General features: G+C 70.3%; 57 protein-coding genes and 3 pseudogenes (1 of these 60 only partly in view). 32 read left to right on the top strand and 28 right to left on the bottom strand.

What is annotated here, in order from left to right; translation table 11 throughout:
• A protein-coding gene (locus MCHLDSM_RS21030) for a type VII secretion-associated protein (protein ID WP_131722667.1) crosses the window boundary here: on the bottom strand, positions 1-454 show its 5' portion. The gene continues 635 nt to the left of window position 1, outside the view; only the first 454 of its 1089 coding nucleotides appear in the window; the start codon lies at positions 452-454; its stop codon lies off the left edge, out of view.
• The gene (eccCa, locus tag MCHLDSM_RS21025) at positions 436-3969 is read right to left on the bottom strand and encodes a type VII secretion protein EccCa (RefSeq protein WP_048471852.1); all 3534 of its coding nucleotides are present in this window, start codon (positions 3967-3969) and stop codon (positions 436-438) included. Before eccCa ends, MCHLDSM_RS21030 begins: the two co-directional genes overlap by 19 nt.
• 116 nt (positions 3970-4085) lie before the next feature.
• Here eccCa and eccD point away from each other — a divergent pair, with 116 nt between their 5' ends.
• Positions 4086-5369, top strand: coding sequence for a type VII secretion integral membrane protein EccD (gene eccD, locus MCHLDSM_RS21020; protein WP_053083046.1), 1284 nt, complete (start codon positions 4086-4088; stop codon positions 5367-5369).
• On the top strand, positions 5366-6682 hold the full coding sequence (mycP, locus tag MCHLDSM_RS21015; RefSeq protein WP_048471850.1) for a type VII secretion-associated serine protease mycosin: 1317 nt from the start codon (positions 5366-5368) through the stop codon (positions 6680-6682). The genes eccD and mycP overlap by 4 nt, the downstream gene beginning before the upstream one ends.
• Here mycP and eccB read toward each other — a convergent pair.
• Together eccB and MCHLDSM_RS21005 are read right to left on the bottom strand one after the other, a co-directional pair.
• Positions 6647-8032 carry a type VII secretion protein EccB gene (gene eccB, locus MCHLDSM_RS21010; protein WP_048471849.1) on the bottom strand — a complete coding sequence of 462 codons (1386 nt, stop codon included), beginning with the start codon at positions 8030-8032 and terminating at the stop codon, positions 6647-6649. The genes mycP and eccB overlap by 36 nt on opposite strands.
• Before the next feature lie 45 nt (positions 8033-8077).
• Positions 8078-8629, bottom strand: coding sequence for a CGNR zinc finger domain-containing protein (locus tag MCHLDSM_RS21005; protein ID WP_048471848.1), 552 nt, complete (start codon positions 8627-8629; stop codon positions 8078-8080).
• 94 nt (positions 8630-8723) lie between these two features.
• Between MCHLDSM_RS21005 and MCHLDSM_RS21000 the strand changes: the two genes are divergently transcribed.
• From MCHLDSM_RS21000 to MCHLDSM_RS20985, 4 genes are all read left to right on the top strand, one after another.
• On the top strand, positions 8724-9755 hold the full coding sequence (locus MCHLDSM_RS21000) for an EamA family transporter (RefSeq protein WP_048471847.1): 1032 nt from the start codon (positions 8724-8726) through the stop codon (positions 9753-9755).
• Positions 9752-10411 carry a cutinase family protein gene (locus MCHLDSM_RS20995; protein ID WP_048471846.1) on the top strand — a complete coding sequence of 220 codons (660 nt, stop codon included), beginning with the start codon at positions 9752-9754 and terminating at the stop codon, positions 10409-10411. The genes MCHLDSM_RS21000 and MCHLDSM_RS20995 overlap by 4 nt, the downstream gene beginning before the upstream one ends.
• 24 nt (positions 10412-10435) lie before the next feature.
• Positions 10436-11101 carry a cutinase family protein gene (locus MCHLDSM_RS20990; RefSeq protein ID WP_407661942.1) on the top strand — a complete coding sequence of 222 codons (666 nt, stop codon included), beginning with the start codon at positions 10436-10438 and terminating at the stop codon, positions 11099-11101.
• Positions 11102-11202: 101 nt separating this feature from the next.
• Positions 11203-11820, top strand: a complete 618-nt coding sequence (locus MCHLDSM_RS20985; RefSeq protein ID WP_048471902.1) for a cutinase family protein — start codon at positions 11203-11205, stop codon at positions 11818-11820.
• Here the strand turns inward: MCHLDSM_RS20985 and truA are convergent.
• The 9 genes from truA to dosR all read right to left on the bottom strand — a co-directional run bounded on the left by truA (position 11817) and on the right by dosR (position 17302).
• Positions 11817-12695 carry a tRNA pseudouridine(38-40) synthase TruA gene (gene truA, locus MCHLDSM_RS20980; protein ID WP_048471845.1) on the bottom strand — a complete coding sequence of 293 codons (879 nt, stop codon included), beginning with the start codon at positions 12693-12695 and terminating at the stop codon, positions 11817-11819. The two genes, MCHLDSM_RS20985 and truA, sit on opposite strands and share 4 nt — an antisense overlap.
• Before the next feature lie 7 nt (positions 12696-12702).
• Positions 12703-13311, bottom strand: coding sequence for a 50S ribosomal protein L17 (rplQ, locus tag MCHLDSM_RS20975; protein WP_048471844.1), 609 nt, complete (start codon positions 13309-13311; stop codon positions 12703-12705).
• 61 nt (positions 13312-13372) lie between these two features.
• Positions 13373-14425, bottom strand: a complete 1053-nt coding sequence (locus tag MCHLDSM_RS20970) for a DNA-directed RNA polymerase subunit alpha (RefSeq protein ID WP_048419564.1) — start codon at positions 14423-14425, stop codon at positions 13373-13375.
• Between the two features lie 81 nt (positions 14426-14506).
• On the bottom strand, positions 14507-15112 hold the full coding sequence (gene rpsD, locus MCHLDSM_RS20965; RefSeq protein ID WP_043405921.1) for a 30S ribosomal protein S4: 606 nt from the start codon (positions 15110-15112) through the stop codon (positions 14507-14509).
• A 17-nt stretch (positions 15113-15129) separates the two neighbouring features.
• Positions 15130-15543 carry a 30S ribosomal protein S11 gene (rpsK, locus tag MCHLDSM_RS20960; protein ID WP_043405918.1) on the bottom strand — a complete coding sequence of 138 codons (414 nt, stop codon included), beginning with the start codon at positions 15541-15543 and terminating at the stop codon, positions 15130-15132.
• Positions 15544-15549: 6 nt separating this feature from the next.
• The gene (gene rpsM, locus MCHLDSM_RS20955) at positions 15550-15924 is read right to left on the bottom strand and encodes a 30S ribosomal protein S13 (RefSeq protein ID WP_014814332.1); all 375 of its coding nucleotides are present in this window, start codon (positions 15922-15924) and stop codon (positions 15550-15552) included.
• Positions 15925-16076: 152 nt separating this feature from the next.
• Positions 16077-16190 carry a 50S ribosomal protein L36 gene (gene rpmJ, locus MCHLDSM_RS20950; RefSeq protein ID WP_003879483.1) on the bottom strand — a complete coding sequence of 38 codons (114 nt, stop codon included), beginning with the start codon at positions 16188-16190 and terminating at the stop codon, positions 16077-16079.
• Between the two features lie 33 nt (positions 16191-16223).
• Positions 16224-16445 (bottom strand): translation initiation factor IF-1, encoded by a 222-nt coding sequence (gene infA, locus MCHLDSM_RS20945; RefSeq protein ID WP_003418601.1) that lies wholly within the window; start codon positions 16443-16445, stop codon positions 16224-16226.
• A 206-nt stretch (positions 16446-16651) separates the two neighbouring features.
• Complete coding sequence (gene dosR / locus MCHLDSM_RS20940; RefSeq protein ID WP_048471843.1) at positions 16652-17302, bottom strand: hypoxia response regulator transcription factor DosR/DevR; 651 nt, start codon at positions 17300-17302, stop codon at positions 16652-16654.
• Positions 17303-17416: 114 nt separating this feature from the next.
• On the opposite strand from dosR, the gene MCHLDSM_RS20935 reads away from it, so the two are divergent.
• Together MCHLDSM_RS20935 and MCHLDSM_RS20930 are read left to right on the top strand one after the other, a co-directional pair.
• Complete coding sequence (locus MCHLDSM_RS20935) at positions 17417-18574, top strand: wax ester/triacylglycerol synthase domain-containing protein (RefSeq protein ID WP_053083045.1); 1158 nt, start codon at positions 17417-17419, stop codon at positions 18572-18574.
• 7 nt (positions 18575-18581) lie between these two features.
• Positions 18582-19454 (top strand): universal stress protein, encoded by an 873-nt coding sequence (locus tag MCHLDSM_RS20930; protein WP_048471842.1) that lies wholly within the window; start codon positions 18582-18584, stop codon positions 19452-19454.
• 20 nt (positions 19455-19474) lie between these two features.
• Here the strand turns inward: MCHLDSM_RS20930 and MCHLDSM_RS20925 are convergent, their stop codons facing one another.
• Complete coding sequence (locus tag MCHLDSM_RS20925; protein ID WP_048471841.1) at positions 19475-20677, bottom strand: alpha/beta hydrolase family protein; 1203 nt, start codon at positions 20675-20677, stop codon at positions 19475-19477.
• 89 nt (positions 20678-20766) lie between these two features.
• The gene (locus tag MCHLDSM_RS20920) at positions 20767-21597 is read right to left on the bottom strand and encodes a universal stress protein (protein WP_048471840.1); all 831 of its coding nucleotides are present in this window, start codon (positions 21595-21597) and stop codon (positions 20767-20769) included.
• 74 nt (positions 21598-21671) lie between these two features.
• Here MCHLDSM_RS20920 and MCHLDSM_RS20915 point away from each other — a divergent pair.
• Together MCHLDSM_RS20915 and MCHLDSM_RS20910 are read left to right on the top strand one after the other, a co-directional pair.
• A pseudogene (locus MCHLDSM_RS20915) lies at positions 21672-22127 on the top strand (rhodanese-like domain-containing protein); the annotation flags it as partial.
• 23 nt (positions 22128-22150) lie between these two features.
• Positions 22151-22543: a DUF302 domain-containing protein gene (locus MCHLDSM_RS20910; RefSeq protein ID WP_048471839.1), complete on the top strand. Its 393-nt coding sequence runs from the start codon at positions 22151-22153 to the stop codon at positions 22541-22543.
• Here the strand turns inward: MCHLDSM_RS20910 and MCHLDSM_RS20905 are convergent, their stop codons facing one another.
• From MCHLDSM_RS20905 to MCHLDSM_RS20870, 8 genes are all read right to left on the bottom strand, one after another.
• Positions 22544-23545, bottom strand: coding sequence for a zinc-binding alcohol dehydrogenase family protein (locus tag MCHLDSM_RS20905; RefSeq protein WP_407661946.1), 1002 nt, complete (start codon positions 23543-23545; stop codon positions 22544-22546).
• A gap of 24 nt (positions 23546-23569) precedes the next feature.
• Positions 23570-25198, bottom strand: coding sequence for a GAF domain-containing sensor histidine kinase (locus MCHLDSM_RS20900; RefSeq protein ID WP_048471837.1), 1629 nt, complete (start codon positions 25196-25198; stop codon positions 23570-23572).
• A gap of 145 nt (positions 25199-25343) precedes the next feature.
• A complete protein-coding gene (locus MCHLDSM_RS20895) occupies positions 25344-25595 on the bottom strand; it encodes an acyl carrier protein (RefSeq protein WP_048471836.1) in 252 nt (83 codons plus the stop codon).
• 8 nt (positions 25596-25603) lie between these two features.
• Positions 25604-26839, bottom strand: a complete 1236-nt coding sequence (locus tag MCHLDSM_RS20890) for a dihydrolipoamide acetyltransferase family protein (protein WP_048471835.1) — start codon at positions 26837-26839, stop codon at positions 25604-25606.
• Complete coding sequence (locus MCHLDSM_RS20885; protein WP_048471834.1) at positions 26836-27816, bottom strand: alpha-ketoacid dehydrogenase subunit beta; 981 nt, start codon at positions 27814-27816, stop codon at positions 26836-26838. The genes MCHLDSM_RS20890 and MCHLDSM_RS20885 overlap by 4 nt, the downstream gene beginning before the upstream one ends.
• Complete coding sequence (gene pdhA / locus MCHLDSM_RS20880; protein WP_048471833.1) at positions 27813-28787, bottom strand: pyruvate dehydrogenase (acetyl-transferring) E1 component subunit alpha; 975 nt, start codon at positions 28785-28787, stop codon at positions 27813-27815. The genes MCHLDSM_RS20885 and pdhA overlap by 4 nt, the downstream gene beginning before the upstream one ends.
• Positions 28784-30568, bottom strand: coding sequence for an acetate--CoA ligase (gene acsA / locus MCHLDSM_RS20875; protein ID WP_048471832.1), 1785 nt, complete (start codon positions 30566-30568; stop codon positions 28784-28786). The genes pdhA and acsA overlap by 4 nt, the downstream gene beginning before the upstream one ends.
• Positions 30565-30825 carry a hypothetical protein gene (locus tag MCHLDSM_RS20870; protein ID WP_048471831.1) on the bottom strand — a complete coding sequence of 87 codons (261 nt, stop codon included), beginning with the start codon at positions 30823-30825 and terminating at the stop codon, positions 30565-30567. Before MCHLDSM_RS20870 ends, acsA begins: the two co-directional genes overlap by 4 nt.
• A 159-nt stretch (positions 30826-30984) precedes the next feature.
• On the opposite strand from MCHLDSM_RS20870, the gene MCHLDSM_RS20865 reads away from it, so the two are divergent.
• The 4 genes and pseudogenes from MCHLDSM_RS20865 (at position 30985) to MCHLDSM_RS20850 (ending at position 33708) form a co-directional block, all read left to right on the top strand.
• A complete protein-coding gene (locus MCHLDSM_RS20865) occupies positions 30985-31407 on the top strand; it encodes a nitroreductase family deazaflavin-dependent oxidoreductase (RefSeq protein WP_048471830.1) in 423 nt (140 codons plus the stop codon).
• Entirely contained in the window at positions 31404-32531 is a 1128-nt protein-coding gene (locus MCHLDSM_RS20860) for an Rv2629 family ribosome hibernation factor (RefSeq protein ID WP_048471829.1), read from the top strand. Before MCHLDSM_RS20865 ends, MCHLDSM_RS20860 begins: the two co-directional genes overlap by 4 nt.
• Before the next feature lie 16 nt (positions 32532-32547).
• A pseudogene (locus tag MCHLDSM_RS20855) lies at positions 32548-33194 on the top strand (dienelactone hydrolase family protein); the annotation flags it as partial.
• 79 nt (positions 33195-33273) lie between these two features.
• Complete coding sequence (locus tag MCHLDSM_RS20850) at positions 33274-33708, top strand: CBS domain-containing protein (protein WP_048471899.1); 435 nt, start codon at positions 33274-33276, stop codon at positions 33706-33708.
• A gap of 15 nt (positions 33709-33723) precedes the next feature.
• Here MCHLDSM_RS20850 and MCHLDSM_RS20845 read toward each other — a convergent pair whose 3' ends face one another.
• A complete protein-coding gene (locus MCHLDSM_RS20845) occupies positions 33724-34563 on the bottom strand; it encodes a universal stress protein (RefSeq protein ID WP_048471827.1) in 840 nt (279 codons plus the stop codon).
• A 130-nt stretch (positions 34564-34693) separates the two neighbouring features.
• Here MCHLDSM_RS20845 and MCHLDSM_RS20840 point away from each other — a divergent pair, with 130 nt between their 5' ends.
• From MCHLDSM_RS20840 to MCHLDSM_RS40125, 3 genes are read left to right on the top strand one after another with little or no spacing between them, the layout of a single operon-like run.
• Complete coding sequence (locus tag MCHLDSM_RS20840) at positions 34694-35164, top strand: DUF5709 domain-containing protein (RefSeq protein ID WP_048471826.1); 471 nt, start codon at positions 34694-34696, stop codon at positions 35162-35164.
• Positions 35155-35433 (top strand): ANTAR domain-containing protein, encoded by a 279-nt coding sequence (locus MCHLDSM_RS20835; RefSeq protein WP_048471825.1) that lies wholly within the window; start codon positions 35155-35157, stop codon positions 35431-35433. The genes MCHLDSM_RS20840 and MCHLDSM_RS20835 overlap by 10 nt, the downstream gene beginning before the upstream one ends.
• Before the next feature lie 33 nt (positions 35434-35466).
• Entirely contained in the window at positions 35467-35592 is a 126-nt protein-coding gene (locus MCHLDSM_RS40125) for an Rv2628 protein family (RefSeq protein WP_268781850.1), read from the top strand.
• 136 nt (positions 35593-35728) lie between these two features.
• On the opposite strand, the gene MCHLDSM_RS20825 is transcribed toward MCHLDSM_RS40125, so the two are convergent.
• Positions 35729-36406 (bottom strand): SRPBCC family protein, encoded by a 678-nt coding sequence (locus MCHLDSM_RS20825; RefSeq protein ID WP_048471824.1) that lies wholly within the window; start codon positions 36404-36406, stop codon positions 35729-35731.
• A gap of 136 nt (positions 36407-36542) precedes the next feature.
• On the opposite strand from MCHLDSM_RS20825, the gene MCHLDSM_RS20820 reads away from it, so the two are divergent.
• The 7 genes from MCHLDSM_RS20820 to MCHLDSM_RS20790 all read left to right on the top strand — a co-directional run bounded on the left by MCHLDSM_RS20820 (position 36543) and on the right by MCHLDSM_RS20790 (position 43961).
• Entirely contained in the window at positions 36543-36887 is a 345-nt protein-coding gene (locus MCHLDSM_RS20820) for an Hsp20/alpha crystallin family protein (RefSeq protein WP_082168998.1), read from the top strand.
• 78 nt (positions 36888-36965) lie between these two features.
• Entirely contained in the window at positions 36966-37649 is a 684-nt protein-coding gene (locus tag MCHLDSM_RS20815) for a hypothetical protein (RefSeq protein ID WP_053083044.1), read from the top strand.
• 39 nt (positions 37650-37688) lie between these two features.
• On the top strand, positions 37689-39353 hold the full coding sequence (locus MCHLDSM_RS20810; protein ID WP_048471822.1) for an NAD(P)/FAD-dependent oxidoreductase: 1665 nt from the start codon (positions 37689-37691) through the stop codon (positions 39351-39353).
• A 10-nt stretch (positions 39354-39363) separates the two neighbouring features.
• Entirely contained in the window at positions 39364-40782 is a 1419-nt protein-coding gene (locus MCHLDSM_RS40230) for an ATP-binding protein (RefSeq protein WP_048471821.1), read from the top strand.
• 20 nt (positions 40783-40802) lie between these two features.
• A complete protein-coding gene (locus MCHLDSM_RS20800) occupies positions 40803-42263 on the top strand; it encodes an ATP-binding protein (protein ID WP_048471820.1) in 1461 nt (486 codons plus the stop codon).
• Positions 42260-43087 (top strand): LLM class F420-dependent oxidoreductase, encoded by an 828-nt coding sequence (locus MCHLDSM_RS20795; protein ID WP_082168997.1) that lies wholly within the window; start codon positions 42260-42262, stop codon positions 43085-43087. Before MCHLDSM_RS20800 ends, MCHLDSM_RS20795 begins: the two co-directional genes overlap by 4 nt.
• A 19-nt stretch (positions 43088-43106) precedes the next feature.
• Positions 43107-43961: an LLM class F420-dependent oxidoreductase gene (locus MCHLDSM_RS20790; protein WP_048471818.1), complete on the top strand. Its 855-nt coding sequence runs from the start codon at positions 43107-43109 to the stop codon at positions 43959-43961.
• On the opposite strand, the gene MCHLDSM_RS20785 is transcribed toward MCHLDSM_RS20790, so the two are convergent.
• Positions 43952-44614 (bottom strand): LpqN/LpqT family lipoprotein, encoded by a 663-nt coding sequence (locus MCHLDSM_RS20785; RefSeq protein WP_048471817.1) that lies wholly within the window; start codon positions 44612-44614, stop codon positions 43952-43954. The genes MCHLDSM_RS20790 and MCHLDSM_RS20785 overlap by 10 nt on opposite strands.
• A 92-nt stretch (positions 44615-44706) precedes the next feature.
• Between MCHLDSM_RS20785 and rfbB the strand changes: the two genes are divergently transcribed.
• Both rfbB and rfbC read left to right on the top strand, forming a co-directional pair.
• Positions 44707-45702, top strand: coding sequence for a dTDP-glucose 4,6-dehydratase (rfbB, locus tag MCHLDSM_RS20780; protein WP_048471816.1), 996 nt, complete (start codon positions 44707-44709; stop codon positions 45700-45702).
• Positions 45699-46319 carry a dTDP-4-dehydrorhamnose 3,5-epimerase gene (gene rfbC, locus MCHLDSM_RS20775; protein ID WP_048471815.1) on the top strand — a complete coding sequence of 207 codons (621 nt, stop codon included), beginning with the start codon at positions 45699-45701 and terminating at the stop codon, positions 46317-46319. Before rfbB ends, rfbC begins: the two co-directional genes overlap by 4 nt.
• A gap of 103 nt (positions 46320-46422) precedes the next feature.
• On the opposite strand, the pseudogene MCHLDSM_RS40115 reads toward rfbC, so the two are convergent.
• Positions 46423-46893, bottom strand: a pseudogene (locus tag MCHLDSM_RS40115) (CopD family protein); the annotation flags it as partial.
• A 504-nt stretch (positions 46894-47397) separates the two neighbouring features.
• On the opposite strand from MCHLDSM_RS40115, the gene MCHLDSM_RS20765 reads away from it, so the two are divergent.
• The 4 genes from MCHLDSM_RS20765 (at position 47398) to mmsB (ending at position 51390) form a co-directional block, all read left to right on the top strand.
• On the top strand, positions 47398-47646 hold the full coding sequence (locus MCHLDSM_RS20765) for a hypothetical protein (protein ID WP_048471814.1): 249 nt from the start codon (positions 47398-47400) through the stop codon (positions 47644-47646).
• 168 nt (positions 47647-47814) lie between these two features.
• Complete coding sequence (locus tag MCHLDSM_RS20760) at positions 47815-49335, top strand: CoA-acylating methylmalonate-semialdehyde dehydrogenase (protein WP_048471813.1); 1521 nt, start codon at positions 47815-47817, stop codon at positions 49333-49335.
• Positions 49336-49340: 5 nt separating this feature from the next.
• The gene (locus MCHLDSM_RS20755; RefSeq protein WP_048471812.1) at positions 49341-50504 is read left to right on the top strand and encodes an acyl-CoA dehydrogenase family protein; all 1164 of its coding nucleotides are present in this window, start codon (positions 49341-49343) and stop codon (positions 50502-50504) included.
• Positions 50505-50517: 13 nt separating this feature from the next.
• Positions 50518-51390, top strand: a complete 873-nt coding sequence (mmsB, locus tag MCHLDSM_RS20750) for a 3-hydroxyisobutyrate dehydrogenase (protein ID WP_048471811.1) — start codon at positions 50518-50520, stop codon at positions 51388-51390.
• A gap of 5 nt (positions 51391-51395) precedes the next feature.
• Here mmsB and MCHLDSM_RS20745 read toward each other — a convergent pair whose 3' ends face one another.
• A complete protein-coding gene (locus MCHLDSM_RS20745; protein WP_048471810.1) occupies positions 51396-52145 on the bottom strand; it encodes an HAD family hydrolase in 750 nt (249 codons plus the stop codon).
• Between the two features lie 106 nt (positions 52146-52251).
• Here MCHLDSM_RS20745 and MCHLDSM_RS20740 point away from each other — a divergent pair, with 106 nt between their 5' ends.
• Together MCHLDSM_RS20740 and MCHLDSM_RS20735 are read left to right on the top strand one after the other, a co-directional pair.
• A complete protein-coding gene (locus tag MCHLDSM_RS20740) occupies positions 52252-52923 on the top strand; it encodes a response regulator (RefSeq protein WP_048419601.1) in 672 nt (223 codons plus the stop codon).
• Positions 52920-54134 carry a GAF domain-containing sensor histidine kinase gene (locus MCHLDSM_RS20735; protein WP_048471809.1) on the top strand — a complete coding sequence of 405 codons (1215 nt, stop codon included), beginning with the start codon at positions 52920-52922 and terminating at the stop codon, positions 54132-54134. The genes MCHLDSM_RS20740 and MCHLDSM_RS20735 overlap by 4 nt, the downstream gene beginning before the upstream one ends.
• Positions 54135-54285 lie beyond the last annotated feature (151 nt).

The following is a 54285-nucleotide window of genomic DNA, read 5'->3' as shown; positions in this document are numbered from 1 at the left end:
GCAGCGCGGGACCGAGCCCGCCCAGAATGTCTGGCAGCGAGACCTTTTCGCGGTCCAGGATGCGCAGCGGGGCCCCGGGCCGGTGGACCACGACGAGGTCGCCGGCGAGTTCGACGACGGCGCCGTCGTGTGCGGCGGCCAGCAGCTCCGCCCGTCGCAACACCACCACATCGGACGTCAGCTCCCGCGCGGCGGCGGTGACGGTCGACGCCGCAGATGTCGGCCACCAGGTCGGCAGCACCAGCGCCACCCTCTGCGGCCGCGCACCACACGCGGCGGCCAGCACATCACGCCACAGGTCCGCGACCTCGACGATTCGGCCGTCCACGACCGCCAGCCGATCTCCCCGGCAGGCGATCGCCTGCTCGGCCCATTCGGCCGGCACGGCCTCGGGTCCCCGCACCGCCGCCGGACCCACCTCGACGACGACGGGCGTCACGGCGGGTCGAGCCACCCGACCTGGATCAGTTCGTCAGGGCGACCGCGCACCGAGAGTGTGCCGCGGCCGGCGGGAAGTGGTCCCGGACGCGTCGTGCCGGTCGGGATTCCGTCATCCGGCGCCGCGCTCATCATCATCCCGGAGCACCCAATGTCGCGCAGGCGGGCGAGCACCGGGTCGAACAGGGCGCGGGCCGCCCCGCCGGAGCGGCGCGCCACGATGACGTGCAGGCCGAGATCCTTGGCATGCGGCAGGAAGTCGGCCAGCGGGGTCAGCGGATTGCCGGTGGCCCCGGCGACGAGGTCGTAGTCGTCGACGATGACGAAGACCTCGGGCCCGCTCCACCAGGAGCGCTCGCGCAGCTGGCGCTGCGTCACGTGTTCGTCTGGCATGCGTTCGGTCAGCCGGGCGGTCAGCGTCGCCAGGCGGCCGGTGAGCGCTACCGGCGACGCCGAATAGCCGGCCAGATGGCCGGTTTCGACGACACCGAGCAGGGTCCGCCGGTAGTCGACGATCTCCAGCGACACCTCGTCCTCGCCGTGACCGCGCACCAGCTCCGCGCACAACGTCCGCAGCAGGGCCGTTTTGCCGCACTCCCCGTCACCGAGGATCAGCAGGTGCGGGTGGTCGGCGAAGTCGAGGGTGACGGCCCGCAGATCGCGTTCGCCGATGCCGATGACCACCTGCCCGCGGCGCAGCGGGCCGCCGGTGATCGTGTCGTGGCGGACCAGCGCCGGCAGGAGTTCGACCCGCGGGACGGCGAACCCGTCGGGGTGCCGTCGGACCGCACCGGCGGGTGGGCGGGCGATCACCATCTCGCGGCCGTCACGGGTGAGGCCGCGGCCGGGCGGCGCAGTGGCCAGGTCGCGGGCGCGCCTTCGGTCCATCTCGGATTCGGCGGCCTCTCCGAGGCGTAACTCGATGCGGGTGCCGATCTGGTCTTTGAGCGCGGGCCGCAGGTCGGCCCATCGGGATGCGGCGAGCACGACGTGCACGCCGTAGGAGAGGCCCCGGGCGGCGAGCGCGGTGATCGCCGCCTCGAGGGCGTCGAACTCCTGCCGGACGGTCGCCCATCCGTCGACGACGAGGAAGACGTCCGCGGGCGGATCGGTGGGCTCACGGACGTCGCGGGTCTCGGCCTCGCGAGCACTCAGCACCGTTTCGACGTGAGCCACCGCGCGGCGGCACAGATCTGCGTCCCGCCGACCGGCGACACACCCGACCTGCGGCAGATCGGCCAGCGTGCGCAGCGTGCCGCCGCCGAAGTCCAAGCAGTAGAACTGGACTGCCCGCGCGTCGTGGGAGGCTGCGAGCGCGGAGACCAACGTGCGCACCGTGGTGGACTTGCCCGACTGCGGGGCGCCGACGACCGCGACGTTGCCCGCCGCACCCGAGAGGTCGACGGTCAGCGGCTCGTAGCGCTGCTCGAACGGGCAGTCGACGACGCCGATCGGCACCCGGAGGTCGCCGGCCGGGGCGCCGCGCAGCAGGTCATCGAGCGCCGGGGAGTGCGACAGCGGCGGCAGCCACACCCGATGCGCGGCGCGGCCCCGCCCGGCCAGGCGGGTCAGCACGGTGCCGAGCACCGGCTTCGGGGCAGCGGTCCGCGCGGGCGCTTCAGACCCTGCGACGTAGGTGAAGCGTTGCACCACAGGAACACTGGCGCCTACAGGCTCTGCAGGGGTGTACCGCCCCGAGACGAACGCGGTCTGGAACCGGGTGATCTGCTCCGACGCCGTCTTCAGGTACGCGGCGCCGGGCTGTGCGGGAAGGTGGTAGGCGTCGGGCACCCCGAGCACGGCGCGGGAGTCGGCGGCAGAGAACGTCTTCAAGCAGATGCGGTAGGACAGGTGAGCCTCCAGTCCACGCAGCCGGCCCTCGTCGAGGCGCTGGCTCGCGAGAAGCAGGTGCACCCCCAACGACCGACCGAGGCGGCCGACCGCGACGAACAGGTCGGCGAAGTCGGGATGGCGGCTGAGCAGTTCGGAGAACTCGTCGACGACGATGAACAGCGAGGGCAGGGGTGCCAGCCGGCCGTCGCGGGCCCGGATCCGTTGGTAATCACCGATGTTCGCGAGGTTGCCGGCCGCCCGCAGCACCTCCTGCCGGCGCGTCATCTCACCGGACAGCGCGTCACGCATCCGTGCCACCAGCGGCGCCTCGTCGGCGAGGTTGGTGATCACCGCCGACACGTGCCGGGCCTGATCGAGGCCGAGAAACGTGGCGCCTCCCTTGAAGTCGACCAGGACCAGGTTCAGCACGTCGGGAGAGTGCGTCGTGATCATGCCCAGCACGAGCGTGCGCAGGAACTCCGACTTGCCGGATCCGGTGGCGCCGACGCACAGCCCGTGCGGACCCATCCCGCCGGCCGCCGCCTCCTTGATGTCCAGCGCGACCACGGCACCGTCGTCTCCGACGCCGATCGGCACCCGCAGCATCGCCGCCCCGGTGCTTGCGGCCCAGATCGCCTCGGGCTCCACACCCTCCGGATCGTCGATCGCCATCAGCGACAGCCAGTCCGCGGTGGTGCGCCGCGGAGCGCCCGACGCTGGGAGCCTGCCGGCGATGCGGCGGGCACACGCCACCGACTCGGGCAGGGACAGCGTGTCGAGATCGGCGTCGACCGGCGCGCCGTCGGCATCCGCCGACACCGCCACCCCCGGACCGGCGGGCCGGATCGAGAGCACCGTGACCCCGTCGCCCTCCGCTGCCGAATCTGCTCCGTCGGCGATGACGAGTCGGTGCCGCGGGTTACCAGCCCGGCTGTGCGGCAACCACTTCACCCAGTCCCACTCGCTGCGGGTGCGGTCGTTCGACGACACCGCGATGCCGAGCAGGTCCGGCGAATGGGCGATCACCGCCTGGCACAGCATCGCACGCGCGACCGCCCGGCCCCTGGCGGGATCCCCGGTCACCGTCACCCTGTGCACCGCAGGCAAGGACACCAGCGCGGGCACACCCCCGACCGATACCCGGTCCTCCAGGAGGCGGCGCACGGCGCCTGCGGTGACCGGATCTTCGTCGGCCCCCGATGCGGGCGCGGTGAGCGTGGTCGCCGCCGGCGCGGTGCCGATACCCAGCCGGACCGCAAGGTATTCAGGATGCCGGACATCACGCTGCCACATCCGACCCGAGCCGGCGATGGTCCACAGTGCCGCGGGGTCGGGGTGGTGACGGTGGAGCCACGCATGCTGGTCGACCGCCGATGTCGCCAGCACGGCGTCGACGGAGTCCAGATAGCGCAGATACTCGGCTCGGGCGGCGTTGATCTCGGCCGTGCGAGCGCCACCCCGGCCACTGTGGACGAGCATGCCGACCACCGACACCAGCATCATCACCGGCAGGAACAGCATCATCGGGCTGCGAGCCACCCCGTTGCCCGATCTGAGATACATCGCGCTCATACCGACCATCGCGGCGATCATCGCGACCGGCATGAGCCGGGCGAACGGACTGACAGGGGTGGCATCCGGAAGCGGCGGCCGCGCCTCGAGAGCGATCCGGCCGCCCGGCGGATGCTCGGGTTCCATGCTTGTGTAGACGCACCAGGTGCCCGGCGCGTTCCGTGCGTTGGTCGGCAATTTTCGTGCGTCACACCCGTTGCGCAACGAGTTACGTTGCCTGCGTGATCGATACGGTGTGCCGGGTGACTGTCCACGAGCCGGTGCGGCAGGCGACCGTCGACGTCGCGATACCGACGGGATGCGCGATCGGTGTGCTGCTGCCGTCCATCGTCGACGCCGTGCTCGGTGCGACGGTCGCGCCATCGGAAGCGATCCGCTGGTTCCTGACCCGTCCGGGCGGCGTGCCGCTGGATCCGTCGGCGACCCTGCGGGACAACGCTGTTCGCGACGGCGACCTGATCCTGCTGACCGCGGCGCCGCCGCCTACGCCGCGAGTGAGCCCCGGTGATCCGGCGGGTGTCGTGGGCGCACTGGTCCGGGACCCCGTTCCGCGCCGGACGGGCCCGGCGGCCGTGGTGGGTCTCGCGGTGACCGTCGTTCTGGCGGCGGCCCTGGTCTGGTCGGGCTGGGTGAGTGAACAGCAGTCGGCGCTGTGGGTGGCGGCGGCACTGTGCGCGGGGAGTGCCGTCGCCGCCGCCACCGCGTGGGCACCGCAGCCGCTGTGCACCGTGCTGTCCGTCGGTGCGGTCGTCCAGGCGGCGGCGACGGGCGCGTTGTCGGGTGTGGGCGCGACGTGGGCGCCGGCGGTGCTCCTGGCCGCGGGTGCGGCGCTGTTGATGGCAGTGACGCTGGCGCGCTTGCGAACCGGTGCGGCGACGGCGTTGTCCGGATGTGCGGCGACGGCGGGTGCCGTCGCCGGGGCCGCGGGGGTGCACGTGGTCGTCGCGTCGGCTGTCGGGGCGACCGGCGCGCTGCTGACCGTGCTGTCGCTGGGTCTGCTGTCGGCCGCGCCGACGTTGACCGTCGTGGCCGCGGGACTCGGACCGGCGCGGCCCACCCTCGGCGCCGAACGCGCGCAGACGGCCCACCGCATCCTGACCGGTTCGGTGGTCGGCTGGGCGGGCACCGCCGTCGCGGGTGCCGTCCTGGTCGCCGCGGACGCGGGGGTGCCGCGGGTGCTCGCCGCCGCGTTCGCGGCCGTCGTCGCCACGCTGCTGCTGCTGCGTCAGCGCGTGCACGCCGATCCGATTCGGCGGATCACGTTGTCAGCAGCGGGATTCGCGGCCCTGGCGGTGACCGTGTGGGTGAGTGTGACCGCGGCCCCGCACTGGGCGCCGTGGTGGTGCGCTGCCGTCGCCGCGGCAGGGGTGGCCGCCCTGCTGCGGTGGCTGCGCGAAGCCTCGCCGAATCCGATGTCCCGCTGGGCTGTTCACCTGACGGAGTACGTCGCCCTGGCGGCGGTGGTCCCGCTGGCCGCGTGGGTGGCGGGCGTCTACGACGCGGTCCGCGCGATGACCCTGCCATGAGCCGCCTCGGCAGGGTTTTCGCGGTGACCGCGCTGACGACCGGACTGACCCCGGCACCGACGGCCCAGGCCGCCGTCACCCCGCCGCCGATCGACGAGAGCATGCTTCCCGCAGCAGGTCCCGCGCGACCGCCCCGCCCCACGGAGCAACGCGAAGACTGCGTGGCCACCCGCGCCCCCACCGGCCGGGGCCGCATCCTCGACGATCTGCCGACCGTGTGGGCACTCACCCGCGGCGCCGGACAGACCGTCGCGGTCATCGACACCGGCGTGGCCCGCCATCGCCGCCTCCCCCACCTGGTCGCCGGTGGCGACTTCGTCGCCGAAGCGGACGGGACCGCCGACTGCGACGGACACGGCACGCTGGTCGCCGGCATCATCGCCGCCGCTCCGGATCCGGCAGATCCCCGGGGGTTCGGCGGGATCGCTCCCGAGGTGTCGCTGCTCTCGATCCGGCAGTCCAGCAACAAGTTCCGGTACACCGACGAGGTGGGCCCGGGGGTCGGTGACGTCGAGACGCTCGCCTCGGCCGTCCGGCTCGCGGCCGACCTCGGCGCCACGGTGATCAACATCTCGTCGGTGGCGTGCCTGTCCGCGGACGGGGGGCTCGACGACCGTGCGCTCGGCGCGGCACTGGCCTACGCCGTCGACGTCACCAACACCGTCGTGGTCAGCGCCGCGGGTAACGTCGGCGCGGCCGGGCAGTGCCCCGGCCAGAACCACTGGGACACCGCGGGTGGCGACGCCGTATCGGTGGTGGCCAGCCCCGCGTGGTACGACGACTACGTGCTGACCGTCGGTTCCGCCGCGGCCGACGGGTCGGCGTCCGACTTCAGCCTGGCCGGGCCGTGGGTCGACGTCGCGGCGCCCGGCGAGAACATCGTGTCACTCGCGGCGGCGGGTGACGGCCTGGTGGACTCCTCTCCGTCGGGAAACGCGCTGTCGGGCACCAGCTATGCCGCTCCGCTGGTCACCGGGATCGCCGCACTGGTCCGGACGCGGCACCCGGAGCTGACGGCGCGGCAGGTGATGGCGCGCATCGAGGACACCGCGCGTCATCCCGCCGCCGGATGGGATCCCGCGGTGGGTCGCGGTGTCGTCGACGTGCTCGCGGCGGTCGGCGACGCGGCCCCGAGCTCGCCGCCCCGCCCCGCGACCGCGCTGTCGGACAGTCCCCGCGCGACCCGGCCGACCGCAGCGGCCGCACCGGCCCGGGGCGTCCTGCTCTGCGCGGGACTGGTCGGCGGGGTGGCGGTGCTCTGCGCGGCACTGCGCCGGTCACGGCCGCGCGGCGACGACGTCTCTGCGGGTTGACGCGGCCCGGACGCTCAGGTCGGGCCCGCGCGGCAGCACCGCGAGGACGGGCCACGGAGCCGCCCCAGCGGGCAGTGGCAGGCCCAGCCGGGCGGCGGTGTCGGCGTTCTCGAGGCCGAACAGCACGCCCGCATCGCTGAGCAGGAACAGCGGCCCCACGCTGTCCGGTCCGCTTCCGAGCGCCACGGCCTGGACGAACGCGCTGCGGCCCCGCGGCATCGCGACCGCGTCGACGGCGGGGCCGGCGCCGTCGGCCTGGGCCAGGGTGACCGCCTCGTCGCGCACCGGAACCGTATCGGTGACGAGAACGTCTGTGTGCGAACCGGTCTCGTCGAGCGCCGGTTGCCACCGGGCGCACACCACCGATGGTCGGCTGACGCCGGCGAGGTCGGGGTATGTGCTGACCGGCAGGGTGTCGACGACGGGAAGCTCGCCCACGAGATCCGGGCGCACCGAGGGAATCTCCTCACCGACGCGCGCATCGGTGTAGCGGATCAGGTCCGCGGCCACCTCGCCGATTCGCTGTAGGCCACCGGCGAGCACGACGAACAGATCGGGCCCGCGCCCGGCAGCCTGCACCGCGACGACCGAGCCGACGGGACGGTCACGCAGCCGCCCCGGCCCCGCGGTGCCCCGCTCCGGGATGTGCGGCGGCACGATCGCCGGCGCCTCGGGGATCGCGGTCAGCACAGCCGGCGAGACCACCTGTGGCTCAACGTGGTCGAGATGCAACGCCCGCACGACCGCGGGATGCCGAAGGTCGACCCGGGCCCGGCGGCCGTCGTAGAGCAGATAGGTCAGTGCCGCACCGGCGCCCAGTGGCCTGACGAGCACCCCGCGCTCCGGCGGCACGGCACCGTCGGCGAGCGGGCCCGCGATCACGGTCGTCGCGTTGCCGTCGTCGCAGACCGTCCACGACGACTCGGCAGGTAGCGGGACGGAGATGTGCTGCGGTGCACCGGGAATGCCCATCTGAGCGCCCCGCCGCACCCGATTCACCGCCTCCTGGGACACCATCCGCGGCGGCGCGGCGTTGCCCGCCACCAGCCACGCGGAGGTCAGGTTGGCCACGGGATGCAGCGTGCCGTCGACCCGGACATACAGCGCGCCGCTCTCGCGGACCATGATCACGGCCGCATCCCCGACGTCGGCGGCAGGCCGCACCAGCGCGAGCACCGCACAGACCGCGACGGCGACGCCCGTCAACACAGCGCCCGCGATGAGCGAAAGAGACTGTGCGCGAAGCGGATCGTCGAGCATCCCGGCGTCGCCGCGCACGAGCGCGTGCTCAATCCTGCGCACCAGGAACCGGTGACCGCTGACCTGCAGCCGCGTGGTCGGTTGCCGCATCACACCCCCTCGAGCGAGCGTAGCGACGCCGCGCGGGGGGTCGGATCACTTGTTGTTGCGGCGTTCGCGGTAGGCGGCAACGTGCTGCCGGTTGCCGCAGTTGCCGGTGTCGCAGAACTTGCCCGATCGGTTACGGGACAGGTCGACCAGCACCGCGTCACAGTCCGGCGCCGCGCACACCTTGAGTCGGCGCAGTTCGCCGGACCGGATCAGGTCGGCCAGAGCCATTGCCATCTCGGCGCCCATCCGCTGCCACAGCGGATCGTGGATGGAGGCCAGATGCAGATGCCACTCGGGCATCTCCGGGTGCCGGGTCAGCCAGGGCGCGGCGCGGGTGTCGGCCAGCAACGCGTTCACCTGACCGACCGCCCGGACCTCGTCGCCGGCGGTCTCCCAGATCGCGCCCAGCCGGGCGCGCAACCGGTGCACCGAGTCGAGTTCGGCGGCGTCGTGATCGCGCCGTCCCGTCCACCCGAAGCTGTCCAGGTAATCATCGAGTGCGCGCAGGTCACCGAGGTGTTCGCCGTCCACCCGGTCGGAGTTGATCAGCACTCCCGCCGCCCGGAGGGTGAGCTCGGTGTCATGACTGAAAAGCATTTGACTCATGACTCCTTTCAGCGGTAGCGTCATGACCAAAGTTGATTTTACTCATGTCTTTGCTGTTGAGGCTGTCGAACCCGGAGGTGCACCCATGACCGCGCCCACGACCACCACGTCGCGGTTTCGTAGCGGCCTCCTCTTCGCGATCGGCTCGGCGTTCGCATTCGGCTGTTCCGGACCGTTCGCCAAGGCGCTGATGACGGCAGGCTGGAGCCCGACGGCGGCGGTCACCGCCCGGTTGGCCGGCGGGGCGGTGGCGATGGCCGTGTTCGCCACCGTCGCACATCCCGGCTGGCTGCGCGAGGCACGCCACCACCTGCGCACCGTCGTCGCCTACGGGCTGATCCCGATCGCCGGGGCCCAGTTGTTCTACTTCAACGCCGTCGCCCACCTGTCCGTCGGCGTGGCGCTGCTGCTCGAGTACACCGCGCCGATCCTGGTGGTCGGCTGGTTGTGGGCGACCACCCGACGCCGGCCCACGACCCTCACCCTCGGTGGCGTGGCACTCGCGGTGGCCGGCATCACCGCGGTGCTCGGGCTGGTCGGCCCGCACGGCTTCTCTGCAGTCGACATCAACCTGGTCGGCGTCGGTTGGGCATCGGCCGCGGCCGTGTGCGCGGCCTGCTACTTCCTGATGTCGGAGAAGGTCACGGGCCCCGGCACCGAGTCCGGCGGATCCGCGCTGCACCCGATCACGCTGGCCACGGCGGGCCTGATCGTCGGCGCGGCAACCGTTGCACTGCTCGGGGTGTCCGGTCTGATGCCGCTGACGTTCACCGCCAACGACACCGTGGTCGCGGGCTCGACCACCTCCTGGGTGCTGCCCGTCGTGGCGCTGGCCCTGCTTCCCACCGCGATCGCCTACACCCTCGGCATCGTGGGCATCGCCCGGCTCAGGCCGCGGTTCGCCTCCCTGGTCGGTCTCTCCGAGGTGCTGTTCGCGGTCCTGACGGGGTGGGTGCTGCTGGGTGAGGCGGTCACCGCGGCCCAGGCCGTCGGCGGGCTGATCGTGCTGGCGGGCCTGGCGCTGGCCCGGCTGGGCGACCGCGACGATCACCTGGACGAGACCAACACCGCGACATGGCCGGATGCCCCGCTAGGTGAACTAACATCGTCGGGGTGACGATCGATCTTGATATCCGCCGCGGGCCGGCGCTCGCCGCGACCCTGTTCGCCAGCACGGCGCTCGTGTTCGCGCCCGCCGTCGCGGCACCCGTCGCCCATGCGCAGGGCTGCCCCGACATCGAGGTCGTCTTCGCCCGCGGCACCGACGAGCCGCCCGGCCTCGGCCGCGTCGGCTCGTCCTTCGTCGACGCGCTGAGCGGCCGCGTCGGCGGCCGCTCGGTCGGCTCCTATGCCGTCAACTACCCGGCGACCTACGACTTCCTGCAGGTCGCCGCGGGGGCCAACGACGCCAGCGGCCACATCCAGTACATGATCGCGAACTGCCCGAACACCCGGCTGGTGCTCGGCGGCTACTCGCAGGGCGCCGCGGTGATCGACGTCGTCGCGGCGGTGCCGGTGCCCGGTGCCGGGTTCACCGCGCCGCTGCCGCCGAACGCTCCCGACCACGTCGCCGCGATCGCCGTGTTCGGCAACCCGTCGGCCAAGATCGGTCTTCCGCTCACGTCGAGTCCGGTCTGGGGGTCGCGCTCGATCGACCTATGCACCCCCGGGGATCCGGTCTGCTCGGGCGGCAACGACGTCCCGGCGCACAGCAACTACGCCCCGTCCGGCCTCACCGACCAGGCGGCCGGATTCGTCGCGGGACTTCTGTAGCCCAGCTATGCGTTACGGTGTCTTGTGCGCATCGACCGACTGAGCCGCCTGCTGCATGCGGCCGTTGCCCTCGCGGTGATCCCGCCGGCCGCCTCCGTGGTCCTCCCCTCGACCGCGTCGGCCCAGCCGTGCCCGGACGTCGAGGTGGTGTTCGCGCGCGGGACGAGCGAGCCGCCCGGTGTGGGCCGCGTCGGTCAGGCGCTGACCGACGCGCTGGCCAACCAACTCGGCGCGCGCACCGTGACGACCTACGGCGTCAACTATCCCGCCAGCTACGACTTCCTCAACACCGCTGTCGGCGCCACCGACGCCGCGGGCCGGATCGCGTCGATGGCCGCGCAGTGCCCCGACACCCGGATCGTGCTCGGCGGCTACTCCCAGGGGGCCGCCGTCGTCGACATGCTGGCCGGAGTCCCCCCGCTGGGCAACAAGATCGGCGATATCGGGTCGGCTCCCCCGTTGGCGTCGGGATTGAACGGAAACGTCGCGGCAGTAGCGGTTTTCGGAAATCCGGCGACCAAGTTCGGCAATCCGGTTTCGGCGGCGGGCTCGTTTGCCGGCAAAGCCATCGACCTGTGTGCCGACGGTGATCCCATCTGCTCGGACGGACGAAACCCGTTCGCGCACACCCACTACGAATCGTCCGAATTCATCCCGCAGGCCGCCGGATTCGCGGCGGGCCGGGTCTGACCGACGCCGACGATCCCCGACGCCGGTTCCGCCGAGTGTCTATCATCGGCCGTGTGACTGTCTCGCTGAAGGGCCGTGTTCTGGGGCCGGTGCTCGCCGCCATGGCGGTGGTCGCGGGGCTCGTCGGACCGACCGCCCCGGTTGCCTCGGCCGAATCGTGCCCGCAGGCCGAACTGATCTTCGCCCGCGGACGTCTCGAAGCGCCGGGCGCCGGCCAGATCGGCAACGCCCTGGTGTCCGCGGTGCGGGACAAGACCGGCAAGAACGTCCGGCTGTACGCGGTGAAGTACCCCGCCGACACCCAGGTCGACATCGGCGCCAACGACATGAGCCAGCGCATCTCCTACATGACGGGCACCTGCCCCGACACCCGGCTGGTGCTGGGCGGATACTCGCTGGGCGCGGCGGTGACCGATGTCGTGGTGGCCGTTCCGATCGCCGCGTTCGGGTTCAAGAACCCGATGCCCGACGGCGCCGACGGAAAGATCGCCGCGATCACGCTGTTCGGCAACGGCAGCCAGTGGGTCGGGCCGATCGCGAACTTCACCAACCCGGCGCTGCGCGACAAGATCATCGAGCTGTGCCACGGTGACGATCCGATCTGCAATCCGACCGACCCCAACAACTGGCAGGACTACTGGCCCGACCATCTCGCCCCCGCCTACATCAAGGCAGGCATGGTCAACCAGGCCGCCGACTTCGTGGCCGGCCGGATCTAGCGGATCTCGTCGGCGCTGCGCAGATCCCGGGTGATGACGGTGCGCGCGGCGAGTTCGTCGTCGGGTGGGTAGTCGACGCCGACGAGCGTCAGCCCCCGCGCCGGTGCCGCAGCGAAATCGCTGGAGCGCCGTGTCTCGGTGAGCAGCGACGCACACCATGCGGCGTCCCTGCGGTGTTCGCCCACCGCGAGCAGTGCCCCCACCAGGGAGCGCACCATGTTCCAGCAGAACGCATCGGCGCTGACGTGGATCGAGATGCGCTCGGCGGCGCGCACGCACTCGAGGCGTTGCAGGTCGCGAATCGTCGTCGCGCCGTCGCGGTGCCGGCAGAAAGCCGCGAAATCGCGCAACCCCAGCAGTCCGCGGGCCGCCGCCGACATCGCGTCGACGTCGAGCGGCCGCGGCCAGGCCGTCACGAACCGTGCATCCTGGGGTGTCACACCGAATGGTGCGGTCGACAACCGGTAGACGTAGTGGCGCCGCAACGCCGAGAACCGAGCATCGAAACCCACTGGAGCGCGCGAGATCTGCGTGACCCGGACGTCTTCGGGCAGCAGCCGGCCCAGCCGCCGCACCAGGGGCGCGAACTCCGCGTCCCCGACCCTGGGGGTGCGTGGATAGGCGTGCGGCAGCGCTGCGGCGGGAACGTCGACCTGCGCCACCTGCCCGGTGGCGTGCACCCCGGAGTCGGTGCGGCCGGCCGCGCGGGTCACCACTGCGGTACGGAACACCGTGCCCAGCGCGTCGTCCAACACCCCGGCCACCGTCCGCTGACCGGCCTGGGTGGCCCACCCCGCGAAATCGGTTCCGTCGTAGGCGATGTCGAGCCGCAGACGAACGAGCCCGCCACCGGAATCGATGACGGGCTCGTTCATGGAACTGCTACTTGGCGTCGTCGGCCTTGTCGTCGCCGGACTCCTCGGCCTCGACCTCGACCTCAGCCTCGGCCTCGGCGGTCTGGGCCTCTTCGATCGCGGCGTCCTCGGCGATCGGGGTCTCCTCGATGGCCTCGACCTCTTCGGCACTCGGCCCCTCGGTGACCTCCGGCTCGACCGCAGCCTGCGGCGCCGCAGCGGCCGCGACCTTCTGGGCACCCGCGCTGCGGCGGGCCCGGTTGGCCTCCGACGTCACGGTCTTCTCCCGCACCAGTTCGATGACCGCCATGGGGGCGTTGTCGCCCTTGCGGTTCTCGACCTTGATGATGCGGGTGTAGCCGCCGGCGCGATCGGCGTAGAACGGGCCGATCTCGGCGAACAGGGTGTGCACGACGTCCTTGTCGCGGATCTTCTTCATCACCTCACGCCGGTTGTGCAGCGTGCCCTTCTTGGCATGGGTGATGAGCTTTTCCGCATAGGGCCGCAATGCCCGCGCCTTGGGCTCGGTGGTCTTGATACGGCCGTGCTCGAAGAGCGACGTGGCCAGGTTGGCCAGCAGCGCCTTCTGGTGCGAGGACGACCCGCCGAGGCGAGGGCCCTTGGTGGGCTTGGGCATTGCGACTATCTCCTCTGTGGGGCCGGCCCCCGTATCAGGTAGGACCGGGACGGACGAAATGTTAGAGCTGTTCGGTTTCGGCGAAGTCCTGGCTGTCGTCCAGGTCGTAGCCGGCGTCGCTGTTCCAGGTGCCGGTGGCGACGTCATAACCGGCGACCTCGGACGGATCGAAGCTGGCCGGGCTGTCCTTGAGCGAGAGACCCAGCTGGTGCAGCTTGATCTTCACCTCGTCGATGGACTTCTGGCCGAAGTTGCGGATGTCCAGCAGATCGGACTCCGTGCGGGCCACGAGCTCGCCCACGGTGTGCACACCCTCGCGCTTGAGGCAGTTGTACGAGCGCACCGTCAGGTCCAGGTCGTCGATCGGCAGCGCGAAGCTGGCGATGTGGTCGGCCTCGGCCGGCGACGGCCCGATCTCGATGCCCTCGGCCTCGACGTTGAGTTCCCGTGCCAGACCGAACAACTCGACCAGCGTCTTACCCGCCGAGGCGAGCGCATCACGCGCGCTGATGGAGCTCTTGGTCTCGACGTCGAGGATCAGCTTGTCGAAGTCGGTGCGCTGCTCGACGCGGGTGGCCTCGACCTTGTAGGTCACCTTGAGCACCGGCGAGTAGATGGAATCGACCGGGATACGGCCGATCTCCGCGCCGGACGCCTTGTTCTGCACGGCGGGCACGTAGCCGCGGCCACGCTCGACGACGAGTTCGACCTCGAGCTTGCCCTTCTCGTTCAGCGTCGCGATGTGCATGTCGGGGTTGTGCACGGTGACCCCGGCCGGCGGCACGATGTCGCCCGCGGTGACCTCACCCGGGCCCTGCTTGCGCAGGTACATGGTGACGGGCTCGTCCTCCTCGGAGGACACGACGAGACCCTTGAGGTTCAGGATGATGTCGGTGACGTCTTCCTTGACCCCCGGCACGGTGGTGAACTCGTGCAGCACACCGTCGATGCGGATGCTGGTGACGGCCGCGCCCGGGATGGAAGACAGCAGCGTGCGGCGCAGCGAGTTTCCGAGGGTGTAACCGAATCCCGGCTCCAGCGGTTCGATGACGAACTGGGAGCGGTTCTCGGCGATGACCTCTTCGCTCAGGGTGGGGCGCTGAGAAATCAGCATGGTGTTCTTCTCCTTCTCGGCAACCGCTATTTGATGCCGTTAGGTGATCTGCAGGACCGGGTTGGCCTGCAGACGTCTTACTTACTTCGAGTAGAGCTCGACGATCAGCTGCTCGGTGAGCGGCACGTCGATCTGCGCGCGCTCGGGCAGCTGGTGCACGAGGATGCGCTGACGCTCGCCGACGACCTGCAGCCAGCCCGGGATGGGGCGGTCGCCCGCATTGGCCCGGGACAACTCGAAGGGCAGCGTGTTGATCGACTTGTCCTTGATGTCGATGATGTCGTACTGCGCGACGCGGTAGCTGGGGATGTCGACCTTCACACCGTTGACGGTGAAGTGGCCGTGGCTGACCAGCTGGCGCGCCATCCGGCGGGTACGGGCCAGGCCGGCGCGGTAGACCACGTTGTCGAGCCGGCTCTCCAGGATGCGCAGCAGGTTGTCACCGGTCTTGCCGGGGAGGCGGTTGGCCTCCTCGTAGTAGCGACGGAACTGCTTCTCCATGACGCCGTAGGTGAAGCGGGCCTTCTGCTTCTCCTGCAGCTGCTGGCGGTACTCGCTCTCCTTGATCCGCGCGCGGCCGTGCTGGCCGGGCGGGTAGGGGCGCTTCTCGAACGACTGATCTCCACCGACGAGGTCGACGCCGAGGCGGCGCGACTTGCGGGTGACGGGTCCGGTGTAACGAGCCATGAGTGTTTCTTCCTCCCCTAGACCCGGCGCCGCTTGGGCGGACGGCAGCCGTTGTGCGGCTGCGGGGTGACGTCGGAAATGGCGCCCACCTCGAGGCCGGCGGCCTGCAGTGAGCGGATGGCGGTCTCGCGGCCCGAACCCGGGCCCTTGACGAACACGTCGACCTTCTTCACGCCGTGCTCCTGCGCCTTGCGGGCAGCGTTCTCGGCGGCGAGCTGGGCGGCGAACGGCGTCGACTTGCGCGAACCCTTGAAGCCCACGTGACCCGACGAGGCCCACGCGATGACGTTGCCCTGGGGATCGGTGATCGACACGATCGTGTTGTTGAACGTGCTCTTGATGTGCGCGGCGCCGTGCGGAACGTTCTTCTTCTCCCGGCGGCGGGTCTTGGCGGCACCCTTCTTGGGCGCGCCCTTCTTGGCTTGTGCCATCTCGGGTTACCTAGCCTTCTTCTTGCCGGCGATGGTGCGCTTGGGGCCCTTGCGGGTGCGCGCATTGGTCTTGGTCCGCTGGCCGCGCACCGGCAGGCCGCGACGGTGGCGCAGGCCCTGGTAGCAGCCGATCTCGATCTTGCGACGGATGTCGGCCTGCACCTCGCGGCGCAGATCGCCCTCCACCTTGAGGTTGCCCTCGATGTAGTCGCGCAGCTGCGTCACCTGATCGTCGGTCAGGTCCTTGGTGCGCTGGTCCCGGCTGATGCCGGTGGCTTCCAGGATCTCCTGGGAGCGGGTACGGCCGATGCCGTAGATGTAGGTCAGCGCGATCTCCATGCGCTTGTCGCGCGGGAGATCGACGCCCATGAGACGTGCCACTGGGTGTTTCCTTCTCTATGCGGAGGTCTGGTCCCAGTCCGTTCCCGGGCTCGTGCCGGGGTCCGGCCTCCGTGCCGGACGTGGTCGAGCGGCCTATCCGCTCAGTGGTACTGGGAGTTCGTCATTCAGTTGTGTGTGCGGGCGAGGTCTTCTCAGCCCTGCCGCTGCTTGTGGCGGGGATCGGAGCAGATCACCATGACCCGCCCATGCCGGCGGATCACCCTGCACTTGTCGCAGATCGGCTTGACGCTCGGGTTCACCTTCACGGCTGTCGTCGATCCTTCTTCTCGTCGGTGTGGTTACTTGTAGCGGTACACGATGCGGCCGCGGGACAGGTCGTAGGGAGAGAGCTCCACCACGACGCGGTCCTCCGGGAGGATGCGGATGTAGTGCTGCCGCATCTTGCCGCTGATGTGGGCGAGGACTTTGTGTCCGTTCTCCAGCTCAATGCGGAACATCGCATTGGGCAGGGGTTCGACAACGCGACCCTCGACCTCGATGGCACCGTCTTTCTTGGCCATACTCTTTAGCGATCCTTGCTTTTCGTTTCGTGTCGGCGTGTTGGCCTGGTCGGCGCAGCTTTCAGACTGATTGGCTCCGACTAGCAACGTGAGCCGGATCTCGGGAATTCCCGACAGGGCACGCAAGAAGTCGGCGCGCAAACCGCACCGTCGACCCATACTACCTGCTCGGCAGGCAGCCCCAAAATCGCTGAACGTGCAGCGTGCTAGTCGTCTGTGGGCCGGTGCGGCCGGTCCAGCTTGGAGACGAACGCCGCGGCCTGGGTGCGCCGCTCCATGCCCAGTTTCGCCAGCAGCCGCGACACGTAGTTCTTGACGGTCTTCTCGGCGAGGAACATCCGGGCCGCGATCTGTTTGTTGGTCAGGCCCTCGCCCAGCAGATCCAGCAGCACCCGTTCCTGCTCACTGAGCCCTGACAGCGGATCGGTGCGCTCGGCGGCGTTGCGCAGCTTCGCCATCAGCGCGGCGGCGGCGCGGTTGTCCAGCAGCGACCGGCCCGCGCCGACCTCCTTGACCGCCTTGGCCAGTTCCATGCCCTTGATGTCCTTGATGACGTAGCCGCTGGCGCCGGCGAGGATCGCGTCGAGCATGGCCTCGTCGGAGGTGAACGACGTCAGCATCAGGCAGCGCAGATCGGGCAATCGGGACAGCAGGTCACGGCAGAGTTCGACGCCGTTGCCGTCGGGCAGGCGCACGTCGAGCACCGCCACGTCGGGCTGCAGGGCCGGGATGCGGGCCAGGGCTTCGGACACCGAACCCGCCTCGCCGATCACGTCGAGTTCCGGGTCGGCGCTGAGCAGGTCGATCAGACCGCGCCGCACCACTTCGTGATCGTCGACGAGGAACACGGTGACCATCAGTCCAGTATGGCCGCAATACGGCTGCGCGGGGGGAAGGGCACGAGCAAAGGTCCCGTTCGCAAGGGACCTCCGCCTCTGCCGCAACGGCCCGCCGGCACCGATAGTGAGGGCGTGCATGCGCAGGACGCCGACCGGAACACTGATCTCGCCGCCGGCGCCGTCCTGGTCCTCGAGGGCCCGATCCCCGGCGCCGACGCCCTGAGCGAGGGACTCGGCGAACGCCTGCTGGCGATCCCGCACCTGCTGGGCATCGCATCCGCGGTGTCCGGCCGTCTCCGGCACGCCACGCTGCCGCATCCCGGCGCCGACGAGGACCTGTTCGGCTTCGTCGCGGACGCGATCAGGACGCCGCGGGCCGACCGGGCAGCGCTGTGGCAGTGCTGGGTGATCGACGGCCTCGCCCGCGACCGCTGGGCGGTCCTGCTGACCGTGGATCCGGACGTCGCCGACAGCTCCGCAGCCGTGCGCATGCTCAGCGCGGCGACCGATTGCGGCGTCGGCGCCGCCGCGCCGCACGTGGTCGAGCCCGCCGCACCGGCCTGGGTCCGCGTGGCACGCGACGCCGTCGAGGGCGCGGCGCAGATCCTCGAGGCCGGGGTGCGGGCCGTGTCGAACCGGTTGAGCCCGCACGTCACCGGCACGCATCGCTACAGCGCGGTCGAGGTGCCGCTGACCGGGGTCGCGCCGATCTGCCGGACCTTCGGCGTCGCGCTCGACGACGTCGCGCTCTCGGCGATCACCGACAGCTTCCGCGCCGCGCTGCTGCGCCGCGGCGAGGAACCCCGCCACGACTCGCTGCGGGTCTCCGGGATGTTGCCCGCCCTGCCGGTGGACGAAGTGGATCGGGTGGCGCAGTTGCTCACGGTGCAGCGGCGACTCCTGCGGGCCCGGGCCCGCCGGCAGGGCTGCGGTGGCGGTGCGCTGCTCGGCGCGGTCGACCTGCTCGCCGGCCTACCGCAGCGCGGAGTCGTGGCGGTGACCATGGATGCCGGTGTTGCCGGGCGGCCGCAGACGCTGATGGACCGCGCGGTGGTCCGGGTGCTCCCCGTTCCGGCCCTGACGTTGCGGCTGCGCACTGCGGTGGCGATCCTGAACGACGGGGACGACCTGGTGTTCGGGATCAGCAGCGACGACGACGCCGCACCCGATGTGGACGAGATAGCGTTCGGCATCAAGAAGGCCCTGGCCTGTCTGGCCGCGGCGGCGCGCCGCCCGCGGTCGGGCAGACCCGCGTTGGCGATGATCCACCCGAGCGTGGCGAACGGATGATCCGAAGATGAGTACCGCTGTCGATGGTCCGGACGTGGTGGTGGGCGTCGATGATTCACCGTCGTCGCAGGCGGCGCTGGAATGGGCCGCCGACGAGGCGGTGCGCCACGGGGCACCCCTGGCCGTGCTGTACGCGGCGACACCGCCGATCGGCATGTGGCCGATCGCGCCGGTACCCACCGGACTCCTGGACTGGCAGCGCCAGATCGGCAAGGACATCCTCGACGACGCCGAGCGGATCGCCCGGGACATCACCCACGGGGCCGTCCCGGTGAGGGCGGAGTTCGCCGTCGTCCCGCCGACGGCGGCGCTGGTCGAGGCGTCCCGGACGGCCAGGATCGTCGTCGTCGGGTCGCGCGGACGTGGCGCGCTGGCCCGGACCGTGCTCGGCAGCGTCAGCACCGGACTGGTGCACGGCGCCCACGGACCGGTGGCCGTCGTTCACGACGGACCTCCCCCGGCCGCCGATGCGCCGGTCGTCGTCGGGTTCGACGGTTCGGCCGCCTCGCGGACCGCGGTGGAGATCGCCTTCACCGAAGCCGCCCGGCGGGGTGTCACCCTCGTCGCCGTGCACGCCTGGTGGTCCCCGGGGGCGTTCGACCTGCCCGGCTTCGACTGGGAGGAACTGCGGCCCGGGGTGGAGCGGGAACTGGCCGAGCAGCTGTCGGGCTGGCAGCAGCGCTTCCCGCAGGTGACCGTCGAACCGGTCGCGGTCGCCGATCAGCCCGCTCGCCGACTTGTCGAACGCGCCGATGCGGCGCAGCTGCTGGTGGTCGGCAGCCACGGCGAGGGCGCCGTCGCCAGCGCGCTCCTCGGTTCGGTGAGCAGCGCTGTGGTCCAGGCCGCCCGCATCCCGGTGATCGTCGCCCGGTCCGCCTGACGCGGATCAGTCGGGGTCGCTCAGCCGATCGCGCTGTCCGGGGCAGGCGCGGCACTCGGAGCCGCCAATCCCGATTGCACCAGGGCACCGGTCACGAAGCGCTGCACGGGACGCGACTGGAAGAAGCCGGCGTGGCCGCCGCGGTACCACTCGATCTCGGGTCCGCCCCAGTGTTCCCAGAGCCGGTGCACCTGCTCCCGCGGGTGGACCACCTGATCGGCCAGTCCGGCATAGATGAAGCGGCCCGCCATCGGCACCCGCGGCGGCAGCGACAGCGGCGAGATCATCCGGCCGAGAGGGGCGGCGAGCGCGATCGTGTCGCGCCGCGGGTCGTCGCGGCACAGACCGGAATGCCGGCCCAGCAGTTCGATCAGGTCGGCCACGGGCACGCCGAGGATCGCGCAGGCGAGATGGTCGTCGAGGCCCGCGACGAGCGCGGCGACGAAGCCGCCCAGCGACAACCCGTACAGGCCGACCGCCTCCCCGGGCTGCCGGCGCCGGATCCAGCCCAGCACCGCACGGACGTCCGACACCGCCTGCGCGGTCGCGTGGATGTCGTCGAGTACGTCTTCCCCCGGGAACACCGCGCCCTTCGGCAGGCGTTTCGAGCGGGGTCCGTGCATGGGCAGCACCGGAAGAATGACGTTGAGGCCGAGTTGCTCGTGCAGCTGCCAGGCCCGGAACAGGGCGAGATCGAGGGCAGCGCGCCCCATCTCGGTGCCGTGGATGCACACCAGCCACGGGCGTGGCTCCCGATGGCGCAGCATTAGACCGTAACCCTGCGCACTGGCCCGATAGCCGAGCCAGCGGGCGGCACCGGGTTCACCCGGTCGGGGCCGGTAATCGCTCACCCACCGCAGCCGTTCGTACGAACGGCTGCCGCGCTGCACCGGATGCACCTCGACGTCGGTGAGCCGGCACGGCGCGGTGAAGAAGCTGCGAGGATCGTAGAGCAGGCCGCGACTGTCGTAAAAGTCAAGAGCTGCAACGACTTCCGCGTCGATACGCGCGAAAGCCGCCGGATCACTCACTGGCCGGCGGGCCCGCAGACCGAGAAGCACCACCTCGTCGCGCAGCGCTTCGGCCGCCAGGGCGAGCGTCGGCCGGGCGATCGGCATCTGGTTCGGCGTCGATCCGAGGTAGTCGCGCCACGACCGCGCGTAATAGCCACCCGTCCTGGCCAACGGCCCCAGGGCGGCTCGCAGCGGCGCGGCGGGTTCCATACTCGCGACGCTATCGGCGCCGACGAACCGCTACAGGAGGCCTTGGTCACCGGCGGGGATGGCACAACGACACCGGAATCTCGCAGGTGTCAGGGCCGAACCACCGTCACCGGAACGTCGACCGACTGCACCACCGTCGAACTCACCGACCCGAGCATCATGCCGGCGAACCCACCGCGGCCGTGGCTACCGACCACCACCAACTGCGCGCGCTGCGACTCCACGATCAACCACCGCGCGGGCGCGTCGTATTCGAGCCGGCGACGCACCCGGACATCGGGGTAGTGCTCCTGCCATCCGGCGAGACGTTCGGCGAGCACCTCGGCGGCCGACTCCTCATGTGCGCTCCACTGGGCGCTCTCGTACGGCAGCGCGGCGATGTCCGACCAGGCATGCACCGCAACGAGATCCACGCCGCGCACGGCCGCCTCGTCGAAGGCCAGCGCCGTCGCCGCCTCCGAGGCGCGCGAGCCGTCGATACCGACCACGACGGGTGACGCCGGGGCAGGCAACCGGCCGTACCGGCTGTGCGCCACGGTGACCGGGCAGTGCGCCTGATGCAGCAGACCGGTGCTGACCGAACCCATCAGCAGCCGGCCCAGTGCGCCGCGGCCCCGGCTGCCGACCACCACCATCCGCGCCTGCCGGGACACCGCGACGAGCGTAGGCAGCACCGTGCCGCAGCGGAGTTCGCAGCCGATGTCCGGAACACGGGCGGGATCGGAGTCGGCGAGCACCAGCGCGCGGGCATGCGCCAGGGCGCCTTCGGCGTTCTCCCGCTCGCCCCCCGCGACGGCGGGCGGCACCACGGTCATCAGCGTGATCGGAACGCCGTGCCGGCGGGCCTCGTCAGCGGCCCAGCAGACGGCGGTACCCGACTCCTGGGACCCGTCGATCCCGACGAGGATGCCGTAGTCCATGCCAGTCAACGCTAGGACGGCGGCGCGCCAGGTTTTAGGGCCGTTGGTCCCGCTTCTGCGAACGTGGCTGCCCGGGCTCGTACAACGTTCCGCTCGATCTGCTGCGCGAGCACCGCGACGAGATCCCCTCGCACGTCGACGACGACGTGGTGCTGGTGTGCCGGTCGGGCCAGCGGGCCGCCCAGGCAGAGGAGACGCTGCGCCGGGCCGGACTGTCGAACGTCCACATTCTCACCGGCGGCATCACCGCCTGGCAGGCCGGTGGCTTCGCGGTCAAGCGCGGTGCGCAGAAGTGGGACCGCGAACGCCAGGTGCGGCTGGCCGCCGGGCTCATCGTCGCCCTCAGCGTGCTGGCGAGCCTCGTGGTGCCCGGCGCGCAGTGGGTGGCCTTCGCGATCGGGGCGGGCTTGACGTTCGCAGCGGTGACCAACACCTGCGCCATGGGCATGCTGCTCGCCCGGCTTCCGTACAACCGCGGAGCGAAATGTGATGCGCAAACCGTGGTCTCGCAGTTGGTGAGCGCGCGATAATCGCATCGACGGAAGGACGCGACATGGGATTCGCACTGTCGACCGCGCTGCACACGTCGTTCGACGACGCGCTCGCGCGCACCCGAGAGGCACTCGCGGAACAGGGCTTCGGCGTGTTGACCGAGATCGACATGCAGGCGACGCTGAAAGCCAAGCTCGGTGAGGACATGGAGCAGTACGTGATCCTCGGTGCATGCAATCCGCCGCTGGCTCACCGGGCCGTCGAGATCGACCGCCAGATCGGGCTGCTGTTGCCGTGCAACGTGGTCGTACGCGCCGATCCCGGCGCCGACGGCGACGTGCTCGTCGAGGCGATGGATCCGCAGGTGCTCGTCGACGTCAGCGGCGAAGCCGAGTTGCGGCCCGTCGCCGACGAGGTGGCCGCCAAGCTGCGGGCCGCGATCGACTCGCTCTAGTCACACCAGCAGGACGGCGGCTCCGGCGATGCGCCCCGAACTCAGATCCTCCAGCGCCACGTCGGCCTGATCAAGCCGGTATTCCGGGGTGGTCACCTCGATCCGGTGCCGCCCGGCGAACTCGAGGAACTCGCGCGCATCGGCTCTGGTGTTGGAGGTGACCGACCGCACCTGCCGTTCCTGGAACAGGTGCGTCTGGTAGTTCAGCGGCGGAATGTCGCTGAGGTGGATACCGGCGATCGCCAGCGTTCCCCCGCGGTCGAGCGCCTCCAGGGCGGGCAGCACCAGGTCCCCGACCGGCGCGAAAAGTATTGCCGCGTCGAGTTTCACGGGAGGAGCGTCGGCCGCGCCCTGCGCCGAGGCCGCCCCGAGCGCCAACGCCAGCTCACGGGCGCTCTCACCGCGCGTCATCACGTGCACCTCGGCACCCCGCGCCAGCGCCACCTGCGCGGTGATGTGGGCGCTGCCGCCGAATCCGTAGATGCCCAGGCGGCCCCCGGCGGGCAGGTCGGCCCGCGTCAGCGAGCGGTACCCGATGATGCCCGCGCACAACAGCGGCGCCAACTCGCTGTCGGAATACCCCTCGGGCAGGCGATGCACGAAATCAGCAGGCGCGGTCACGAATTCGGCGTAACCACCATCGGCGTCCCACCCGGTGTACTGCGACTCGGGACACAGGTTCTCCTGCCCCCGCAGGCAAAACCGGCAGTGCCCGCAGGTGTGCCGCAGCCATGCCACCCCCACCCAGTCGCCGGTCCTGAACTCCTCTCCCGCGTCCGGACCGAGCGCCACGACCTCGCCCACCACCTCGTGGCCGGGGGTGACGTGGGGTCGGTGCACAGGCAGATCACCTTCGGTGACGTGCAGGTCGGTGCGGCACACCCCGCACGCTTGCACGGCGATCAGCAGCTCGCCCGCCGCGGGCTCAGGGACATCGGCGCTGACGAGTTCGAGCGGACCCGTGCGCACCGGACCGGGGGTGCGGACCCGCCATGCGCGCATCGACGACGTCATGTCCGGAGTCTGTCAGATGTCGGAGAGCGGAGCGCTCCACGTCACGCACGTGCCGCCCTCCGGCGGTGAGGTAATCGCAAGATCCCCACCGGCGCTGTGCGCACGACGGGCCAGGTTCGCCAGACCGCTGCGCCGCTGGTTGTCCACGGGTATTCCGTGCCCGTCGTCGGTCACCTCGACACGCAGGTCGTCGCCGACGGCAACCTCCACCGTGACCGCGTGCGCACCGGAGTGGCGGACGGCGTTGCTGAGCGCTTCGACGACGACGGCTTCGGCGTGATCGGACAGGGTCTCCGGCACCACGCTCATCGGCCCCGACATGATCAGCGTGGCGCCGATCTCGCGGTCCTCGGTGAGACATGCGACGGCGTCCTGGATGCGCTTGGCGAATCCCCCGTGCGCTTCCAGCGGATGCCCGAGGTCGAAGATCGTCGAGCGGATGTCGTTGATGACGGCCTGCAATTCGTCGACCGAGCGCGTCAGCCGGCCGGCCAGCTCGGGTGAGCGCAGCCGGGCGATGACGCCTTGGAGATCCATGCCGACGGCGAACACCCGCTGGATCACCTGATCGTGCAGATCGCTGGCGATCCGCTCCCGGTCGGCGAGCATGGCCAGCTCGGTGCTCGACCGCCGGGCCCGCGCGATCGTCAAGGCGATCGTCGCGTGATTGGCGAAATCCTGCACCAGCTCGAGGTGGCTCTCGTCGAAGCGGGGCGCCGTCGCGTCTCGCGCCACCGCGATGACGCCGAGGGTGTCGTCGTCCGAACGCAGGGGCACGACGACCACCGACCGCTCGCCGAGCTCGGTGAAAGCCTGGATCCGACGTCTGAAAGTCTCCGTGATCACCGGTTCCCCGGATAGGAACACCGCACCCGTCGTCGAGCCTTCGACCGGAATATGTTGTCCCAGAACGTCATCGGCGTATCGTCCGGAAGCCGCGGAGATCACCAGCGTGTCGACCGACGCCGCCGTCTGGGCCGGGTCGCTCGGCACCAGTACGATCACCTGTTCGGCGCGGGCCAGGTGGCGCGCGCGGCTGGCGATGAGATGCAGGGGCCGCACCTGCGGATCCGAGTCCGAGAGCAGCGCAGCGGTGATCTCCCGGCTGGCCGCGGTCCAGCGCGCGGCCTCACGCACCTGATCGATCAGCCGCGCGTTGTCGATGGCGACCGCCGCGATCGACGCCAGCGCACGCCCGGTGGCTTCGTCGTCCTCGGTGAACGCGCGGCCGGGACGGTCATCGGCGAAGTAGAGACCGCCGTACGGTTCGCCTCGGATGACGATCGGCACGCCCAGGAACGCCCGCATGTCCGGGTGGTGCTGCGGAAATCCCGCCGATTCGGGATGCTCGCCGAGATCGGCGATACGCACGGGCTCCGGATGTTCACGCAGCAGCCCGAGCAAGCCCTTACCCGCGGGCAGATGGCCGATCATGCCGACGGCGTGATCATCCATCCCGTCGTGGACGAACGAGGCGAGCATGCCGTCGGCATCCCAGACGCCGATGGCGCCGAACCGCGCCCGGGTCATCACCATCGCCGCACGGACGAACCGTTGCAGCGTGCCGTCGAGGTCGAGGTGCGGATCGAGATCAGATCCGATCTCGAGGGCCACCTGTAACAGCGACGGGTCGGTGTTCACTGGTGATCGAAACCTCCGATGCGACCGGGCGACGGCGCGCGGAGGCGTCGTTCACCGGTCACGTCGAGTGTCCTCCTCCGCGCAGACACGAACAAGCGATCCCGCTGGGAACTTGCCGTGGATGCGACGAAGGGGTCGTTCGGGATCAGAACGCGGCTTTGGCCTCGACGTAGTGCACGAGGTCGTCGAGCGTGCGCAACCGCTGATAGTCGGCCTCGGGGATGTCCACCTCGAATCTCTTGTGAATGCCGAGAAGGAAATTCAGCCAGTCCATCGAGTCCAGATCCACCTGGTCGCGCAGCAGCACGTCGTCGCTGATCTCGTCGGGCTCGACCTCCGGCGCGATCGCGGTCAGCACCGAGAGCACGTCATCGCGGATCTCGTGGGTGGTCTTCATGGCGTGCCTCAGTTCTCGAGCAGATCGGGTTGTTGGAGGAGGTCGTTGACCGCGGAAAGGAACAGCGCGCCGCGGTGGCCGTCACTGGCGCGGTGATCGGCGGCCAGGCTCGCGTACACCGTCGTCGCGATCCGGATTCCGCCGTCGAGGGCGCGGACTCGCTGGGCGGGTCTGCCGAACCCGACCAGCGCCACCTGCGGCGGGTAGATGACGCCGAACACCGAGTCGACGCCCTGGTCGCCGAGGTTCGTCACGGTGATGGTGGGGTCCGACATCTCCGAGCTGCGCAGCGATCCGGCGCGGGCCCGCGCGACGAGGTCGCTCAGGTCGGCCATCAGCTCGTCGAGCTTCTTGCCTGCCACATCGTGGATCGCGGGCGCGACCAGACCACCACCGCGCAGCGAGATCGCCACCCCGACGTGCACGGCGTCGCCGGGCGCGAAGCCGGTGTCGCGCCAGAACCCGTTGAACTCCCCGAACCGGTGCGCGGCCAGCGCGACGGCCTTGAGGTACAGCACCGCCGGCAGTACCCGCTCGGTGATGGAGCGCGCCGCGTTGCGCTCGGCGAGCCAGCTCAGCGCCGGGTCGAGGACGATCTCGTCGGCCAGGTAGTAGTGCGGGATCTCGCGCTTGGACCTGCTCATCGCTGCCGCGATCGACTTGCGCATCTCCGCACCGCGGCGGGCGGCGACCTCCTTGGCCGACACCGCTGGGGCAGGCGCCACCGGCACCACCTCCGGGGCGGCGGCCTGCACGTGCGCGGCGGCGTGTTCGACATCGCTGATGACCACGGCACCCTGCGGGCCGGTACCGGTGAGCGACTCGACGTCGACACCCAGGGACACGGCCAGCCGACGGGCCGCCGGGGACACCCACCGGCGATGGTGCGGGCCGGCCGATGGTGGTGGTGGCGGCGGCGGTTGCGGAGCAGCGACGCTCGGAGCAGGCGCGGCGACGGCCGTCACCGGCGCCGGGACGCGCTCCGCGGGCCGTTCCGCGGGCGCCTCACCGGGGGCGAGCAACGTGGCCAACGGCGTTCCGACCGAGACGGTCTGCCCGACGGGCACGAGCAGTTCGCCGACCACGCCTTCCTGCCAGCATTCGATCTCCACGGCGGCCTTGGTGGTCTCCACGACCGCGACGATCTGGCCGCGCGAGACGGTGTCGCCCGGCTTGACCAGCCACTCGTTCAACGTGCCCTCGTCCATGTCGGCGCCCAGGGCCGGCATCGCGAACTCGATCATGCCGGCTGTCCCAGAACATTTTTCACCGTGGACACGATCGTCTCGGGCTGCGGCAACGCGGCCTGCTCGAGGTGCTTGGCGTACGGGATCGGCACCTCGGCGGTGCAGACCCGCGCGACCGGGGCGTCGAGGTCGTAGAACGCGTTCTCCATGATCTGCGCGCTGACCTCGCCCGCGAGACTGCCTGTGCGCCAGCCCTCGTCGACGACGACCGCGCGATGGGTACGGCGGACCGACTCGACGAACGTGTCGGTGTCCAGCGGGCGCAACGAACGCAGGTCGATCACCTCACAGTCGATACCGCCCAGCGAGAGCTCGTCGGCGGCGTCGAGGACCTTGGGCAGGCAGCCGCCGTAGGTGATCACCGTGACGTCAGACCCGGCGCGGCGGATCGCCGCCCCCGAGATATCAGTCGGCCCCAGGGTTTCCACGTCGGCGGAGACGTTGTAGAGCTGCACGTGTTCGAAGATCACCACCGGGTCGGGGTCGGCCAGCGCGGCGCCGAGCATGCCGTAGGCATCCTCGACCGTCGCCGGGGCCACCACCTTGATGCCCGGGATGTGGGCGAACCAGCACTCCAGGCTGTGCGAATGCTGCGCGGCGAGTTGACGTCCCGCGCCGGTGGCCATCCGGACCACCAGCGGCACCGAGAACTGACCGCCCGACATGTGGCGCAGCGCCGCAGCGGTGTTCACGATCTGATCGAGCGCGAGCAGGCTGAAGTTGACGGTCATCACCTCGACGATGGGCCGCAGGCCGCCCAGCGCGGCGCCGATGCCGACACCGACGAAGCCCAGTTCCGACAGCGGGGTGTCGCGGATGCGGTCCGGGCCGAATTCGGCCAGCAGCCCTTTGGACGCGGCGTAGGTTCCGCCGTAGGCGCCGACGTCCTCCCCCATCAGCAGCACCCGGTCGTCGGCAGTCATCGCGTCGCGGATCGCGTCGTGCACGGCGGTCCGGTAGGTGGTCTTGGTCATCGGAGCGCCTCCGCCGGGGTCAGGACGTCACGGGTCAGATCGTCGACGGGTTCCCATGTGCCCGCCTCCGCATAGGCCACAGCGCCGGCAACTTCGTCCTCGGCGGCCGCGCGGATGTCGGCGACGTCGTCCTCGCTGAGCGCGCCGGCGGCGACGCACCGCTCGGTGAAGGCGCGGATCGGATCCCGCTCCTTGGCGTGCTCGACCTCCTCCTTCGAGCGGTACAACTCGGGGTCGAACATCGAATGCGGCCGGAAGCGGTAGGTGCGGAACTCCAGGAAGAACGGGCCGCCCCCGCTGCGGACGTGGTACGCCCCTTCCTCGGCGGCGGCCCGGCAGGCCAGCACGTCCATGCCGTCGGCGGCCAGCGCCGGGATGCGGTAGGACGCCGCCTTCTCGGTCATGTCGGTCTGCGCCTGCTCGTGGGCGAGTTCGGTGCCCATCGCGTAGTAGTTGTTCTCGCAGCAGAACAGCACGGGCAAGTGCCACAGCGCGGCCAGGTTCATCGACTCGTGGAAGGCCCCTTCCGCGACCGCGCCTTCGCCGAAATAGCAAGCGGTGACGCGAGATCGGCCCAGCTGCGCGTCGGCCAGCGCCAGGCCCACCGCCAGCGGCAGCCCGCCGCCGACGATGGCGTTGCCGCCGTAGAAGCGGGTCCGCGCGTCGAACAGATGCATCGAGCCGCCCCGGCCGCGCGAGCACCCCTCCTGCTTGCCGAACATCTCGGCCATGATGTTGGTCATCGGGATGCCCCGCAGCAGCGCGTGGGCGTGGTCGCGGTAGGTGGCCACCACCGCGTCCTCGGCCTCCAGGGCGCGCAGCGACCCGGCGGCGACAGCCTCCTCGCCGACGTACAGGTGCAGGAAGCCGCGAATCTTGGCCGCGCTGTAGAGCTCGGCGCACTTCTCCTCCATGAGCCGCACCCGGATCATGTCGGACAGCAGCGGGGTGGCGACATCGCGGTCGATCATGAGGCGGTCTCCATCGTGGAGGTGTCACCCTCGGGCAGACCGAGTTCACGCGCCTTGAGCAGCCGCCTCATGATCTTTCCGCTACGGGTGTGGGGCAGTGCGTCGGTGAACTCGATGACCTTGGGCGCCACCGCGGCTCCGAGTCGCTTGCGGGCGTGTGCCATCAGCGAGCGCATCGTGTCGTCGTCGGCCGGGTAGCCGTCCTTGAGGGCGACGAACGCCTTGACCACCTCGCCGACGGTGGGGTCGGGCACGCCGATCACGGCCGCCTCGGCGACCGCGGGATGGTCGGTGAGCGCGTTCTCCACCTCGAACGGACCGATCAGGTGGCCGGCGGATTTGATGACGTCGTCGGCGCGGCCGACGAACCAGTAGTAACCGTCGGCATCGCGCTTGACCAGGTCACCGGTCAAATACAGACCGTCCGCGAAGCTGTTGCGGTACCGCTGCTCGGCATGCAGATAGGTCCGGAACATCGACGGCCAGCCCGGTGTGAGCGCGAGTTCGCCTTCGACGTCGGGTTCGTCGATGACCGACACCGTGCCGTCGTCGTGGCGGCGCACCACGCACGCGGTGACCCCGGGCAGCGGCCGCCCCATCGAGCCGGGCTTGATGTCGAACGCCGGCGTGTTGGCGATCATGATTCCGCCGGTCTCCGTCTGCCACCAGTTGTCGTGGATCGGCAGACCCAGCACGCGCTTGCCCCACCACACCGCCTCGGCGTTCAGCGGCTCTCCGACACTCGCCACGAAACGCAAACGGGGAAAACGGAACTGGGCCGCCAACTCCGGCCCCGCCTTGATCAGCATCCGGATGGCCGTCGGCGCGGTGTACCAGACCGTCACGCCCTGACTTGCCAGGATGCGGTACCAGCGCTCCGCGTCGAAGTCCGCCTCGTCGACGATCGACGTGACACCGTGCAGAAGCGGCGCGATCACCCCGTAGGACATCCCGGTGACCCATCCGGGATCTGCTGTGCACCAATAGATGTCGTCGGCGTGCAGATCGAGGGCGTACAGTCCGGTCACGTAGTGCATCGTGACGGCGCCGTGCACGTGCAGCGCGCCCTTCGGGGTGCCGGTGGTTCCGCTGGTGAAGTGCAGCAGGGCCGGGTCGTCGGCTGTGGTGTGGGTGATCGGCGCCTGATCGGAGGCCGCATCCATGCAGCGCCAGAAGCTCAGTGTGCCGGGCTCGTCACCGTCTGCGATGCCGTCGTCGATGAGCAGAACGTGGGTGAGCGAGGGCAGCTGGTCGCGGATCTTGGCCACCTTGCGCACATAATGCGCACGGGTGGTCACCAGCACCTCGGCCTCCCCGAGGGACAGGCGGGTGGCGATCGGCTCGGGACCGAACGCGGAGAACAGCGGGGAGACCACGCTGCCGTTGCGCAGCGCACCCATGATCGTCACGTAGAGTTCCGGGCTTCGGCTCATCATCGTGAACACCCGATCGCCCTTGCCGACCCCCAACTCCCGCAGCACATTCGTGAAACACCGCGCGAGCCGGGCCAGTTCGGCGTAGCTCAGCTCGCGGGTGGCCAGGTCGCCGTCCCAACCCCCGGCGGCGACGAACCGCAGCGCGGTGTGCGAGGCCATCGGTCCGTGCGCGTGGCGGTCGACGGCCGCGTAGGCGATGTTGCACCCGCCGTCGGCCATACCGGCACACACGCGGGGGGCCGTCGCCCAGCTGAACGCGGCGCGCGTGCCGTCGTAGTCGGTGAAGTTCGGGTGAACGCGCCAGTCGTCGTCGGTCTTGCGGATCAGCGACGTCGCCGCGGTCATCGCCGGCGCGCGTTCACGGGAAGCGTGCCGGCGCGGACGGCCACCGAGATGTTGTCCATGACGCGGTCGAGCAGGTCCCGGTAGGCCGACCCGTCGTCATGCAGTGCGCGGTAGCCGCGGTGGCGCAGGAACACGTCGAGCCGGCGGTCCAGCGGCCAGTCCGCGTAGGTCCGGCCGGCGAACTCCGACGACAGGAACTCCCAGGCGATGTCGTCGAGTGCGGCCGCGGGCGTGTCGAGGGGTTCCGTCGGTGTCATGGCAGGTCCTTTCGGCAGGCGTCGGAGCCCATCGTTTGTCACCGCCCCGGCCGGAAATAGAGACCAAGGTCACACGCTGGTCGACCGGTGCCCTAAGTCCCCGGGCGCAGAGTCCGCTCGGCTCTGTGACGAGACCGGTCACGGCCCCACCATGAGCACATGCCCGCCATCACCGAGCCCGCCCGCGACGCCGTACGGCAATTCAACAAACATGTACTGAACCCGGCGATGCTGCTGGTCGCGGGCCGTACGCACTGGTACGCGGCGGTGATCCGCCACACCGGGCGCCGTACCGGCAGGTCCTACGCGACGCCGGTGGTGGCCGAGCGCACGCCCGACGGCGTCCTCATCCCGCTGCCGTACGGCGCCGGGGTCGACTGGTTGCGCAACGTGATGGCAGCCGGCCGGGCCACGGTGACCGTCCACGGCGAGTCCCTCGACCTCGTCGACCCGCACGTCGTCGACGCCGCGATCGCGGCGCCGCAGCTGTCGGCGCATCGACGACGTGCCTTCGAGCGCTTCGGCATCGACCACTTCGCCGCGCTCACGGTGGCGACCCCTTCGAAAAGAGGACGACCATGACCACTGAGCACCTCCGCGCCCTCGCCGGCGCGCCGGGCCCGTTCGTGTCGCTGTATCTCGACGGCACCGGAGACACCCGGGACGACGCGGCGCGGTGGGGCGCCATCCGTGAGCACCTGGAGGACTGTCGCGTCTCCGGCCGCACGATCGAGGCGGTCGAGCGGGCGGTGTTGACCCACCAGCCCCGACAGCATCGGCGCGGGCATGCGGTCATCGCGGGTGGGGAGGGGGTGCTCGTCGACGAGCCGCTCGTCAGCCCTCCGTCGGTGACCGTGTTGCGGGTTTCCGACTATCCCTACGTCCTGCCGCTGCTCAGCGCGGAGGCGGCACGACCGCCGTACCTCTTTGCGGCGGTCGACCACCTGGGCGCCGACCTGACGGTGCACCGCGATCGTGCCGTCGACCACGAGACCGTTCAGGGCGAAGGCTTCCCTGTCCACAAGCCTGCCAGCGCGGGCTGGAAAGGCTGGGGCGACATGCAGCACAGCACCGAGGAGGCGGTGCGGATGAACGTGCGGGCCATCGTCGACCGGATCACCGAACTGGCCGACCGAACCCGTGCCGAACTCGTGTTCGTCTGCGGCGAGGTCCGGTCCCGGTCGGATGTGCTGTCAGAACTGCCGCACCGCATCGCCACCCGCGTCGTCTCACTTCCTGCCCGCGCGGAGGGCGGTCGCGCTGACGAGCGGGAGTTCGCCGATCTGCTCGACACCGAAATCGCCCGGCGCAGTCGCGACCGGGTCGCGATGGTCGTGGCCCGGTACCAGTCGGAGACCGGGCGCGAGTCGGGTCTGGCCGTGCAGGGGCTGCCTGCGGTCTGCACGGCGCTGCGAGACGGCGCGGTGGAGACCCTGATCATCGGCGACCTCGGAAACGCGACGCTCGTCACCGGCGACGACCCGACCGCGGTCGCGCCGGACGCCGACGCCCTCTCGCAGTTCGGCGAGGCGCCGCGCCGGGTCGCCCTGGCCGACGAGGTCCTGCCGTTCGTCGCCATCGCCACCGACGCGGCGGTGGTGATCGCCGACCAGGACCTCGCCGTTGCCGACGGGGTCGCCGCCGTGCTGCGCTACCCGCAGACCGACGCCCTGTCGACGATCACCGACCACGCCGAGAATCGGTAGGACGCTGATGCAACGCCGCGACGAGGACGTCGAGGTCCGGGTCGCGGGTGCGACGGTGGCCGGTCACCTGACCGTCCCCGCAGACGCGCTGGGGGTCGTGGTCTTCGCCCACGGCAGCGGCAGCAGCCGGCACAGTCCGCGCAACCGCCACGTCGCCGAGGTGCTCAACCAGGCGGGCATCGCCACGCTCCTGTTCGATCTGCTGACACCCGACGAGGAGCGAAATCGGGCCAATGTCTTCGACATCGGGCTGCTGGCGTCCCGACTGGTCGACGTCACCCTGTGGCTGGCCGGTCAGCCGGACACCAGGACGCTACGGGTCGGCTATTTCGGCGCCAGCACCGGCGGCGGCGCCGCTGTGGCCGCCGCGGCCGATCCCCGCGTGGCGGTCTCGGCCGTGGTGTCTCGCGGCGGCCGGCCTGACCTCACCGGCTCGGCGCTGTCACGCATCACCGCGCCGACCCTGCTGATCGTCGGGGGCCGCGACCTCGACGTGCTGGATCTCAACCGGCGGGCCCAACAGGCGATGGAGGCCGCCGACTGCACAGTGGCCGTCGTCCCCGGCGCCACTCATCTGTTCGAGGAGCCGGGCGCCCTGGAAAGGGTGGCCGTGTTGGCGAGGGACTGGTTCGTCGACCATCTGACGGCAAGGGTCCAACTGCCCTAGACCCTCATGGCCGGCCGGCCGACCATGAGACAGACGAGGCGCACGCCCAGCGCTCCGGTACCGGAGGAGAACACCGTGACCACTGCCCGAGACATCATGCATGCCGGCGCCACCTGCGTCGGAGAACACGAGACATTGACCGCCGCGGCGCGGCACATGGCCGAACTGGGGGTCGGGGCACTACCGATCTGCGGGGACGACCAGCGGCTGCACGGAATGATCACCGATCGCGACATTGTGATCAAATGCCTTGCGGCGGGCCATGATCCCGACACGGTCACCGCCGGCGAGCTCGCGCAGGGGCTCACCTATCACGTCGATGCAGACGACGGGATCGACGACATGCTCAACGTCATGGAGGAGCACCAGGTCCGCCGGCTACCCGTGATCGACGATCACCGCCTCGTCGGAATCGTCAGCGAGGCCGACATCGCCAGGCATCTGCCGGAGCACGCCATCGTCAGCTTCGTCAGAGCAATCTGTTCTCCGAAGTCGATCACCAGCCACTGACCAGAACTGACTCGCTCAGGTGCGGCGCGCGACGATCACCGGGGCGCGCACGTCGCGCACCACCGCGGTGCTCACCGAACCGAGCAGAACACCGGCCAGAGCACCGCGGCCATGACTGCCGACGACCACCAGCTGCGCGCGCTCGCCCTGGATGAGCAACTGGCGGGCCGGGCTCTCGAAGCGGATCAACCGGTGCACCGCCACGCCGGGGTGACGTTCACACAAAGGCGTCAACGCCGTGTCGAGCTGGTATTCCGCCTCCTCCTGCTTCGCCGCCACCTCGGCCCGGTTGGCCGACGGGCCACCGACTCCGTCGCACACATACATCGCGACGACGTCCACGCCGCGCCACGCCGCCTCCTCGAACGCGATCTCCGCGGCCTGCACCGAGTGGCGTGACCCATCGACGCCGACCAGGACGGGCCGGCGCCTGGTGCTCGCCGATACCGTGGGATCGGCGTGCACCACCGCCACCGGACACCGGGCGTGGTGCAGCACCCCGGTGCTCACCGACCCGAGCAGACGATGCATTCGCGTGGAGCCGCCGTGGCGCCCGAGCACGACCATCGCCGCGGTCTGAGACAGGTCGGTGAGCGTCGACACCGGGTCCCCGGCAAGCCGCGCGCTGCCGACCTCGATCTCCTCGCCGGCCGCCTCCGCCGAGGCGGCGGACACCGCGTCGGAGAGGATGCCGTCGAGGGCTGCGTCGGCTGCGTCGTCTGCGGCGACATGCACGACCGCGAGCGGCACGCGACGCATCCGCGCCTCGGCGACGGCCCACCGAACCGCCGCCATCCCCGACGGCGATCCGTCCGCACCGACCACCACCCCCGCCGAACAGAACCCATCGGACATCGCCGTCTCCTGACGCAGTTGATACCAGCGACGTTACGAATCGGCAGCCCGTGACGCAGGAGTCAAGAGCTGGCACAACGAGTGCCGATAGTCCCTATCTCGGGGCGGATCGGGTGGCCACAGTGGACACATGACCATGAGGAATTACGTCACCGGACCCGCGGCAGGTGAGTACGACATCGATCCGGAGAATCAACTCGAGCCGGAGGACACGCTGATCGACCGGGGCGGCGCCGATCTCCTCGACGAGGGTTACTCACCACCCGAACAGCCCTACGCACCGGGAGCTTTCGGCTCCTTCGAGACCCTCGAGCAACGGCTCGCCGAGGAGGAACCGGACCCGGCGGCGCGGGTGAACGTGCTGTTCGACGATGCCGAGCAGCAGCTCTCGGACGAGTCCGAACGCGCCGACGAGTTCCCGCGCCGAGACGAGGTGGGCCGCAGACGGGCGGGCCGGCTAATGGCGCCGGACCGGGGTTTCGGGGAGGACGACGAGGCGGAGATGGTGGCCGAGGACGTCGGCCTCGACGGCGGTGCCGCATCGGCCGAGGAGGCCGCGGTCCACCTCATCGACGACGATGCGGACGACTCATGGCGGTGATTCCGACGCGTCGCGACGGGCGCCGCACCCTGTGCGCGGCCGAAGGCGTGGTGGCCTTCCTGCGGCAGTGCAGTCTCGACGATGCTTTCGGCGACATCGTGCGTACCGCCCAGCACCACAACGTCGCTCCGCTGCGACTCGCCGAAGCCCTTCTCGCCGCAACCCAGTGCGACACCGGGGCCGACGCCGATCCAACGGCGACGCACGTGGTCGAGCAGACGTGGGGCGAGCTGCTTCGAACCGCCCGGCTGCTCACTCCGTGTCATTGACAGAAACGGAGAACGCACCGAGAGGAGCCGACGATGAAGCCGATGAACCGACTGGCACGTCACCCGCACCCGGACTCCCCGACCTACGTGCTCACCGATCGGCTGCACCGCGAACGCACCGTGCGCGTCACCGCCGACGAGATCACCGCCACCGTGTAGACATGGCTCGCCCCGCTCGGTGTGCAGACTCCGCTGGTCGACGAGCTCTGCCGGTCGATCCAAGACGGCGCTTGGCCACAGGCCCACGCGATCGCCGACATGCTGTCGCTCGACGTCACGGTCGCGGCCTGACTCTTCAGCTGACTCCGTGCAGCCGCGCGCTGGCCGTTGCCGCCGACGCCTCGGCTTGGCGCGCCCGTTCGGCCCGCCGCTTGATCCCGATCAGCATGCCGCGAGTGACCAGGGCGCGCGCCGGTCCGAACAGCTCCGCGAACACCACTTCCCCCGGATGGCGCAACGCCAGCCGAGATCGGATCAGCAGGCGGCACTGGTCGTCGCCGCGCGGCGAGAGATGGAACGACCACACCACATCCCAGGCCCGGCGCGCGGAATCGGCACGCAGCACGACGGTGCGCCCCTCGACGATGTCGACGACGCTCAGCGCGACACCGTCGGTGAGGCCGAGCCAGCGCCTCGGCACCAACCGGACCGTGTCGCCGACCGTGAGGTGTTGCCATTCCGGGTGCACGGTGTCCGCGTTGCGGTAGTGCAGCCCAACGAGATTCTCCATCGCCTCGAAGCTGTACAGGCCGCCGCGGTCCTGGCCCATCTGCACCAGCCAGGGCCACACCTGCTCGGCCGGGGCGTCGATCGACACGCCCTCGGTGGCCTGCAGCAGCGGCGCGCGCACCAGGTCGTCGCCCGGCAGCGACGCACCGGCTTCGGCCTTGGTCGTGCCCCAGTCGCGGAAGTAGCGGCGGGCGGCGTAGAGCACCCCGGCTGCGGCGAGCATCGTCACCAGTCTGTCGGTCATCTCCCCAGCGTGGTCGGCCGCGGGTCGCCGCGGCTAGGGCCAGTGGTCCTCTCGCGCGCGGGCACGGGTCCCGCCGACCAACGGCCCCCCTGTGTGGGACTTCCGTCCCTAGTGCGCGCCGGAGCGCGGTGGTCGGATGGACCCCATGGGCGAGGCGTGGGGCATCAAGGTCGAAGACGACATCGCCGACGGCACATACCAATTGCACGCCGAGCTTCCCGGTATCGATCCCGCGGAGGACGTCGACGTCACCGTCAGCGACGGCGTGCTCACGATCACGGCCGAGCGCACCGACACCAAGGACGTGCACGGGCGCTCGGAGTTCAGCTACGGCTCGTTCACCCGCTCGGTGACGTTGCCGTCAGGCGCCGACGAAGCGGCGATCACCGCCAGCTACGACAAGGGCATCCTCACCGTCACGGTTCCCCTCGACGAACCGGTGACCCCCGCGAGGCATGTCGCGGTCGAGTCGGCCGGGTGACCTGGTCGCGGCCCCGGGTGCGTCCCACACCCCGCCCCGGGGCCGCGGCCTCCCCCCACGTGGAGAGCGGAGACCACCATGGGACTGCAACGACCGGTTCTCGCCGATGTGATGACGGCAGTCGGTGTCGCGGCGCTGTACCGCCGCCACGTCGCGCCCTGGATGCACACCTGGGGTGCGCGCCCCGACGAGGTGCGCGCCACCCTGCCCGGTGACGAGCTCGTCGCCCCCGATGCGTGCCGGACCACCCGGGCGCTCACGATCGACGCCCCGCGCCGCGACGTGTGGGCCTGGCTGGTCCAGCTCGGCGAGGGCCGCGGCGGGTTCTACAGCTACTCACTGCTCGAACGCGCGGTCGGCGCGGACATCCACAACGCCGACGAGATCCGCCCCGAGTGGCAGCGGCTCGACGTCGGCGACACCATCTGGCTGGCGCGCCGCTACGGACCCGGGGCGCGCCAGATCGTCGCGGCGGTCGAACCCGGATCGCACCTCGTGCTGGTCTCCCCCAACGACTACGAGCGGGTCCAAGCTGGTGAGAAGGCGTCGGGTTGCTGGTCCTTCGTGCTGCGACGCGAGCAGAACTGGACCCGGCTGCTGGTGCGTGGCAGCGGGAGACCGGTCGGGCACATCTGGTTCGACATCCCGCACTTCGTGATGGAGCAGAAGATGATGCGCGGCATCGCCGCGCGCGCCCAGCGGACGCACCGCAGCCAGGTCGTCGACGCCATCCGCACCGAGCATCCGGCCGGAGTGGGCTGAGCCGATATCGGCTGGACAGCGGGCGCATAATTGGTCTCGATGACAGGCCCTGCCGCAGCGCCCCGTAAACCCGTGATCCTGACCGTCGACGACGACCCCGCGGTCTCCCGTGCGGTCGCCCGCGACCTTCGCCGCCACTACGGCGAGAAGTTCCGCATCGTCCGCGCCGAATCGGGGCCGGACGCGCTGGAAACCCTCAACGAACTCAAGCTGCGCGGCGAGACCGTCGCCGTGTTCGTCGCCGACTACCGGATGCCGCAGATGAGTGGCATCGAGTTCCTCGAAGCGGCGATGGACATCTTCCCGATGGCACGCCGCGTGCTGCTCACCGCGTACGCCGACACCCACGCCGCGATCGACGCGATCAACGTCGTCGACCTCGACCACTATCTGCTCAAGCCGTGGGATCCGCCGGAGGAGAAGCTCTACCCGGTGATCGATGCGCTGATCGAGGCCTGGCGCGCCACGGGCGAACGCGCGATCCCGCACACCAAGATCATCGGTCACCCGTGGAATGCCCGGTCCTCCGAGGTGCGCGAGTTCCTTGCCCGAAATCGCTTGTACTACAGCTGGTTCCGGTCCGACGAGCCCAAAGGCGCGGCGCTGCTGGAGGCTGCGGGCCAGGACGGGATGACGCTGCCGGTGGTGATCACCGAGCAGGGCGAGACGCTGATCGACCCCACCGACGCCGAGCTGGCCGCGACGCTCGGACTGACCACCACGCCGTCCGGAGACTTCTACGACCTGGTGGTGATCGGTGGCGGACCCGCCGGATTGGCCGCCGCGGTGTACGGCGCGTCCGAGGGCCTCAAGACCGTGCTCATCGAGCGCACCGCGACCGGCGGGCAGGCCGGCCAGAGCTCCCGCATCGAGAACTACCTCGGCTTCCCCGACGGCCTGTCCGGCGCGCAACTGGCCGAACGGGCCCGCCGCCAGGCCGAGAAGTTCGACGCCGAGCTGATCACCGCCGCCGAGGTCGTCGCCCTCGAGGTCGACGGCGTCGCCCGCACGGTGCACCTGTCCGACGGCCGCGCCATCGGCACCAGGGCCGTCATCCTGGCGATGGGCGTGGAGTACCGGCAACTGCCCGCAGAAGGATGCGCGGATCTGACCGGCGCCGGGGTCTACTACGGCGCGACCACGTCGGTGGCCTCCGAATGCGACGACGACGAGGTCTACGTCATCGGCGGCGCGAACTCGGCCGGGCAGGCCGCGATGTACCTGTCGCGCACCGCGAAGTCGGTGACCCTGGTGATCCGGCGCACGCTCGAGGACTCCATGTCGCACTATCTGATCCAGCAGATCCGGTCCCGCGACAACATCAAGGAGATGCCGAACACCGTCGTGCACGCGGTGAAGGGCAACGGCCATCTGGAGGGCATCTGCCTGGAGCACACCGACACCGGTGAGCGCGAGGAGTTCGCCTGCGGCCGCATGTTCATCTTCATCGGCGCCGAACCCCGCACCGACTGGCTCGACGGGGTGGTGGTCCGCGACGACCACGGGTTCATCGTCGCCGGACCCGATCTGCGGGACATCAGCGGCTGGACGCTGGATCGCCCGCCGCACCACCTGGAGACGAGCGTGCCCGGCGTGTTCGTCGCCGGCGACGTCCGCTCCGAGTCCGCCAAACGGGTGGCCGCGGCTGTCGGCGAAGGGTCGATGGCCGTCATGCTCGTGCACCGCTACCTGGCCGAGACGTAAGCATCCCGCCGTGCCCGGCCCGCCCGCCTGCGACGTCACCGAACTGCGCGACCTGTTCCTCTTCGAGGGCCTCACCGACGCCCAGCTCGCCGCGCTGTGCGGCGGCGGGCGGATCGCGACGTTCCCCGCCGGTGAGCTGTGCCGCGAGGGTGAACCGGCCGAGTACTTCTACGTGCTGCTCGACGGCGAGATCGCGCTGTCGAAGCGGTCCGGCGCCCGGGACATCGACATCTGGCGGGCCTCGGCGCCGGGGTCGTACTGCGGTGCGTGGTCGGCGTTTCTGCTCGACGAAGAGACCACCTACGAGAACACCGCCACGCTGACCCGGCCCTCGCGGCTGTTCGAACTCGACGCCACCACCCTGGGCACCTTCCTGACCTCCCAGTTCCCGATGGCCACCCATCTGCTGGTCGGCCATTCCCACGGCCGGTTCCACCAGCGTCGCATCCTCGGCCCGCACGACCGGCTGGTGCAGCTGGTGCAGATGACGGCCGGGCTGACGCACGAACTGAACAACCCCGCGGCGGCCGCGGTGCGCGCGGCGAGCGGGCTGCGCACCCAGATCGCCGGGATGCGGCACCGGCGCGCGCAACTGCCCGCGGCGACTCTGCCGCCCGAGGCGATGGCCTCGCTGGTCGAACTGCAGGACCGGGTGGCCGAGGTCGCCGGCAAGCCCAATGACCTGACGTCGGTGCAGAAGGCCGATCTGGAAGAGGCGCTCGGCGACTGGCTCGACCGTCACAAGGTGGCCGACGCGTGGCAGCACGCCGCGACGTTCGCCGAGGCCGGGCTGGACGTCGACTGGATGGAGCGCATCTCGGCCGCTCCCTGCTGCAACACCCCCGCCTCACTCACACCGGTGATCCGCTGGCTGGCCTGCACCGCCGAAACCGAGCTGCTGCTGACCGAGATCACCGACGCCACCACGCGGATCTCCACGCTGGTCGACCAGGCCAAGCAGTTCACGCAACTCGACCGTGCGCCGTCGGACGTCGTCGACGTGCACGGGCTGCTCGAGGCCACGCTGGCGATGCGCGCGCACCGGCTGGGGCCGCACATCACCGTGGTCCGGGACTACGACGCCGGGCTGCCGCCACTGCCCTGCTACCCGGCCGAGCTGAACCAGGTGTGGACCCACCTGATCGACAACGCCCTCGACGCGATGGGCGACACGGCGGCCGGGACGCTGACGCTGCGCACCACCCGCGACCGGGACACCCTGCGCGTCGAGGTGTGCGACACCGGCCCCGGCATGACCGACGACGTGCTGGCGCGGATCTTCGATCCGTTCTTCACCACCAAGCCGTTCGGGGAGGGCACCGGGCTGGGTCTGGACGTCGCGGTCCGGATCGTCGACAACCACCGGGGCAGCCTCTGGGCGGAATCAACACCGGGCGATACGCGTTTCATTACTTCACTGCCGATCTAGGCACCACGGAAGGATCCGACATGGGCGAGAAGTGCCTTCCCGACGAGTTGCGCACTCTGTTCCTCTTCGAGGCCCTCGATGACGACCAGCTCGCGACGCTGTGCGCCAACGGCCACATCGCCACGTTCGAGCCCGGCCCCATCCATACCGAGGGTGACCCCGCGACCTGCTTCTACGTGCTGATCGAGGGTGAGCTGGTGATGTCGAAGCGCTCCGGCGGCGTGGACATCGAGACCAACCGGACCTCTCAGCGCGGCGTGTACTGCGGCGCGTGGTCGGCCTACATCCCGGGCGAGGAGCACGTCTACCAGGCGTCGGTGCGGGTCACCCGCCCGTCGAAGTTCTTCGTGCTCGACGCGAACGCCTTCGCCGAGTTCATGCAGAAGGAATTCCCGATGGCGGTGCACCTGCTGGAGGGGCACATGGTCGGCGGGCTGCGGCAGCGCCAGATCCTCGGTCAGCGGGAGAAGCTGCTCGCCCTCGGCCAGCTGTCGGCGGGCCTGACCCATCAGCTCAACAACCCGGCCGGTGCGACGGCGCGCGCGGTCGCCGACCTGCGTGAAGGCGTGGGCAAGATGCGGCACAAGTTGGCGATGCTCGCCGACGGCAAGTTCACCCCGGCCGCGCTCAAGGTGCTGGTGAGCATCCAGGACGAGGTGGCCGAGCAAGTGGCCAAGTCGAAGTCCCAGGAGCTCACCGCGCTGGAGACCTCCGACCGCGAAGATCAGATCGGCGACTGGCTCGACGAGCACGGCATCGCCAGCGCGTGGGACTACGCGCCGACGTTCGTCGAGGCCGGACTGGACGTGGACTGGCTGGAGCGGGTGGAGGCGTCCATCGACGACATCGACTGCTCGGCCACCCTGCCCGGCGCGATCGGCTGGCTGAAGTACACGATCGACACCGAACTGCTGATGAACCAGATCGCCGAGGCGAGCAAGCGGATCTCGGCGCTATTGGCCGGCGCCAAGCAGTATTCGCAGATGGACCGCGCCGAATACCAGAGCGCCAACGTGCACGAGTTGCTGTTCAGCACGATCAAGACGATCTTCGGGGACAAGCTCGGCAAGGACAAGCCGGTCGCGCTGCACTGGGAGAAGGACACTTCCCTGCCCGAATTGCTCTGCTACCCGGGTGATCTGAACCAGGTCTGGACGAACATCATCGACAACGCGATCCAGGCGATGAACGGCCACGGCAACCTGACGATCCGGACCATGCGGGAGAACGAGACCACGGTGCGGGTGGAGATCTGCGACGACGGGCCCGGCATCCCCGAGGACATCCAGGAGCGCATCTTCACGCCGTTCTTCACCACCAAGCCTTTCGGTGAGGGCACCGGGCTCGGCCTGGACCTCGCGTGGCGCATCGTCGTCGAGAAGCACCACGGCAACCTGTCGGTGCAGTCGCAGCCCGGCGACACCCGGTTCATCGTGTGCCTGCCGTTGGAGGCGCCCGCCCCACAGCAGGCCTCCGCGTGAAGCCCGCGCTGGGCAGGTTCGGATCGTTCGGTCGCGGGGTCACCCCCAGCCAGGCCGCCGAGATCGAGGCGCTGGGCTACGGCGCCGTCTGGGTCGGCGGCTCCCCACCCGCCGAACTCGAGTGGGTCGAGCCCCTGCTGGAGGCGACCACCACGCTTGCGGTGGCCACCGGCATCGTGAACATCTGGACCGCCGCCCCCGGCCCGGTCGCCGAGTCCTTCCACCGGATTCAGGCCGCGCATCCCGACCGCTTCGTGCTCGGCATCGGCGTCGGCCACCCCGAGGCGCAGCAGGAGTACCGCAAGCCGATCGACGCGCTCACCGACTACCTCGACAAGCTCGACGAGTACGGGGTGCCCCGCGACCGGCGCGTGGTGGCCGCGCTCGGCCCCAAGGTGCTCCAGCTGTCGGCGGCCCGCTCCGCCGGGGCGCACCCGTACCTGACCACTCCGGAACACACCGCCCGCGCCCGCGAACTGATCGGGCCCGAGGCGCTGCTGGCGCCGGAGCACAAGGTGGTTCTCACGACCGATCCCGAGCGGGCGCGCGAGGTCGGCCGTAAGGCGCTGGCCGTCTATTTGGATCTGGCCAACTACGTGAACAACTGGAAGCGGCTCGGCTTCGATGATCAAGACGTCGCGAAACCGGGTAGTGACCGTCTGGTGGATGCCGTGGTCGCCTACGGCACCCCCGACCAGATCGCCGCGCGCCTGACCGAACATCTCGACGCCGGCGCCGACCACGTGCCCGTGCAGGTGCTGACGTCGGCCGACACCCTGGTCGGTGGCCTGGCCGAGCTGGCCGGTCCGCTGGGACTGACATGAACCGATGCGAGGAGCAGAAATGACCGAAGGTCCGTCGCTCAAGCCCGCCCTGGGACGCTTCGGCGTGTGGACCGGTGCGCCGGTCACGCCCGAGCAGGCCGCCGACATCGAGAAGCTCGGCTACGGCACGGTGTGGGTGGGCGCCTCGCCGGCGGCCGATCTGGCGTTCGTCGAACCCCTCCTGGAGAAGACCGAGACCTTGCAGGTCGCCACCGGCATCGTCAACATCTGGACCGCCGACGCGGCCGAGGTGGCCGAGTCCTACCACCGCATCGAGAAGGCGTTTCCGGGCCGCTTCCTGCTCGGCGTCGGCGTCGGCCATCCCGAACACACCCAGCAGTACACCAAGCCCTACCAGGCGCTGGTCGACTACCTCGACGTGCTCGACAGCGCGAAGGTGCCCACGAGCCGGCGGGTGCTCGCCGCCCTCGGACCCAAGGTGCTCAAGCTGGCCGCCCAGCGCAGCGCGGGCGCCCACCCGTATCTGACCACGCCGGTGCACACCGGACAGTCGCGCGAACTGCTCGGGCCCACCGTGCTTCTCGCGCCGGAGCACAAGGTGGTGCTCACCGACGACGCCGCGGCGGCCCGCGAGATCGGCCGGCAGACCGTCGACTTCTACCTGGGCCTGTCGAACTACGTGAACAACTGGAAGCGGCTCGGGTTCACCGACGACGACCTCGAGCGGCCCGGAAGCGACCGCTTCATCGACGCGGTCGTCGCGTACGGCTCACCCGACCAGATCGCCGCACGGCTGACCGAGCATCTGCAGGCCGGGGCCGACCACGTCGCGATCCAGGTGCTCGGCGGCGGTGACGAACTGCTGTCGACGCTCGAGGAACTGGCGGGCCCGCTGGAGCTGGGTCAGGGCTGAATCGTCGTCTGCTCGTCGATCACGGCCATCGCGGCCGTCATCGACTGCTTCTTGTCGAGCGGTCCCTGCGCGTCGAGCGCGAGAAGGTAGACGTTCTTCGGCGCGGTGATCACGACGGTCTTGCGGGCGACGAAGGTCGGGACCCCGTCGATCGTCGCGGAGCCGGCGATCTGCACCGCGTCGAACCCGCCGAGGGTGCTCGGCTGACCCGTCCGGGGACCGTCCCACCCGGGTGCCCGCGTCACGGCGGTGGGCGCGTACTCGAGCAACTTGGCGGCGTCGACGTCGCCGTCGAGGCGCGCCATCCGCGCGATGATCGCGGGCGGGTTCGGCGTCTGGCCGGCGGCCTGCAGATAGATGGCGCCGTAGGCGTCCTTCGGGGTGTTGCGGCCCACGTCCGCCCACCCCGCGGGCATCGGCAGGTGCAGTTGGGGCGCCCCGGGGTCGCCGCGTTTGACCATGGTCTGGGTGATGTCGTTCTGCTCGAGGTACTCGGCGATGGTGAGCGCGGCGGCAGGCGCGGCCGACGTGGTGCTCGCCGGCGCCGACGACGACGCCGACGACGGGGCGGAGTCGCTCTTCTCCCCCGACCCGCACCCGGTCAGCCCGATCGCCACCGCCGCGAATAGGCCGATCGCTGCCGCTGTCCGCATGTCGTGTCCCCCTTTCGTCACGCTGCCGCCGTGACAGCAGACCACAGATGCTGGCGGGTCAAGATCCTTTGCGCCCGATAGGGTCGACAGTCATGCGACTGTTGGTCACCGGAGGCGCCGGCTTCATCGGCGCCAACTTCGTCCATGCCACGGTGCGGGAACGCGACGACGTCCACGTCACGGTGCTCGACGCGTTCACCTACGCCGGTAGCCGCGAGTCGCTGGCCCCGGTGGCTGACGACGTGCGGTTGGTCGAAGGCGACATCACCGACGCCGCGCTCGTCGAGAAGCTGGTCGCCGAGTCCGACGCCGTCGTGCACTTCGCCGCCGAGACCCACGTCGACAACGCGCTGGCCGATCCGGAGCCGTTCGTCCGGTCGAACGTGCTGGGCACCTTCACGGTGCTCGAAGCGGTGCGGCGCAACAGCGTTCGGCTGCACCACATTTCGACCGACGAGGTGTACGGCGACCTGCCGCTGGGCGATCCGGTCCGGTTCACCGAGGCGACGCCGTACAACCCGTCGAGCCCGTACTCGTCGACCAAGGCCGCGTCCGACATGCTGGTGCGCGCCTGGGTGCGGTCCTACGGTGTCGCAGCGACGCTGTCGAACTGCTCGAACAACTACGGCCCGTATCAGCATGTGGAGAAGTTCATCCCGCGCCAGATCACGAACATCCTGACCGGGCGGCGCCCGCGGCTCTACGGTGCGGGGGCCAACGTGCGCGACTGGATCCACGTCGAGGACCACAACAGCGCGGTGTGGCGCATCCTGACCGACGGCACGATCGGCCGGACGTACCTGATCGGCGCCGACGGTGAGCGCGACAACCTGACGGTGCTGCGCACGATCCTGCGCCTGATGGACCGCTCCCCCGATGACTTCGACCACGTCACCGACCGGGCCGGGCACGACCTGCGCTATGCGATCGACCCGTCGCCACTGCGCGACGAGCTGGGCTGGACCCCGTCGCACACCGACTTCGAGGCCGGGCTGCGCGACACCATCGCCTGGTATCGGGACAACGAATCCTGGTGGGCGCCACTGAAGGAAGCGGTGGAAGCGCGCTACCGGGTGCGTGAGGGATGAGGGTCCGCGAGCTGGCCGTCGCCGGTGCGTGGGAGCTGACCCCGGTGGTGCACGCCGATCCGCGCGGCGCGTTCTTCGAATGGTTCACCGATGCGGAGTTCACCGCGATGACCGGGCACCGGCTGGACCTGCGGCAGGCCAACTGCTCGGTGTCGCGGGCCGGGGTGTTGCGTGGTGTGCATTTCGCGCAGGTGCCGCCGAGTCAGGCCAAGTACGTGACGTGCGTGCGGGGTGCGGTGTACGACGTCGTGGTCGATATCCGGGTCGACTCACCGACCTTCGGCCGCTGGGATGCGGTCACCCTGGACGACCACGACCACCGCGCCGTCTACCTGTCCGAGGGCCTGGGTCACGCTTTCCTTGCGCTGCAGGATGATTCGATGGTGACCTACCTGTGCTCGGCGGGCTACGACCCGGCGCGCGAGCACACCGTCAACGCGCTGGATCCGGCGCTGGGCATCGAGTGGCCGTTCGACGGGGAGCTCATCCTGTCCGACCGCGACCGGGCGGCACCGTCGCTGGCCCAGGCGCAGACGAGCGGACTGCTTCCGTCGTTCGAGGAGGCCCGGGCGTTCGTGTCGGCACTCGGGTCCCGGCCCACAGCGCCGCCGCGGTGAGCGCGACGAGCACAGCGCCGCAGCCGAACACCGCCAGGTCGAAGGGGCCGGCCGCCGGTCCCCCGGCCTGAGTACGGGCCGACCCGCGCAGGAACGGCACGACAGCGAGGATCGCGACGGCGACCGCCGCCTCGGCCGCAACCACGCCCGGGAAGTGGTGCACGGCAATCCGCACGGCCGCGCGGGTGTCGCCGCCGGCCTGCGCGGCGCGGATGCGCGGCAGCAGCACCCGGGTGTTGTAGGCGCCCGCTGCCAGCAGGGCGCCGACGAGCACGAGCTTGACGGACAGGTGCCGTCCGTACGGCGTGGTCAGCAGCTGAGCCGGCGAGCCGACGTGCGTCCAGGCGAGCCACGCACCGGAGACGATCATCGCGCCGACGCACCACAGCGCCAGCACGCTGAAGCGTTCCCAGGTCCGCGCCCAGTCGTGTGCGGCGGGAACGTCGCCCCGGTCCCGCCGGCTGAGGAGGCCCGCCGCTGCCAGCACGATCAACCCTCCGACCCAGATCAGCGCCCCGAGGATGTGGGTGGCGGTGAGCAGCGCGCGGGGCAGACCGGCGAGCGACGACGGCATCGCGGGAACGAGCGCGCCGAGTCCACCGGCGACCGCGGTGCCGGCGGCGAGCCACGGCGACGGCCGCCACCGCAGCAGGACCAGACCGGCCACGGCCGCCGCGAACATCGCGGTCTGACCCGGCGACGGCGTCCGGGCGGTGCAGAACTGGAGCACCGCGCCGCCCGCCACCACCACCGCGGCCGGCACCGCCAGCGTGCGTATCCGCGCTGCAACGGGGCCGTCGCGCACGGCCAGGAACGCCACGGCGATACCGATGGCCACCGGGAGTGACGCGGCGAGGGTGGACAGGACCGCGGTGAGGATCTCGATCGGCGACGGATCGGGCGGGACGGTTCCGGGCATGCTCACTGACGGTAGGAACCGGGGATGAGAGCGGCGTTGGCGTCGGCTGTGAATGCCTGTGCGTGGCGGCCCTATGCCCCGGAGCACGGCAAAGTGAACCGAACGAAACCGTCATCCGTTTTACTGTGAGTCGGGGTCCATCCGCCGGAGGTATCGATCATGTTTGACGCGACCCGCCCACTCGTCTTTGCTGCCGCAGCGATACTGACGCTGAGCTTCGGCACCCCCATCGCCAATGCCGAGCCCCCGGCACCCGGCTCCGCCTGCGGCCCCGACAAGGTGATCACGTCCATCAACACCTGCGAGCCGCTCAACTCCTCGTGCACGGGGTACGACGGCATGCTGATCGGCCGAGTGGCTGCCGACGGCCGGTGCGTGATTCCGGGGCTCGACGGCACCCGGTGGTAGCTTCCAGAGAACTGGCAGTCCGCAGCAGGCTGAGAGCCATGCGCCAGGTGCTCACCCCGCTCGAGTAATACGTCCACCCCTTCACACCGCCGACTTCTCGCATCCCTTGTCAGAGCCCGCACCGCATTACTAGGATATGCAAGTATCGACCAGTCGGAAGGCGTCACCATGACCACTCGGATCCCCCACTTCATCGACGGCAAGCGCAGCGAGCTGGCGTCGGCCCGGACGGCCGACGTGATGAATCCCAGCACCGGCGAGGTGCAGGCGCAGGTGCTGCTCGCCAGCAAGGCCGACGTCGACACCGCGGTGGCCTCGGCGGTGGAGGCGCAGAAGCAGTGGGCCGCCTGGAACCCCCAGCGCCGCGCCCGCGTGATGATGAAGTTCATCGAGCTGGTCAACGCCAACACCGACGAGCTGGCCGAACTGCTGTCCATCGAACACGGCAAGACGGTCGCCGACTCCAAGGGCGACATCCAGCGCGGCATCGAGGTGATCGAGTTCGCGATCGGGATCCCGCACCTGCTCAAGGGCGAATTCACCGAGGGCGCCGGCTCGGGCATCGACGTCTACTCGATCCGTCAGCCCCTCGGCGTCGTCGCCGGCATTACGCCGTTCAACTTCCCCGCGATGATCCCGCTGTGGAAGGCGGGCCCTGCGCTCGCCTGCGGAAACGCGTTCATCCTCAAGCCGTCCGAGCGCGACCCCTCGGTCCCGCTCCGGCTCGCCGAGCTGTTCCTCGAGGCGGGGCTGCCCGCCGGGGTCTTCCAGGTCGTGCAGGGCGACAAGGAGGCCGTCGACGCGATCCTCACCCACCCCGACATCCAGGCCGTCGGCTTCGTCGGCAGCTCCGACATCGCGCAGTACATCTACGCCACCGCCGCCGCCCACGGGAAGCGCTCGCAGTGCTTCGGCGGCGCCAAGAACCACATGATCGTGCTGCCCGACGCCGACCTCGATCAGGCCGTCGACGCGCTGATCGGCGCCGGCTACGGCAGTGCCGGTGAGCGCTGCATGGCGATCAGCGTCGCCGTGCCCGTCGGCAAGGAGACCGCGGACCGTCTCCGCGCGCGGCTGGTCGAACGCGTCAATCAGCTGCGCGTCGGCCACAGCCTGGACCCGAAGGCCGACTACGGCCCCCTGGTCACCGCCGCCGCCCTGGAACGCGTCAAGAGCTACATCGCCCAGGGAGTCGACGCCGGAGCCGAGCTCGTCGTCGACGGGCGCGAGCGGACCACCGACGAGCTGAGCTTCGACGATCAGAGCCTCGAGAACGGTTACTTCATCGGGCCGACGCTGTTCGACCACGTCACCCCCGACATGAGTATCTACACCGACGAGATCTTCGGCCCGGTGCTGTGCATCGTCAGGGCCGCGGATTACGAAGAGGCCCTGAGCCTTCCGACCAAGCACGAATACGGCAACGGGGTGGCGATCTTCACCCGCGACGGCGACGCCGCCCGCGATTTCGTGTCCCGGGTGCAGGTCGGCATGGTCGGTGTGAACGTGCCGATCCCGGTTCCGGTGGCCTACCACACGTTCGGCGGCTGGAAGCGGTCCGGCTTCGGTGACCTCAACCAGCACGGCCCCGCGTCGATCCAGTTCTACACCAAGGTCAAGACCGTCACCGAGCGGTGGCCCTCCGGCATCAAGGATGGCGCCGAATTCGTCATCCCGACAATGAAATAGCACCTGTGGACCTGTTCAGTCTCGACGACGACGACCGGGTGATCGCCGAGACCGCGGCGGCCTTCGCCGAAAAGCGCCTCGCGCCCTACGCATTGGAGTGGGACGAGACACACCACTTCCCCACCGACGTGCTGCGGGAGGCGGCCGAACTGGGCATGGCCGCGATCTACTGCCGCGAGGACGTCGGCGGCAGCGGCCTGCGGCGCATCGACGCCGTGCGCATCTTCGAGATGCTCGCGAGCGCGGACCCGACGGTCGCGGCGTTCCTGTCGATCCACAATATGTGCGCCTGGATGGTGGACAGCTTCGGCACCGAGGAGCAGCGCAAGGCGTGGGTGCCGCGGCTGGCGTCGATGGATGCCATCGCCAGCTACTGCCTCACCGAACCGGGGGCGGGCTCGGACGCGGCGGCGTTGCGCACCAAGGCCGTTCGGTCCGGTGACGAGTGGGTGCTCGACGGCGTCAAGCAGTTCATCTCCGGCGCCGGCTCGTCCGACGTCTACATCGTGATGGCACGCACCGGAACCGACGGGCCCAAGGGCATCTCGGCCTTCGTCGTCGACAAGGACACGCCGGGACTGAGTTTCGGCGCCGAAGAGCAGAAGATGGGCTGGAACGCCCAGCCCACCCGGCAGGTGATCCTCGACGGCGCCCGGGTGCCGGCCGAGGCGATGCTCGGCGGAATCGACGGCGAGGGTGCGGGTTTCGGCATCGCGATGAAAGGCCTCAACGGCGGCCGCATCAACATCGCCGCCTGCTCGCTGGGTGGCGCCCAGGCGGCCTACGACAAGGCCGTCGGCTATCTGGCCGACCGGCAGGCGTTCGGCGGCGCGCTGCTCGACGAGCCGACCATCCGATTCACGCTGGCCGACATGGCCACGGCGCTGGAGACCTCGCGGATGATGCTGTGGCGGGCCGCGACCGCACTCGACGACGACCATCCCGACCGGGTGGAGTTGTGCGCGATGGCCAAGCGCTACGTCACCGATGTGTGCTTCGACGTCGCCGACCAGGCGCTGCAATTGCACGGCGGTTACGGCTATCTGCGCGAATACGGACTGGAGAAGATCGTCCGCGACCTGCGGGTGCATCGAATCCTGGAGGGCACCAACGAAATCATGCGCGTGGTGATCGGGCGAGCAGCCGCCGCCCGGGCCCGCGCCTCGTGACGGGAGAGCTCAGATGACGACGATCGCGTTCCTGGGACTGGGCAACATGGGCGGGCCGATGGCGGCGAACCTGGTGGCGGCCGGGCACACGGTGCACGGTTTCGATCCGGTGGTCACGCTGCGGGACGCCGCGGCGGAGAAGGGTGCGGCGGTGTACTCCAGCGGCGCCGAGGCGGCCGCCGGCGCCGACGTGGTGATCACGTCACTGCCCAACGGCGACATCGTCAAGGCCGCCTACGCCGAGGTGCTGCCCGCCGCCAAAGACGGTGCGCTGCTGATCGACACGTCGACGATCTCCGTCGACGACGCCCGCACCATCCACGCCCAGGCCGGTGAGCGCGGACTCGCGCAGATCGATGCGCCGGTGTCGGGCGGGATCAAGGGCGCGACGGCCGGCACGCTGGCGTTCATGCTCGGCGGTGACACCGACGCCGTCGAGCGGGCGCGGCCGGTGCTGGAACCCATGGCGGGCAAGATCATTCACTGCGGCGACTCGGGCGCAGGGCAGGCCGCCAAGCTGTGCAACAACATGGTGCTCGCGGTGCAGCAGATCGCGATCGGTGAGGCGTTCGTGCTGGCCGAGAAGCTCGGCCTGCCCGCGCAGTCGCTGTTCGACGTGATCACCGGGGCGACCGGCAACTGCTGGGCGGTGCACACCAACTGCCCGGTGCCGGGGCCGGTGCCGACGTCACCGGCCAACAACGATTTCAAGCCGGGGTTCGCGACGGCGTTGATGAACAAGGATCTCGGGCTCGCGATGGCCGCGGTCGCGTCGACGGGCTCGTCGGCTCCGCTGGGCAGCCATGCTGCCGAGATCTACCGGACGTTCAATGAGGACCACGCCGACAAGGACTTCAGCGCCGTCATCGAGATGCTGCGCGGCTGAACGGATCAGGCGGCGGTCACCGGATGCGCGACGCGCCATTGGTCGCGTACCCGCTGACAGTCGACGACGCGCAGCGGGGCGGCGTCGGCGGTGGCACTGGTCAGCATCGTCGGCAGGCCCGCGGCCGCGGACATGCGCTGGCTCGCCGGTGATCCGGCGAACGCGAGCGCCTCGTGCGGGGCGGCCCCCAACTCGGCCAGGGCGGCCCGGTAGAGGTCGGTGCGAGGAGCGTCGTCGGCGGTGACGATCGCCGCGACCACACCCTCACCGACGAGCTGCCGCACCAGCGGCGCCACCCAGGAGTGATTTCCGGAGCTGACGATGCCGACGCTGATCCCGGCCGCGTACGCCTCGGTGATCAGATCCACCAGCCCGGGCCGGGCGGTGATGTCGGCGTCGAGGATCGTCTCGGCGAGGATCATGTCCTTGGTCGCGCAGATCTCGTCGACGAGCAGTTCGGCGAGCACGTCGCACTCGGAGCTGATCCCCCGCTTGCGCAGCTCCGCGGCCACCCGGCGGCGCTCGTCGCTGAGCGCCATCAGCTGCCGGTAGCGCGCCTCGGACCACACGATGTCGAGGCCCAGCTCGGCGAACGCCCTGTTGAACGCAGGCCGGTGACCCGCGCACTCGATGTCGGCGAGCGCGTCCAGGTCGAACACGACCGCGCGCAGCGACGGCACCGCGGCGTCGCCCGGGCGCGGCCAGTCCCACCAGAACCGACCGGCTCGCCATGTCTTCTGCTGCGTGGGCTGCATGACGTGAATCGTGTCTCAGGTCACACCGCGTCCGCCTCCCCCGTGCGGGGGATTCGCCGCGCCAACTTGGCGGGAAGCGGCGGGCCGCGCCTCTAAGGTGAGGGCCATGACCACCCGTCTGGATCGCGAACCGGTGCGGATCGTGCTGGTCGACGACCACGAGATGGTGATCGAGGGGCTCAAGGCGATGCTCGCCGCGTTCGACAGCAGGGTGACGGTCGTCGGGCAGGCGGTCGGCGCCGACAAGGTGATGAGCGTGGTCGCCGACCTCGACCCCGACATCGTGCTGTGTGACGTGCGGATGCAGGGCTCCAGCGGGCTCGACGTCTGCCAGCAGCTACGGAAGCGCGATCCCGACCGGCGGGTGGTGATGCTGTCGGTGTACGACGACGAGCAGTACCTGTTCCAGGCGCTGCGGGTCGGCGCGTCGGGATATCTGCTCAAGAGCATCAGCAGCGAGGAGTTGGTGCGGCAACTCGAGTTCGTGCACAGCGGCGCGACCGCGATCGATCCGGGTATGGCCGCGCGCGCCGTCGACACCGCGGCCCGGCTGCAGCGCGACGAGTTCTGGCCGGGCGCGCGCCAGGGCCTCACCCAGCGCGAGAGCGAGATCCTCGCGCTCGTGGTCAACGGCCTGTCGAACCGGGCGATCGCCGCCAAGCTGGTGATCGGCGACGAGACCGTCAAGACCCACCTCAGCTCCATCTACCGCAAGCTCGGGGTCAGCGACCGGACCGGCGCGGTGGCGACCGCCCTGCGTGAAGGCATCTACCAGTGAGCACGCCGCCGCGGGCGGTGCTGACCGCCGACCGGGAGTTGGCGCTGCTGCGCGAACTCATCCAGGCGGCGTCGCGCGGTCCCGGTGTCGAGCCGTTGGCCGCCGCGGCGGCGCGGATGATCACCGCGGCCACCGACAGCGACGTGTGTTTCGTGCACGTCCTCGACGACACGGAACGCTCGCTGACGTTGGCCGGCGCCACCCCGCCGTTCGACTCGGAGGTCGGCAAGATCAGATTGCCTCTGGGACAAGGTATTTCAGGGTGGGTGGCGAGCCATCTGGAGCCGGTGGTGATTCGTCGCGACAAGGAGTCCGACCCGCGGTACCTGCCCTTCGAGTCGCTGCGCGGCCGGGATTTCACGTCGATGGTGTCAGTGCCGATGGAGTCGACGCCGGGCGGGCTGGTGGGCGTGCTCAACGTGCACACCGTCGCCGAGCGGGACTTCGGTGACCGCGACGTCGAGCTGCTGCTGGTGATCGGCCGGCTGATCGCCGGGGCGATGCACCAGGCGCGGCTGCACCGGCAGCTGGTGGCCCGCGAACGCGCGCACGAGAACTTCGTCGAGCAGGTGATCGAGGCGCAGGAGATCGAGCGACGGCGGCTGGCCGGCGACATTCACGACGGCATCTCCCAGCGCCTGGTGACGCTGTCCTACCGGCTGGACGCGGCGGCGCAGGCAGCCAAGTCCCCCGATGACCGTGCCGCGCTGACCGAGCAGCTCGACCGGGCCCGCGAGCTGGCCGACCTGACGCTGCAGGAGGCCCGTGCCGCGATCAGCGGACTGCGGCCACCCGTGCTGGACGACCTCGGCCTGTCCGGCGGGCTGGCCAGCCTGGCGCGGTCCATCCCGCAGATCGGCATCGACGTGAATCTGGCCGACACGCGGCTGCCCGACCACATCGAGCTCGCGCTGTACCGGATCGCCCAGGAGTGCCTGCAGAACGTCGTCAAGCACGCCAATGCGACGCGGGCCCGGCTGACCTTCTCGCTCGATCACGGCCCGCACGGCGACGTGGCCCGGCTCGAGATCGCGGACGACGGAGTCGGTTTCGACACCCTTGAGCGTCCGCTGGGCAGCGACGAGATGGGCGGCTACGGTCTGCTGTCGATGGCCGAGCGCGCCGAGATCGTCGGCGGCCGCCTCAACATCCGGTCGCGCCCGGGCGCGGGCACCACGGTCACCGCGAGCATCCCGGTGCCGGCCCGCTAGAAGCTACAAGTCGCCCTCCCCCGCGCGGAATAGCATTCCGGGTTGCGATTCCCGGCTCAAAGTCAAGTGGTCATGACAACGGTTAGGCCGCTTGGTTAATGAGGGCAGCCATGCGTTGGGCTGGGGTGTCGAGGTCGAGGGTGGGGCGTGG

The organism is Mycolicibacterium chlorophenolicum, assembly GCF_001044235.1.
GTDB lineage: Bacteria > Actinomycetota > Actinomycetes > Mycobacteriales > Mycobacteriaceae > Mycobacterium > Mycobacterium chlorophenolicum.
Note: the sequence above shows the minus strand (reverse complement) of the source record. Positions and strands in the feature narration are given on the sequence as shown.

Bases quoted from the DNA above. Each gene is read 5' to 3' on its own strand.
- eccCa (WP_048471852.1), bottom strand. From the start codon at position 3,969: ATGGAACCCGAGCATCCGCCGGGCGGCCGGATCGCTCTCGAGGCGCGG.
- mycP (WP_048471850.1), top strand. From the start codon at position 5,366: ATGAGCCGCCTCGGCAGGGTTTTCGCGGTGACCGCGCTGACGACCGGA.
- eccB (WP_048471849.1), bottom strand. From the start codon at position 8,032: ATGCGGCAACCGACCACGCGGCTGCAGGTCAGCGGTCACCGGTTCCTG.
- MCHLDSM_RS21005 (WP_048471848.1), bottom strand. From the start codon at position 8,629: ATGCTTTTCAGTCATGACACCGAGCTCACCCTCCGGGCGGCGGGAGTG.
- MCHLDSM_RS21000 (WP_048471847.1), top strand. From the start codon at position 8,724: ATGACCGCGCCCACGACCACCACGTCGCGGTTTCGTAGCGGCCTCCTC.
- MCHLDSM_RS20985 (WP_048471902.1), top strand. From the start codon at position 11,203: ATGGCGGTGGTCGCGGGGCTCGTCGGACCGACCGCCCCGGTTGCCTCG.
- truA (WP_048471845.1), bottom strand. From the start codon at position 12,695: ATGAACGAGCCCGTCATCGATTCCGGTGGCGGGCTCGTTCGTCTGCGG.
- rplQ (WP_048471844.1), bottom strand. From the start codon at position 13,311: ATGCCCAAGCCCACCAAGGGCCCTCGCCTCGGCGGGTCGTCCTCGCAC.
- MCHLDSM_RS20970 (WP_048419564.1), bottom strand. From the start codon at position 14,425: ATGCTGATTTCTCAGCGCCCCACCCTGAGCGAAGAGGTCATCGCCGAG.
- rpsD (WP_043405921.1), bottom strand. From the start codon at position 15,112: ATGGCTCGTTACACCGGACCCGTCACCCGCAAGTCGCGCCGCCTCGGC.
- rpsK (WP_043405918.1), bottom strand. From the start codon at position 15,543: ATGGCACAAGCCAAGAAGGGCGCGCCCAAGAAGGGTGCCGCCAAGACC.
- infA (WP_003418601.1), bottom strand. From the start codon at position 16,445: ATGGCCAAGAAAGACGGTGCCATCGAGGTCGAGGGTCGCGTTGTCGAA.
- dosR (WP_048471843.1), bottom strand. From the start codon at position 17,302: ATGGTCACCGTGTTCCTCGTCGACGATCACGAAGTGGTGCGGCGCGGT.
- MCHLDSM_RS20930 (WP_048471842.1), top strand. From the start codon at position 18,582: ATGAGTACCGCTGTCGATGGTCCGGACGTGGTGGTGGGCGTCGATGAT.
- MCHLDSM_RS20925 (WP_048471841.1), bottom strand. From the start codon at position 20,677: ATGGAACCCGCCGCGCCGCTGCGAGCCGCCCTGGGGCCGTTGGCCAGG.
- MCHLDSM_RS20920 (WP_048471840.1), bottom strand. From the start codon at position 21,597: ATGGACTACGGCATCCTCGTCGGGATCGACGGGTCCCAGGAGTCGGGT.
- MCHLDSM_RS20910 (WP_048471839.1), top strand. From the start codon at position 22,151: ATGGGATTCGCACTGTCGACCGCGCTGCACACGTCGTTCGACGACGCG.
- MCHLDSM_RS20905 (WP_407661946.1), bottom strand. From the start codon at position 23,545: ATGCGCGCATGGCGGGTCCGCACCCCCGGTCCGGTGCGCACGGGTCCG.
- MCHLDSM_RS20895 (WP_048471836.1), bottom strand. From the start codon at position 25,595: ATGAAGACCACCCACGAGATCCGCGATGACGTGCTCTCGGTGCTGACC.
- MCHLDSM_RS20890 (WP_048471835.1), bottom strand. From the start codon at position 26,839: ATGATCGAGTTCGCGATGCCGGCCCTGGGCGCCGACATGGACGAGGGC.
- MCHLDSM_RS20885 (WP_048471834.1), bottom strand. From the start codon at position 27,816: ATGACCAAGACCACCTACCGGACCGCCGTGCACGACGCGATCCGCGAC.
- pdhA (WP_048471833.1), bottom strand. From the start codon at position 28,787: ATGATCGACCGCGATGTCGCCACCCCGCTGCTGTCCGACATGATCCGG.
- acsA (WP_048471832.1), bottom strand. From the start codon at position 30,568: ATGACCGCGGCGACGTCGCTGATCCGCAAGACCGACGACGACTGGCGC.
- MCHLDSM_RS20870 (WP_048471831.1), bottom strand. From the start codon at position 30,825: ATGACACCGACGGAACCCCTCGACACGCCCGCGGCCGCACTCGACGAC.
- MCHLDSM_RS20865 (WP_048471830.1), top strand. From the start codon at position 30,985: ATGCCCGCCATCACCGAGCCCGCCCGCGACGCCGTACGGCAATTCAAC.
- MCHLDSM_RS20860 (WP_048471829.1), top strand. From the start codon at position 31,404: ATGACCACTGAGCACCTCCGCGCCCTCGCCGGCGCGCCGGGCCCGTTC.
- MCHLDSM_RS20845 (WP_048471827.1), bottom strand. From the start codon at position 34,563: ATGTCCGATGGGTTCTGTTCGGCGGGGGTGGTGGTCGGTGCGGACGGA.
- MCHLDSM_RS20840 (WP_048471826.1), top strand. From the start codon at position 34,694: ATGACCATGAGGAATTACGTCACCGGACCCGCGGCAGGTGAGTACGAC.
- MCHLDSM_RS20835 (WP_048471825.1), top strand. From the start codon at position 35,155: ATGGCGGTGATTCCGACGCGTCGCGACGGGCGCCGCACCCTGTGCGCG.
- MCHLDSM_RS40125 (WP_268781850.1), top strand. From the start codon at position 35,467: ATGAAGCCGATGAACCGACTGGCACGTCACCCGCACCCGGACTCCCCG.
- MCHLDSM_RS20825 (WP_048471824.1), bottom strand. From the start codon at position 36,406: ATGACCGACAGACTGGTGACGATGCTCGCCGCAGCCGGGGTGCTCTAC.
- MCHLDSM_RS20820 (WP_082168998.1), top strand. From the start codon at position 36,543: ATGGACCCCATGGGCGAGGCGTGGGGCATCAAGGTCGAAGACGACATC.
- MCHLDSM_RS20815 (WP_053083044.1), top strand. From the start codon at position 36,966: ATGGGACTGCAACGACCGGTTCTCGCCGATGTGATGACGGCAGTCGGT.
- MCHLDSM_RS20810 (WP_048471822.1), top strand. From the start codon at position 37,689: ATGACAGGCCCTGCCGCAGCGCCCCGTAAACCCGTGATCCTGACCGTC.
- MCHLDSM_RS20800 (WP_048471820.1), top strand. From the start codon at position 40,803: ATGGGCGAGAAGTGCCTTCCCGACGAGTTGCGCACTCTGTTCCTCTTC.
- MCHLDSM_RS20790 (WP_048471818.1), top strand. From the start codon at position 43,107: ATGACCGAAGGTCCGTCGCTCAAGCCCGCCCTGGGACGCTTCGGCGTG.
- MCHLDSM_RS20785 (WP_048471817.1), bottom strand. From the start codon at position 44,614: ATGCGGACAGCGGCAGCGATCGGCCTATTCGCGGCGGTGGCGATCGGG.
- rfbB (WP_048471816.1), top strand. From the start codon at position 44,707: ATGCGACTGTTGGTCACCGGAGGCGCCGGCTTCATCGGCGCCAACTTC.
- rfbC (WP_048471815.1), top strand. From the start codon at position 45,699: ATGAGGGTCCGCGAGCTGGCCGTCGCCGGTGCGTGGGAGCTGACCCCG.
- MCHLDSM_RS20765 (WP_048471814.1), top strand. From the start codon at position 47,398: ATGTTTGACGCGACCCGCCCACTCGTCTTTGCTGCCGCAGCGATACTG.
- MCHLDSM_RS20760 (WP_048471813.1), top strand. From the start codon at position 47,815: ATGACCACTCGGATCCCCCACTTCATCGACGGCAAGCGCAGCGAGCTG.
- mmsB (WP_048471811.1), top strand. From the start codon at position 50,518: ATGACGACGATCGCGTTCCTGGGACTGGGCAACATGGGCGGGCCGATG.
- MCHLDSM_RS20745 (WP_048471810.1), bottom strand. From the start codon at position 52,145: ATGCAGCCCACGCAGCAGAAGACATGGCGAGCCGGTCGGTTCTGGTGG.
- MCHLDSM_RS20740 (WP_048419601.1), top strand. From the start codon at position 52,252: ATGACCACCCGTCTGGATCGCGAACCGGTGCGGATCGTGCTGGTCGAC.